At 64.4% G+C, this 56,585-nt stretch carries 54 protein-coding genes and 1 tRNA gene (1 of these 55 running past the window's edge); 21 read left to right on the plus strand and 34 right to left on the minus strand.

Going from position 1 to position 56,585, the window contains the following annotated elements; all coding sequences use genetic code 11:
- Positions 1-180: 180 nt before the first annotated feature.
- The 3 genes from NKJ15_RS25570 to NKJ15_RS25580 all read right to left on the minus strand — a co-directional run bounded on the left by NKJ15_RS25570 (position 181) and on the right by NKJ15_RS25580 (position 4,291).
- A complete protein-coding gene (locus NKJ15_RS25570) occupies positions 181-3,393 on the minus strand; it encodes an AfsR/SARP family transcriptional regulator (RefSeq protein WP_352818303.1) in 3,213 nt (1,070 codons plus the stop codon).
- A 120-nt stretch (positions 3,394-3,513) separates the two neighbouring features.
- Positions 3,514-3,972 carry a hypothetical protein gene (locus NKJ15_RS25575; RefSeq protein WP_352818306.1) on the minus strand — a complete coding sequence of 153 codons (459 nt, stop codon included), beginning with the start codon at positions 3,970-3,972 and terminating at the stop codon, positions 3,514-3,516.
- A gap of 243 nt (positions 3,973-4,215) precedes the next feature.
- Positions 4,216-4,291, minus strand: a tRNA-Ala gene (locus NKJ15_RS25580).
- 166 nt (positions 4,292-4,457) lie between these two features.
- Between NKJ15_RS25580 and NKJ15_RS25585 the strand changes: the two genes are divergently transcribed.
- The 3 genes from NKJ15_RS25585 (at position 4,458) to NKJ15_RS25595 (ending at position 5,976) form a co-directional block, all read left to right on the plus strand.
- On the plus strand, positions 4,458-4,760 hold the full coding sequence (locus NKJ15_RS25585; protein ID WP_292657287.1) for a YggT family protein: 303 nt from the start codon (positions 4,458-4,460) through the stop codon (positions 4,758-4,760).
- The gene (locus tag NKJ15_RS25590; protein WP_352818308.1) at positions 4,757-5,089 is read left to right on the plus strand and encodes a DUF167 family protein; all 333 of its coding nucleotides are present in this window, start codon (positions 4,757-4,759) and stop codon (positions 5,087-5,089) included. Before NKJ15_RS25585 ends, NKJ15_RS25590 begins: the two co-directional genes overlap by 4 nt.
- A gap of 173 nt (positions 5,090-5,262) precedes the next feature.
- Positions 5,263-5,976, plus strand: coding sequence for a haloacid dehalogenase type II (locus tag NKJ15_RS25595; RefSeq protein WP_352818311.1), 714 nt, complete (start codon positions 5,263-5,265; stop codon positions 5,974-5,976).
- A 16-nt stretch (positions 5,977-5,992) separates the two neighbouring features.
- On the opposite strand, the gene NKJ15_RS25600 is transcribed toward NKJ15_RS25595, so the two are convergent.
- From NKJ15_RS25600 to NKJ15_RS25630, 7 genes are all read right to left on the minus strand, one after another.
- Positions 5,993-6,961, minus strand: coding sequence for an ABC transporter ATP-binding protein (locus NKJ15_RS25600; protein ID WP_352818313.1), 969 nt, complete (start codon positions 6,959-6,961; stop codon positions 5,993-5,995).
- Entirely contained in the window at positions 6,961-7,971 is a 1,011-nt protein-coding gene (locus tag NKJ15_RS25605) for an ABC transporter ATP-binding protein (protein WP_352540952.1), read from the minus strand. The genes NKJ15_RS25600 and NKJ15_RS25605 overlap by 1 nt, the downstream gene beginning before the upstream one ends.
- Complete coding sequence (locus NKJ15_RS25610; RefSeq protein WP_352818316.1) at positions 7,968-8,885, minus strand: dihydrodipicolinate synthase family protein; 918 nt, start codon at positions 8,883-8,885, stop codon at positions 7,968-7,970. The genes NKJ15_RS25605 and NKJ15_RS25610 overlap by 4 nt, the downstream gene beginning before the upstream one ends.
- Positions 8,886-8,903: 18 nt before the next feature.
- On the minus strand, positions 8,904-9,809 hold the full coding sequence (locus NKJ15_RS25615) for an ABC transporter permease (RefSeq protein WP_502893704.1): 906 nt from the start codon (positions 9,807-9,809) through the stop codon (positions 8,904-8,906).
- Positions 9,806-10,765 carry an ABC transporter permease gene (locus NKJ15_RS25620; RefSeq protein WP_023678169.1) on the minus strand — a complete coding sequence of 320 codons (960 nt, stop codon included), beginning with the start codon at positions 10,763-10,765 and terminating at the stop codon, positions 9,806-9,808. Before NKJ15_RS25620 ends, NKJ15_RS25615 begins: the two co-directional genes overlap by 4 nt.
- A 66-nt stretch (positions 10,766-10,831) precedes the next feature.
- Positions 10,832-12,412, minus strand: coding sequence for an ABC transporter substrate-binding protein (locus NKJ15_RS25625; RefSeq protein WP_352818318.1), 1,581 nt, complete (start codon positions 12,410-12,412; stop codon positions 10,832-10,834).
- 32 nt (positions 12,413-12,444) lie between these two features.
- Positions 12,445-13,158: a FadR/GntR family transcriptional regulator gene (locus NKJ15_RS25630; protein WP_352470738.1), complete on the minus strand. Its 714-nt coding sequence runs from the start codon at positions 13,156-13,158 to the stop codon at positions 12,445-12,447.
- A gap of 97 nt (positions 13,159-13,255) precedes the next feature.
- Between NKJ15_RS25630 and NKJ15_RS25635 the strand changes: the two genes are divergently transcribed.
- From NKJ15_RS25635 to NKJ15_RS25650, 4 genes are read left to right on the plus strand one after another with little or no spacing between them, the layout of a single operon-like run.
- Positions 13,256-14,227, plus strand: a complete 972-nt coding sequence (locus NKJ15_RS25635) for a Gfo/Idh/MocA family protein (protein WP_352818321.1) — start codon at positions 13,256-13,258, stop codon at positions 14,225-14,227.
- Complete coding sequence (locus tag NKJ15_RS25640; RefSeq protein WP_352818322.1) at positions 14,224-14,679, plus strand: Gfo/Idh/MocA family protein; 456 nt, start codon at positions 14,224-14,226, stop codon at positions 14,677-14,679. Before NKJ15_RS25635 ends, NKJ15_RS25640 begins: the two co-directional genes overlap by 4 nt.
- Positions 14,680-14,685: 6 nt before the next feature.
- On the plus strand, positions 14,686-15,219 hold the full coding sequence (locus NKJ15_RS25645; protein ID WP_352818325.1) for a Gfo/Idh/MocA family protein: 534 nt from the start codon (positions 14,686-14,688) through the stop codon (positions 15,217-15,219).
- Positions 15,209-16,159 carry a dihydrodipicolinate synthase family protein gene (locus NKJ15_RS25650; protein WP_352818327.1) on the plus strand — a complete coding sequence of 317 codons (951 nt, stop codon included), beginning with the start codon at positions 15,209-15,211 and terminating at the stop codon, positions 16,157-16,159. The genes NKJ15_RS25645 and NKJ15_RS25650 overlap by 11 nt, the downstream gene beginning before the upstream one ends.
- Positions 16,160-16,187: 28 nt before the next feature.
- Here NKJ15_RS25650 and NKJ15_RS25655 read toward each other — a convergent pair whose 3' ends face one another.
- Positions 16,188-17,135 (minus strand): LLM class flavin-dependent oxidoreductase, encoded by a 948-nt coding sequence (locus tag NKJ15_RS25655; protein ID WP_352681878.1) that lies wholly within the window; start codon positions 17,133-17,135, stop codon positions 16,188-16,190.
- Positions 17,136-17,265: 130 nt separating this feature from the next.
- On the minus strand, positions 17,266-17,421 hold the full coding sequence (locus NKJ15_RS25660) for a hypothetical protein (protein WP_023678176.1): 156 nt from the start codon (positions 17,419-17,421) through the stop codon (positions 17,266-17,268).
- Positions 17,422-17,685: 264 nt separating this feature from the next.
- Here NKJ15_RS25660 and NKJ15_RS25665 point away from each other — a divergent pair, with 264 nt between their 5' ends.
- A complete protein-coding gene (locus NKJ15_RS25665) occupies positions 17,686-18,453 on the plus strand; it encodes an SDR family NAD(P)-dependent oxidoreductase (RefSeq protein ID WP_352470743.1) in 768 nt (255 codons plus the stop codon).
- A 14-nt stretch (positions 18,454-18,467) separates the two neighbouring features.
- On the opposite strand, the gene NKJ15_RS25670 is transcribed toward NKJ15_RS25665, so the two are convergent.
- The 10 genes from NKJ15_RS25670 to NKJ15_RS25715 all read right to left on the minus strand — a co-directional run bounded on the left by NKJ15_RS25670 (position 18,468) and on the right by NKJ15_RS25715 (position 29,559).
- Positions 18,468-19,412 (minus strand): ABC transporter permease, encoded by a 945-nt coding sequence (locus NKJ15_RS25670; protein ID WP_023678177.1) that lies wholly within the window; start codon positions 19,410-19,412, stop codon positions 18,468-18,470.
- Positions 19,409-20,464 carry an ABC transporter permease gene (locus tag NKJ15_RS25675; RefSeq protein WP_352540873.1) on the minus strand — a complete coding sequence of 352 codons (1,056 nt, stop codon included), beginning with the start codon at positions 20,462-20,464 and terminating at the stop codon, positions 19,409-19,411. Before NKJ15_RS25675 ends, NKJ15_RS25670 begins: the two co-directional genes overlap by 4 nt.
- Positions 20,464-21,954: an ABC transporter ATP-binding protein gene (locus NKJ15_RS25680; protein WP_502900019.1), complete on the minus strand. Its 1,491-nt coding sequence runs from the start codon at positions 21,952-21,954 to the stop codon at positions 20,464-20,466. The genes NKJ15_RS25675 and NKJ15_RS25680 overlap by 1 nt, the downstream gene beginning before the upstream one ends.
- Before the next feature lie 274 nt (positions 21,955-22,228).
- Complete coding sequence (locus NKJ15_RS25685) at positions 22,229-23,260, minus strand: BMP family protein (RefSeq protein WP_352818330.1); 1,032 nt, start codon at positions 23,258-23,260, stop codon at positions 22,229-22,231.
- A 152-nt stretch (positions 23,261-23,412) separates the two neighbouring features.
- Positions 23,413-24,618, minus strand: a complete 1,206-nt coding sequence (pcaF, locus tag NKJ15_RS25690; RefSeq protein WP_352818333.1) for a 3-oxoadipyl-CoA thiolase — start codon at positions 24,616-24,618, stop codon at positions 23,413-23,415.
- A gap of 140 nt (positions 24,619-24,758) precedes the next feature.
- Positions 24,759-25,520 (minus strand): SDR family NAD(P)-dependent oxidoreductase, encoded by a 762-nt coding sequence (locus tag NKJ15_RS25695; RefSeq protein WP_352540870.1) that lies wholly within the window; start codon positions 25,518-25,520, stop codon positions 24,759-24,761.
- 12 nt (positions 25,521-25,532) lie between these two features.
- Complete coding sequence (locus tag NKJ15_RS25700) at positions 25,533-26,345, minus strand: ABC transporter permease (RefSeq protein ID WP_352818336.1); 813 nt, start codon at positions 26,343-26,345, stop codon at positions 25,533-25,535.
- On the minus strand, positions 26,345-27,208 hold the full coding sequence (locus NKJ15_RS25705) for an ABC transporter permease (RefSeq protein WP_352451300.1): 864 nt from the start codon (positions 27,206-27,208) through the stop codon (positions 26,345-26,347). Before NKJ15_RS25705 ends, NKJ15_RS25700 begins: the two co-directional genes overlap by 1 nt.
- Before the next feature lie 76 nt (positions 27,209-27,284).
- Complete coding sequence (locus tag NKJ15_RS25710) at positions 27,285-28,448, minus strand: ABC transporter substrate-binding protein (protein WP_352818339.1); 1,164 nt, start codon at positions 28,446-28,448, stop codon at positions 27,285-27,287.
- Positions 28,429-29,559, minus strand: coding sequence for an ABC transporter ATP-binding protein (locus NKJ15_RS25715; RefSeq protein ID WP_352704942.1), 1,131 nt, complete (start codon positions 29,557-29,559; stop codon positions 28,429-28,431). The genes NKJ15_RS25710 and NKJ15_RS25715 overlap by 20 nt, the downstream gene beginning before the upstream one ends.
- 114 nt (positions 29,560-29,673) lie before the next feature.
- Between NKJ15_RS25715 and NKJ15_RS25720 the strand changes: the two genes are divergently transcribed.
- Positions 29,674-30,486: a helix-turn-helix domain-containing protein gene (locus NKJ15_RS25720; protein WP_292657193.1), complete on the plus strand. Its 813-nt coding sequence runs from the start codon at positions 29,674-29,676 to the stop codon at positions 30,484-30,486.
- Positions 30,487-30,494: 8 nt separating this feature from the next.
- Here the strand turns inward: NKJ15_RS25720 and NKJ15_RS25725 are convergent, their stop codons facing one another.
- From NKJ15_RS25725 to NKJ15_RS25745, 5 genes are all read right to left on the minus strand, one after another.
- Positions 30,495-32,564 carry a 3-hydroxyacyl-CoA dehydrogenase NAD-binding domain-containing protein gene (locus NKJ15_RS25725; protein ID WP_352818343.1) on the minus strand — a complete coding sequence of 690 codons (2,070 nt, stop codon included), beginning with the start codon at positions 32,562-32,564 and terminating at the stop codon, positions 30,495-30,497.
- Positions 32,565-32,685: 121 nt separating this feature from the next.
- A complete protein-coding gene (locus NKJ15_RS25730) occupies positions 32,686-33,633 on the minus strand; it encodes an ABC transporter permease (RefSeq protein WP_023678189.1) in 948 nt (315 codons plus the stop codon).
- A 2-nt stretch (positions 33,634-33,635) separates the two neighbouring features.
- Positions 33,636-34,610 (minus strand): ABC transporter permease, encoded by a 975-nt coding sequence (locus NKJ15_RS25735; protein WP_352818346.1) that lies wholly within the window; start codon positions 34,608-34,610, stop codon positions 33,636-33,638.
- Between the two features lies 1 nt (position 34,611).
- Complete coding sequence (locus NKJ15_RS25740; RefSeq protein ID WP_352818420.1) at positions 34,612-36,105, minus strand: sugar ABC transporter ATP-binding protein; 1,494 nt, start codon at positions 36,103-36,105, stop codon at positions 34,612-34,614.
- Between the two features lie 74 nt (positions 36,106-36,179).
- Positions 36,180-37,193, minus strand: a complete 1,014-nt coding sequence (locus tag NKJ15_RS25745; RefSeq protein WP_352481006.1) for an ABC transporter substrate-binding protein — start codon at positions 37,191-37,193, stop codon at positions 36,180-36,182.
- 219 nt (positions 37,194-37,412) lie between these two features.
- Here NKJ15_RS25745 and NKJ15_RS25750 point away from each other — a divergent pair, with 219 nt between their 5' ends.
- The 6 genes from NKJ15_RS25750 (at position 37,413) to NKJ15_RS25775 (ending at position 45,396) form a co-directional block, all read left to right on the plus strand.
- Positions 37,413-39,824 (plus strand): glucan 1,4-alpha-glucosidase, encoded by a 2,412-nt coding sequence (locus tag NKJ15_RS25750; RefSeq protein WP_352818349.1) that lies wholly within the window; start codon positions 37,413-37,415, stop codon positions 39,822-39,824.
- A gap of 100 nt (positions 39,825-39,924) precedes the next feature.
- Entirely contained in the window at positions 39,925-40,941 is a 1,017-nt protein-coding gene (gnd, locus tag NKJ15_RS25755; protein ID WP_352818351.1) for a phosphogluconate dehydrogenase (NAD(+)-dependent, decarboxylating), read from the plus strand.
- Positions 40,942-40,963: 22 nt separating this feature from the next.
- Positions 40,964-42,340 (plus strand): glucose-6-phosphate dehydrogenase, encoded by a 1,377-nt coding sequence (zwf, locus tag NKJ15_RS25760; protein ID WP_352772220.1) that lies wholly within the window; start codon positions 40,964-40,966, stop codon positions 42,338-42,340.
- 19 nt (positions 42,341-42,359) lie between these two features.
- Entirely contained in the window at positions 42,360-43,064 is a 705-nt protein-coding gene (locus NKJ15_RS25765; RefSeq protein WP_352818354.1) for an ROK family protein, read from the plus strand.
- 164 nt (positions 43,065-43,228) lie between these two features.
- Positions 43,229-43,696 carry a Ros/MucR family transcriptional regulator gene (locus NKJ15_RS25770; RefSeq protein WP_352613172.1) on the plus strand — a complete coding sequence of 156 codons (468 nt, stop codon included), beginning with the start codon at positions 43,229-43,231 and terminating at the stop codon, positions 43,694-43,696.
- 458 nt (positions 43,697-44,154) lie between these two features.
- Positions 44,155-45,396, plus strand: a complete 1,242-nt coding sequence (locus tag NKJ15_RS25775; protein WP_023678198.1) for an MFS transporter — start codon at positions 44,155-44,157, stop codon at positions 45,394-45,396.
- On the opposite strand, the gene NKJ15_RS25780 is transcribed toward NKJ15_RS25775, so the two are convergent.
- From NKJ15_RS25780 to hemC, 6 genes are all read right to left on the minus strand, one after another.
- Positions 45,397-46,113 (minus strand): glutamine amidotransferase, encoded by a 717-nt coding sequence (locus NKJ15_RS25780; RefSeq protein WP_352818357.1) that lies wholly within the window; start codon positions 46,111-46,113, stop codon positions 45,397-45,399.
- A gap of 18 nt (positions 46,114-46,131) precedes the next feature.
- Positions 46,132-46,611: a tellurite resistance TerB family protein gene (locus NKJ15_RS25785; RefSeq protein ID WP_352470762.1), complete on the minus strand. Its 480-nt coding sequence runs from the start codon at positions 46,609-46,611 to the stop codon at positions 46,132-46,134.
- Between the two features lie 39 nt (positions 46,612-46,650).
- Complete coding sequence (locus tag NKJ15_RS25790; protein ID WP_352818360.1) at positions 46,651-48,258, minus strand: heme biosynthesis protein HemY; 1,608 nt, start codon at positions 48,256-48,258, stop codon at positions 46,651-46,653.
- Positions 48,259-48,266: 8 nt separating this feature from the next.
- The gene (locus NKJ15_RS25795) at positions 48,267-49,757 is read right to left on the minus strand and encodes a COG4223 family protein (RefSeq protein WP_352818363.1); all 1,491 of its coding nucleotides are present in this window, start codon (positions 49,755-49,757) and stop codon (positions 48,267-48,269) included.
- Positions 49,758-50,081: 324 nt separating this feature from the next.
- Entirely contained in the window at positions 50,082-50,795 is a 714-nt protein-coding gene (locus NKJ15_RS25800; protein WP_352818365.1) for a uroporphyrinogen-III synthase, read from the minus strand.
- Between the two features lies 1 nt (position 50,796).
- On the minus strand, positions 50,797-51,723 hold the full coding sequence (gene hemC / locus NKJ15_RS25805; protein WP_352613163.1) for a hydroxymethylbilane synthase: 927 nt from the start codon (positions 51,721-51,723) through the stop codon (positions 50,797-50,799).
- A gap of 94 nt (positions 51,724-51,817) precedes the next feature.
- Here hemC and tsaD point away from each other — a divergent pair, with 94 nt between their 5' ends.
- The 6 genes from tsaD (at position 51,818) to NKJ15_RS25835 (ending at position 55,957) form a co-directional block, all read left to right on the plus strand.
- A complete protein-coding gene (gene tsaD, locus NKJ15_RS25810; protein ID WP_352540951.1) occupies positions 51,818-52,903 on the plus strand; it encodes a tRNA (adenosine(37)-N6)-threonylcarbamoyltransferase complex transferase subunit TsaD in 1,086 nt (361 codons plus the stop codon).
- Positions 52,900-53,910, plus strand: coding sequence for an NAD(P)H-dependent glycerol-3-phosphate dehydrogenase (locus NKJ15_RS25815; RefSeq protein ID WP_352818369.1), 1,011 nt, complete (start codon positions 52,900-52,902; stop codon positions 53,908-53,910). Before tsaD ends, NKJ15_RS25815 begins: the two co-directional genes overlap by 4 nt.
- Positions 53,911-53,936: 26 nt before the next feature.
- Positions 53,937-54,233 (plus strand): YciI-like protein, encoded by a 297-nt coding sequence (locus NKJ15_RS25820; protein WP_352818371.1) that lies wholly within the window; start codon positions 53,937-53,939, stop codon positions 54,231-54,233.
- A gap of 180 nt (positions 54,234-54,413) precedes the next feature.
- Positions 54,414-54,839, plus strand: coding sequence for an EVE domain-containing protein (locus tag NKJ15_RS25825; RefSeq protein WP_352470769.1), 426 nt, complete (start codon positions 54,414-54,416; stop codon positions 54,837-54,839).
- Positions 54,836-55,492 (plus strand): class I SAM-dependent methyltransferase, encoded by a 657-nt coding sequence (locus tag NKJ15_RS25830; RefSeq protein WP_352818374.1) that lies wholly within the window; start codon positions 54,836-54,838, stop codon positions 55,490-55,492. Before NKJ15_RS25825 ends, NKJ15_RS25830 begins: the two co-directional genes overlap by 4 nt.
- 48 nt (positions 55,493-55,540) lie before the next feature.
- Complete coding sequence (locus tag NKJ15_RS25835; RefSeq protein ID WP_352509119.1) at positions 55,541-55,957, plus strand: DUF1761 domain-containing protein; 417 nt, start codon at positions 55,541-55,543, stop codon at positions 55,955-55,957.
- A 3-nt stretch (positions 55,958-55,960) separates the two neighbouring features.
- Here NKJ15_RS25835 and gcvA read toward each other — a convergent pair whose 3' ends face one another.
- A protein-coding gene (gcvA, locus tag NKJ15_RS25840) for a transcriptional regulator GcvA (RefSeq protein ID WP_352818377.1) crosses the window boundary here: on the minus strand, positions 55,961-56,585 show its 3' portion. Its footprint extends 296 nt past the window's final position; only the last 625 of its 921 coding nucleotides appear in the window; its start codon lies beyond the right edge, outside the window; its stop codon occupies positions 55,961-55,963.

Below are 56,585 nucleotides of genomic sequence, written 5' to 3' on the forward strand. Positions count from 1 at the left end.
CCGACCCTCGCCGCTGAGGGAGGGCGGCTACCCTCTCTCAGCGTTCCTTTCTGACCCATTCGGCAGCGAAAGTCATAAGACAAGCAATTCCAGGAAAAGTGTGGAGCGGTTTTCCGTCCGGAATTGCGCAAAAATAAAGAGATAGAGCGGTTCGGCGTTTCGGTGAAACGATGAACCGGTCTAGAGAAACGGGCGCACGAGCGAACGCAGCAAAGGCGAGGGCTCGTCATCGCCGGTCGAAGCGAGCGCGCGTTCATAGCGCCGGTAATCCTCGATGGCGCCGGCATGGTCGTTTCTGGAGAGGCTGTCCTGGATGAGCGTGCCATGGAGTTTGGCCGATTCCGGGTAGAAATCGAGCGCACGCCGGCACGCCTGGCGTGCCCGATCTGCGTTGCCTTGGCTCTGCCAGTGTTTGGCGACCCGCACGGCAAGCTCGACCAACCCGTCCCGCACCCGGTCGGCCGCGGCGTTCGACCAGGCGGGCGTCGGGCCATTCGAGAAAAGCGGGCCGACAAAGCCTTCCAGAAGCATCTCCTGCTCCTCGATTGCGCTGTCTCTTTGGCCCGACAGAACGGGTTTCAGCCGGTCTTCCCAATCCTGCAGATCGATCCAGACCTTGTCGGCAGCGAGCCGCAAACGGCCCTCTCTCAGCGTTACGAGCTCGCCTTGCCCGAGCAATTTGCGCAGACGATGCAGCGCCTGCTCCAAGGCCGCTTTGGCCTGGTCGCCGTCGAGGTCGGGCCAGAGCCAATCCTGCAGGGTTTCCACCGAACAGACCTGATCCCTCGACAGGCAGATAATGCGCAATATGTCGAGAGCGCGGGTAGGTTTGGCACCGGGCGCGACCTCGGCACCATCGATCTCGAGGCGGAAGCCTCCCATCAAGTGGATCCTGAGCGGCCAAGGCCACTGGACGGGTCGGCCAGCGGGCGGGACCAGATATCGCGCCCGAACGACGCGGCGGCAGAGATCGACGTCGATCTTTCGCTTCAGCGCATCAGCGACCAGATCGGCCAATAGGTCCGGCAGGTTGAGCAGGATTGCGGAGGGGTTGACCTGGCGCAACACCTCCATGAATTCAGCCAGACGAGTGCCATAGGACGCGCCGCCTTTCCACTTCTGCTCCAGGGCCCGAGCGGCCAGAATGTTGAGTTCGACCCGCTGGCGAGGGCCGCCGCTCAGCCTTTCGACGATCTCCTGGAGTAGCGCAATGGCCTCCGCTGGACGCCGATCGGCCAGCAGGACCTGGTATTTGGTGACGTAATGCGGCCAGCGTTCGATCATCGGCTCATTCGCCCGCTCGATCGCATCCATGAAGGCATCGCAGTCGAGATAAGCCTTGACGAAGTCGCCGTTGCGCGTGTGCATCGCCGCGTGGCAGTCGGCGACTACAGCGACCTGGGTTGTGAACCTGCTGTCCGCGATCTCGCCCAGCCGGGAGACGAGCGCATTGAATTCCGAGAACCTGTTGTGAAGCTTCATCAGCAATTGAAGCTGATAGAGCGCGCTGAACTCGACGCCCCGTAAGGCGTGCTGCTCGCCTATCGCCGTTGCGCGTCGCAACGCATCCTCGGCCGAGGCATAGACAAAACCGCGCCGCGAATAGGGGAAGTAACGGCCGCTGGCCGAGCCAAAGGACACCAGCCACATGCCGAGCACCAGCGGCGGGATATCCGGATGTTCGAGATCGGCGGCAACGCTGTCCACGGCATTGGCAAAAATGTCGCGCTGCCCCGACGAGGTCGCGTAGTCGATGAGCGCTTCGCTTGCCAGCAGGCGCAACTCGACCGAATCCTCGATCGGCAGATGTGTCAGGCGCTGCTGGATATCATTCACGAGGCGCTTCGCGTCATGGGCGTCGAATTCGCCAGGTTCGGCGAAATCGACGGCCCGCAGGATGCCGAGCCTGACCATCATGAGTTCCTCCGGATCCAACTCCGGCAATCCCCTGGCAAGAAGCTGTGAGGCTCGGCGCGTCCAATCCGCCAGCCCCTCATGCGTACGCCAACTGGCGGTCTTGACCACGACCGCCCGCGCGACCGTCAGGCATTGGCCGCGCATGTCGGTGTTCTCGAATGCTTGCCATGCCTTGGAGAAGTGCGGTTCGGCCTTCGCATCGTCCGATGCGAAGGCGACGCCCAGCCAATAATGGACCCACCCGTCCATCTGGTCGGGGGGCAGCCTGTTGCACCATTCGACGAAGCTGGCCCTGCGCCCTTGCGTGAGAACGCCGTTAGCGCACTCCAGAATGAGCTGGCGTGCCAGCGGCCAGGCGCCCGCCTGCAACGCCAGCACGATTGCCGCGTCGGTTTTGTCTGCCTCGTGCAGGACCTTTGCTGCCTGCTCGCGCAGCCTGGAACGGTCCGCTTCCGTCACGCGCCGGTCCAGTAGGCCGGCAAGGTATTCGCGCAACAAGTCATGCAGCTGGAAGGCGGCGCCGCCCGGACCGTCGCGCGTGATCAGCAGCTGGCGATGCTGCAGCCGCACCAGCAGGCGAGCAGCCTGCGGCGAGCCCAGGAACGCATCGGCAAGCTCCGTGCTGATCTCCGGCAGAACGTTGAGCCTGATAAGCAGATCCTGGTCCTCCGGCGCGATGTCGCGCAGGAAATAACGTCCGACAATCTCCCGAAGGCCGGCGCCCCCGGCAAGGCCGGTCTGCGAAAGCGGGTAGTACATTCCGGCGTTGGCCAGCAGGAGAAGGCCCACCGCCCAGCCGCGCGCCTCCGAAATGTCGCCGACCTCGGACGGCGATTGCGAGCGGGCGGTGACGAGGTTGCGAGCCTCCCCAGGCGAAAACTCCAGCAGCGTTTGGTTGAGCACCGGCAACTGTCCCGACAGCACGAGGTCGGCGACGTCGCCCTCAGGCAGCATCCGCGATGTGCAGATGCAGCGGACAGTGTTGGGGCGTTCGCGCAACAGGATCGCCAGCGTCCGGCGAAAGCCTGGCGCATCGGCACGATGCAGATCGTCGAGGACCAGGATCGTGCCCGGATCAAGCCGCGAGAAATAGGTGCGGAAGAACAGCCGCGCGAAATCGCCGGAATTGTCGGCATATTCCGGACCAAAGACCGGCATGCCGGCATGCCTGCCGTCGAGCGACAGCGTCAGATAGTGGAAAAGGCGCGCAACGTCCTGGTCCTCGGTGTCGACCCGATACCAGTTGTACGCCGATTCGCCTTGCTTCAGCCCGCCTTGTTCCCGCCCGCCGTGTTCCAGAAAGTCGATCACCGCGGTGGTCTTGCCGTATCCACCAGGCGCCGCCAGCCAGCATGCACCGCTGTCGAGGGCCTGCGAAAGCAGCGCCACTACGCGCGGACGGCTGACAATTCCCACTGGCCGGGGTGCCGAGAGCTTTGCTATCTCGCGCGGCGCGTCCCGGAAGTATTTATCCATTGTGAGGACTCTCGCAGCGCAGTCGCCTCGCCAAAACAGGTAATCGGTTCGCCCGCAACAACAAATCGCCGGCCGGCGTTGTGCTCGCCTGACGTGCCGTTCTCGCCGGCAAGGCCGCGGTTATCCCTTGTGCGACATGATATGCGAAACCCCGACACTCACGTCGGCGGTGTGTCTTGCCATCACTGCGTTCATTCGCATTGCAATCGCCGCATAGCCGTTTCGTTCGTGGTCGGTAACTTCCGAGGGCTTGAAGAGCCAAGGAAGGGGTGCAACCTGCGCGTCGGCGAAATTGGCCGGCAGGTTCGATGGCAAGGCCTTTTTCCCAAAAGGCAGCTCTAGCCCAAGGTCGCTAAATTCCTCCTCGAGACTGGCGTGCAGATGAGAAAGGACCACATAGATCGCCAGCTTTGATCTAGTCCTTTCTGTGTTGTTTTGGTTGTACTCTTGAAGAACCTCATCGAACGATGGCGCTACGTCGCTTTCCGCAGCGGTAGCTCGTGTTGCAACAGCACCGGCCAGGGCAGTCGCTGCCATTCCTGTAAGACCTACAAAATCACGCCTTGTCGTGCTGGTCATGGTGAATTCCCCTCGGTTTTGAAGACGGACCAAGTCTGGCAAGGACGAGGCGCAGTGGCAATAGGCCGCATACGCTACTGGTGTAGAGGGTCTTTACGTCGCCGATGTGAATCCACCCGGCAACGATAGTGCCAAGCCGCCAGCAGGCCTGCAATGCGTTCGCGAGCTTCGTCTGAGAGACGCCGTGAATCCAAGGAGGATTTCCTTGGAATTCATCCAGGCAAAGGGTCAGAAAAAATCCGCTGGTGGAGCTGAGGAGGATCGAACTCCTGACCTCGTCATTGCGAACGACGCGCTCTCCCAGCTGAGCTACAGCCCCGTCCAGCGGATGGGGCTTTTATCGGCCGCTGCGGTTTCCTGTCAAGGCTGCGCTTGCTGCCGAAATGCCGTTCGGCCGTTCGTCCGGCTTCGCCATGCGGCGGAAGGCGGCTCTTGCCGCTTTCACCTACAGTGGCTACATGTCGGGCGTTCGCAAGGAGCAACCGATGATCGCAGTCTTTTATACGCTGCATGCCGCGATTAATATCTATTGGTACATTGTGATTGGTGCGGCTATCTTCTCGTGGCTTTACGCCTTCAACGTCGTCAACTCGCGCAACCAGCTTGTCGACTCCATCGGCAACATGCTTTATCGGCTGACCGAGCCGGCATTGCGGCCGATCCGCCGCGTCCTCCCGGACCTTGGCGGGATCGATATCTCGCCGATCATCCTGTTGCTTGCGCTGACATTTATCAGCGTGTTCCTAGACACGACCGTTCAGCCGATGTTCGGTATCGGATCGATGTGAGTCACGGGACGAACCGTTTCATTCGACTTCGCGCCGACGGCATCGACCTGTTCGTCCGGCTGACGCCGAAAGCGGCGATGGACAGGCTGGAGGGCATCGAAACATCGGTGGATGGGCAAAGCTATCTAAAAGCCCGCGTCCGCGCCGTGCCGGAAAACGGAGCCGCCAATCGAGCGCTGGAAAGGCTGGTTGCTAAGGCGCTTGGCGTGCCGGCATCGGGCGTCTCGATCGCTGCCGGCGGCACAGCTCGGCTGAAGACGCTGCGCGTGCTTGGCGATCCCGCGGCGCTGGCGAAACGCATCGATACGCTGGGCACGCCTGCGCCATGATCTCGGCTGGCTCACTTACCCCGCAAAAAAAGGCCGGGCTGCAAAGCCCGGCCAGATGTGAAGGTCTAAAACCTTCAGAGGGGAACGCGCCGGACGAATGGGAGGAAACATCCGACGCGCATTGCATATGGGTTGGCGTCGGCGACGTTTCAATGAGGTCGGAGGAAAGCTCAATGACCACTACTCGAGTTCTATTCTTCGATGTTCTGGGAACCGTCGTTGACTGGCGCAGCGGTATCGCAAGGGAGGCCGGCGCCTTCCTCGCGCGAGTTGGTGCAGAGCAGGTCGATCCCGGTGAATTCGCCGATGCGTGGGCGTCGCGCTATGACGCCTCGACCGAGGCGGTGCGGACGGGGCACCGGCCTTTCGTGTCACTTGACGTAATCAACAGGGAGAATCTGGACGCCACCCTCGTCCAGTTCGGGCTGGCCCCATCCGAGCTGCCGACCGCCGAACTTGAGGAACTCAACCTCGCCTGGCACCGGCTGGAGCCGTGGCCCGATTCGCTGAAAGGCCTTGCGAGGCTAAAGGAACGCTTCATCATCGTGCCCTTATCAGGGGCCAATACCCGGCTGTTGCTGGATATGGCCAAGCGCGCCGGCCTGCCTTGGGACACCGTCCTTGGCTCGGATGTGTTCGGCACCTACAAGCCTGCGCCGCAGGCTTATCTCCGCGCAGTGGAGATCCTGGGGGTGCGACCTGCGGAGGCCGTGTTAATCGCCGCGCACAATGACGACCTGGCCGCGGCACGAAAATGCGGTATCGGAACCGCCTTTGTTGCTCGGCCAAAAGAGCATGGCCCGGCGCAGACGACCGATCTCTCGCCTCTTGAGAGCTGGGACTTTGTGGCCGACGACCTTGTCCATCTCGCCCAAGTTCTCCCGTAGGCCGAGGGCAGAAAACCTAAGCGATGTCGTCGCGAATGCAGGCCTTCAGATGGCCCTCGGCTGTCGCCCTCAGCGGCGGCACAGCCCCGGCGCAAGCTTCCAGCGCGAACGGGCAACGGGTTCGGAAAACGCAGCCCGACGGCGGGTTTGCCGGGCTTGGAATATCGCCCTTGAGCACCTGCCGGCCTTGCCTGGCCAGCGGGTCGAGCGACGGAATGGCCGACAGCAGCGCGCGCGTGTAGGGATGCTGCGGCCGGGCATAAAGCTCGGCCGCCGGCGCAACCTCCATGATGCGCCCGAGATAGAGCACGATGACCGTATCGCAGATGTACTCGACGACAGCCAGATCGTGCGAAATGAACAGCATGGTCAGGCCGAGCCGGAGCTGCAGGTCGCGTAACAGATTGATGATTTGCGCCTGGATCGAGACGTCGAGTGCCGAGACCGGCTCGTCGGCAACGATGAATTCCGGCTCGAGCGTCAGCGCCCGGGCGATGCCGATGCGCTGGCGCTGGCCGCCCGAAAATTCATGGGCGTAGCGGTCATAGGCGTCGACCGGCAACTCGACCGCGGCAAGTGCCTTCTCGGCCTTCGCCCGCCGCTCGGACTTCTTGCCGATGCCTTGAATGTCCAGGCCTTCGGTGAGGATCTGCCCGATCGTCATGCGCGGCGACAGGCTGGCGAAGGGATCCTGGAAAATATACTGCATCTTGCGGCGCTGGCGGCGCAACTGGGCGGCACCCAGCCTGGTGATGTCGGTGCCGTCATATTTGATTTGGCCGGATGTCGGCTCGATCAGACGCAGCACCGAGCGGCCGATCGTCGTCTTGCCGGAGCCGGATTCGCCGACCAGGCCGACCACCTGGCCACGCCCGATATCGAAAGAAATATCCTCCAACGCCCTTACGACGGGTCCGCGCGAGAACGCTGTCGGCGCAAAATGCTTGGTCAGGTTTTTGACAGCGAGGAAAGGGGCGTCGGCCATCAGAGTTCCTCCCAGCGCAGGCAGCGGCTTTGCTGGGTCGGCGTCGCCCCAAACAATGGAGGGACCGCAGCGCGGCAGGCAGCGATAGCCATCGGGCAACGCGGCGCGAAGGAACAGCCCTTGGGCAGCAAGGCGAGCGACGGAACATTTCCGGCAATGGTCGGCAGCGGCGTTCCCGCCGCCTTCAGCGCCGTGGCCTGGCCGAGCCGCGGCACCGAGCGCATCAACCCTGCCGTATAGGGATGACGCGGACGGGCGAACACTTCGCTCACCGGACCTGTTTCGACGATACGCCCGGCATACATCACCGCCACCCGGTCGGCGATTTCGGCGACGACGCCGAGATTGTGGGTGACGAACAGGATGCCCATGCCGCGCTGCGCCTGCAGGTCGGCCAAAAGATCGAGGATCTGGGCCTGGATGGTGACGTCCAATGCGGTTGTCGGCTCGTCGGCGATCAGCAAGCCTGGATCGCAGGACAGGGCCATGGCTATGGTAGCGCGCTGGCGCATCCCGCCCGAAAGTTCGTGCGGATATTGCCGCGCCCGCCGCTTCGGATCGGGAATGCCGACCTGTTCCAGCAGCCGCACCGCATCTGCTTCTGCCTCGCGGTGCGATTTGCCGAGATGGATGCGGATCGGTTCGGCGATCTGCTCGCCGATCGTGTAGACCGGGTTGAGGCTGGTCATCGGCTCCTGGAACACCATGCCGATCTCATTGCCGCGTATCTTGCGCAGCGATTCGGCATCGAGGCTGGTCAGCTCGGTAACCGTGCCGTTCTTGCGCCGCAGCGCGATCGACCCCTCGGCGATATGTCCGACCCTCTTTGGCAACAGGCCGATAATCGACAGGCTGGTGACAGATTTGCCAGACCCGGATTCGCCGACAAGCGCCACCGTCTCGCCGGAGCCGATCGTCAGGTCGACATCCCTTACCGCCGCGATGTCGCGCCCCGCGACGCGGAACACCGCGCGCAGGCCGGAAATCGAGAGGATCGGCATGGCGCTCAGCGGAGCAGCCCCACATCGCGAAGGATCGCGTCGATCTTTGCGGTTTCCTCGTCGTTCAGGCTGCGCTGCGGCCGCGCCATGGTGTTCGACCCGATGATGCCGAGGCTCTTCATCGCCGCCTTGAAGGCGCCGACGCCGGCCGAGCCGGCGCTGGTCCTGCCGAGCGAGATCCAGACGATCTCGAACAGTTTCAGCAACCGCTCCTGCTCCAGGCGGGCTTCGGCATGCTGGCCCGCCTGCGTCAGCTTCCACAGCCTGACATAACCATGCGGGTCGACATTGGCGAGCCCCGGCACGACGCCATGCGCACCCATCGCCAGCACGCTGTCGACCAGGATCTCGGAGCCGGTCATGCCGAAGAAGCCGGGGTCGTCGGCCATGTCCTTGAGCACGTAACGCAGATTGCCGTCGTCGCCGCTGGAATCCTTGATGCCCGCGATGGCGCCTTCCCTGGCGAGGCCGACCGTGGTCTTGCGCTCCAGCTTGACGTGGACACAGACCGGGATGTCGTAGGCGATGACCGGAATGTCGATCGCATCCTTGATATAGCGGAAGTGGTCGCCGATCTCCGGCTGGCTGGTGCGGGTATAAAACGGCGCGGTGACGACGATGGCGTCGGCGCCGGCCGATCTGGCGATCCGGGCGTGGTTGATGACGCGGTCGGTCGTCGGGTCGATGACCCCGGCGAAGATCGGAACCCGGCCGTTATTGACCTTGACCGCGTGCTCGAGGACGGCCCTGCGGCCCGCCTCGTCGTGGAAGACCACCTCGCTGGTCGAACCGAGCACGAACAGCCCGTGAACACCGCCGTCGAGCAGGTTCTCGATGGTGCGGGTGAACGACGGAAAGTCGATGCTGAAATCGGCATTGAGCGGGGTGACGACAGGTGGCACGACGCCGGTAAACAGGGGCATTTTGATAAACCTTTGAGGTCAGTTGAGATCGGAGCGGGGGTCGAATGCGTCGCGCAGGCCGTCGCCGATGAAATTGATGGCGAGCACGGTGAGCACCAGTGCGGCGCCCGGGAACATCCATTGCCAGGGGTAATTTTCAAGCACCACGGTGGAGCGGGCGAGATTGAGCATGTTGCCCCAGCTGGCTTCGGGCGGTGCGATGCCGAGGCCGAGGAAGGACAGGCCGGCCTCGAGCAGGATGGCGTTGGCGATCTGCAAGGTGGCGTAGACGACCAGGATATCGATGCAATTGGGCAGGCCATGCCGGAACAGCAGATGCGGCAGCCCCGCGCCCATGCCGCGGGCGGCAACGACGAAATCGCGCTCGCGCAGTTCGAGCAGCCGGGCGCGCACCATGCGCGACAGCACCGGCCAGGAGAGCAGCGAGATCACCAGGATGGTCGGGGCGATGCCGGTGCCGGCGATCGAAGCCAGCACCAGCAGGAAGATCACCGGCGGCAGCGTCATCGCCAGGTCGACCAGGCGCATCACCGTGCCGTCGACAAGACGCCCGCCGAAGCTGGCGACGGCGCCGACCAGGAAGCCGATGACGGTCGATATGGCGACCGAGCAGACGGCGACCAGCAGTGAGATCCGTCCGCCTTGCAGCAGCCGGGCCATGACGTCGCGCCCGACGCCGTCGCTGCCCAGCCAATGAATGGCCGACGGCGCCTTGTTCATTGCTCGGAGGTCGATGGTGTTAGGACCGAACGGCCACCACAAAGGATACGTCGAAACCGCCAGCAGGATCGGGATGACGATCAAAAGCCCGGCACGCGCCGCGCGGTTTTCAAAAAAGCGGTCGAGCGCGCGGCGAAGCGGGCCTTTGGTTTGTGGCACGGCTGTCGGGTCAACTGTAGGATCTGGCGCCGTGATTGCCATCATGCCACCTGAATGCGCGGGTCGACGACGGCATAAACGACGTCGGTCAAGAGGTTGACCAGGATGACGCAAACGCCAATCACCAGGGTAGCGCCCATGATCACCGGGTAATCGCGGGTGCCGACGGCGTTGACCAGAAGCAGTCCCATGCCCGGCCAGTTGAACACGCTTTCCAGGAAGATGGCGCCGCCGATGGCGATGCCGACAGTTGAGCCGATCAAGGTAATGACCGGCAAGAGCGCGTTGCGGGTTGCATGCTTGATGATAACCCAGAACTCGCGCACGCCCTTGGCGCGCGCCGTCCGCACGTAATCCTGGTTGAGCACTTCCAGCAGCGAGGCGCGCATGTAACGCATAATCAGCGCGGCATGGCCGACGGACAGCAGGCAGGCGGGCAGGACGAGGTGCGCAAGCACATCCGTCGCCGAGAACGGCGCACCCGCGGTCTGCATGCCGCCGGACGGCGCCCAGCGCAACAGCACCGAGAAGAAATAGAGACCGAGCAGCGCTGTCAGAAAAGCCGGGCTGGAGATACCGATAAACGACAGCACCGACAGCGCGATGTCGGATGGTTCGTTACGGCGCACCGCGCTGAAAATGCCGGCGGAAATGCCGAGCACGATGGCGATCGCCAGGCCCGTACCCATCAGCAGCGCCGTCGGGCCGATGCGTTCCATGACCAGTGGCAGCACGGCAACGCCGCTGCGCTGGATCGAATAGCCGAAGTCACCGCTCAGCGCCGCGCGCAGCCAGGCGAGATACTGCACGGGAAGCGGCCGATCGAGCCCGAGCCGTTCGCGCAGGCCCTCGAGGTCGGAAGCCGACATGGGGACCGATGGGTTGATATAGGCGTCGATCGGATCGCCCGGCGCCAGCCGCAACAGGATGAAGATGAGGACGCTGAGCGCGACCAGCATCAGCAATCCTGTGGCGCTGCGGCGGGCGATGAAGCTCAGCATGGGCTTTCCGTGGCGGTGGCAGGCGGCGCCAAAGTGGTCCCGCCTGCTCGCTTGCTTGCGGGTTTCTTACTGGATGTCCCAGCGCTCGGGGTGAGCTGCATAGGGGCCGCCGCCCGGCGCCGGCGTCCAGACGAAGTCATGCAGCTTGGTCGACGCCACGCCATAGCGGTTGGCCACCCACAACGTCGCCCAGGGCAGGTCCTTGTTCATGACCTTGCAGACCTCCTGCCAGGATTGATCGAGCTTGGCCGGATCGGTCTGGCCTAGCGCGGCGTCCAATGCAGCGCTCAGATCGTCGAACCCGATGCGCATGGTGTTGAAGCCTGCCGGCGGGATCTGCGACTTGTTGAGGCCGGGATTGAGGCCGGCCGGGTTGGGGCCATTCTGCAGGCCGGCATAGACCATCGGAAAGGCGTTCCAGTCCGGCGTGCCTTGCTTGTAGACGATGCCATTGTAGGTCGGCGTATCGACGACCCGCGGCACCACATTGATGCCGACTTCGGCCAGCATCGACTGGATGGCGGCCATCACGTTGGCCGCTTGCGGCGAGCCGTAATAGGTCAGCAGGGTGATCGGTTTGTCGCCGTTGATCTTGTCCCAGCCCGCCTCGCTCAGCAGCGCCTTGGCCTTTGCCGGATCGTAGGCATAGGGTTCGAGGCCTGCGGGAACAAGGTGCGGCGCGACATAGCCGCAATTGGCTGGCTCGGCGGCACCGCCGTAGAGGCTGTCGATGATGGCGTTGCGATCGATCGCGTACATGATCGCCTGGCGGACACGGATATCCCTAAACAGGTCGACCTTCTGGTTCAGGCCGATATAGTTGACCACGTACGAGGCACCTCCGATCACCTTGAAATTGCTGTCGCTCTTGAACGATGCCGCATCGTCGGGCTCGACATAGGTGAACTGGATTTCGCCGGCACGGAGCGCGGCAACGGCCGCCGCCGGCGACTCGAAATAGCGGTTGATGAGCACGTCTACCTTCGGCTTGCCGCCGCGATAATCGTCATCGGCTGCCAGCTCGACATATTGGTCGCTCACGTAGCGCTTGAACTTGAACGGGCCGGTGCCGACCGGAGTGGTCGACCACCAGGTGCTTGTCGCCAGCGATTCCGGCGGCAGAGCGGCCAGGGCATGCTCCGGCAGGATCATCAGCTGCGAGAGGATGGATAGAAACGAGCCGTTCGGTTTCGATAGCTTCACCACTGCGGTGTGGTCATCCGGGGCATCGACCGAGGCGATGTTGGCGAGGCGGGCCGCAAACAGGCTGCCGGAGGCCTTGTTCTTGGCAAGCTCGAGGGTGAACTTGACGTCCTTCGAGGTGAACGGTTTGCCGTCATGCCAGGTCTCGTTGACCAGGTTGAACGTATAGCTCAGCTGGTCGTCGCTGATCTTGTAGTCCTTGGCGAGGTCGCCTTCGATATCGGCCAGCCCGGCATTGTAGATGACCAGCGGTTCAAAATAGGTGCTGAGCCAGGTGTAGCCGCCGGTCGCCACCAGCGGGTTGAAGTTCTTGGGAAAACCGCCGGGACCGACGTCGAAGCCGCCCGCAATGGTCTTGGCGCTTTGTGCCTGGACACTGGTCAATGGGGCAATGCTGGCGAGCAGCAGCCCGGCGACTGAGAATGCGATGGTCCTGATGCGCATGGTTTCCTCCCTTGGCATAGTCAGGTTGTTCTTCAGCTTGCTCGGTTTTTGGCGATAACCTGCTGGATCCCCCGGTAATGGTCATCGAGCCGCCGACGCGCCTGGTCGACATCCTTGGCGGCGACAGCCTCGACGATCTCGTGATGGTCGCGCCATGTCGCCAGCGGCGTCGGATTGTCGAGATTGGTGAAATTCGAGGCCTTGTTGAACGCCATCCAGAAGATGTCGATCAGCGCGCTCAGCATGCGATTGTTCTGGCAGCGGAACAGCAGCTGATGGAATTGCTGGTCCTCTTCGGCGAAGCTCTCATGGCGCTCGGCACGTTGCCGCATGCGCTCGGTCAACTGGCGCAGCGCTTCGATATCTTCGGCGCTGATCATCTCGATCGTCTTGGCGATGAGGCCGGTTTCCAGCACGCGGCGGATTTCGCGCAGCTCTTCGACATCGCGCAGCGAATCTTGCAAGCCGTAGGCAAGATTATCCAGCAGCGGCTTGAACGAGAACTCCTTGACGAACACGCCGATGCCGCGCCGCGTCTCCAGGATGCCGATCGATTCCAGCGCCTTGATGGCCTCCCGCACGGAGTTGCGGCCGACGCCGAGCCGCTGCGCCAGGAACGTCTCCGGCGGCAAGGGATCGCCGGCCTTGAGCTGGTTGCTTTCGATATAGGCCCGGAGGCTTTCCTGCACGGTGACGTGCAGCAGCGGTGGTCTGCTCAACGGTTCGATCGACTTCAGTTCCGCCATCCCACTGCTTTCATCATCCGCTGAAGCTTGCCCGCCGCTTGTCGTATAGCCACTTGTAGGATATCCTGCAAGCCCATAGCAAACGTGCTGCCTCCGAATGAAGATAATCCTCGCCGGCTCGAGCCACTGGCACGCCGAAATGCACCTCGACGCCGCACGCTTTCACGGTGCGGAGATCGCCGGTATCTGGGACGAGAATCCTGGCCAAGCGCATGCGTTCGCCGCGCACCACGACCTGCCGTTTATCGAAGATTTCAAGGAGATACTCTCCAGCCGGCCGGATGTGATCCTGTTGATGGGGCAGCCTTCGATGGTGCCGGCGCGGGCACGTGCGATCATCGCGGCAAGGATACCGCTGATCCTGGAGAAGCCGGCGGCCAGCCATACGAGGGAACTGATGGCGCTGCGCGACCTCGCCAGGCAGTACCAGGCTTTTGTCGCTGTTCCCCTGCCCAACCGTTTCGGGCCGGCCGTTGCCGGCCTTGAACGGCTGCGCCGGCAAGGTCGCGCCGGCCCCGTGGCGCATTGCCAGTTCCGGCTGATCAACGGCCCGCCGCAACGCTACATCGCCGACGGTGTCGCCTGGGTGCTCGACCCGGCGGTTGGTGGCGGGGGTGCGTTGAGGAATCTCGGCATACACGGCGTCGACGCGGCACTCAGCCTCGCAACCGGCAAGCTCGGCCTGAAAGGCGTTTCGATCGCGAACCGCATCCATCCCGGCCCGGTCGAGGATCACGCACTTCTGGTGCTGGAAGACGAGGCCGGCGCGCTGTTCATCGTCGAGGCCGGTTACACCTTTGCTTCGATGCGCCCCGGCGGTGACTTCGAGTGGCGCATCGTCAGTGCCAATGCCACCCTCATCGATCATGGCGACCATGTTATCTGCGCAACGCTCGACGACGCGGCAATCGTCGACTTGCCGGTCGAACTGCCGGCAACGCGCTATCGTCTGTTCATGCGCGATACGCTTGACCGGCTGGCCAGAAAGGCGCCTCCGCCGGTGTCCATCGAGGATTATGTTGCGGCGATGTCGCTGATCGACGCCGCTTATCAAAAGGCAGGACCATGATTGGAATAGGAATTATCGGCGCCGGCGATTTCGGCGCAGCCCATGCGCGGGCAATCCGTGAGGTTGGCGGTATTCGCCTCGCCGCCGCCTCTCGAGGAAATGCCGACGCACTGCAGCAATTCACCGCTGAACATGGCGGCCGCGGCTACGCGGACTGGCGAAGGCTGCTGGACGACAAGGAGGTCGATGCGGTCCTCATTGCCAGCCCGCACCATCTCCATGCCGAAATGGCCATCGGCGCGGCAAAGGCCGGCAAGCATATCCTGCTCGAAAAACCGATGGCGCCGACGGTGGCTGCCTGCGATGCGATCAACGCCGCCGTGGCCAAGGGTGGCGTCAAGCTGATGGTCGCCCACCTCATGCATTTCGCCCCGCCCTGCATGGCGGCCAGGCAAATTCTGGAGGAAGGCGAGCTCGGCCGGCCGCTCGCCGGATCGAGCTGGATCATCTAGCTGTGGATGGAGCATAATCGCCGCGACTGGCATCTGCGCAAGGCGACCGGCGGCGGCATGCTGTTGACGGCCGGCATCCACGCGGTCGATCGCCTGGTCTGGCTGATGGATGACGATGTCGTGTCGGTGAGCGGCATGCTCGGCGCCAAGTTCCATGACCAGGAAGCAGACGACAGCGCTCTGCTCGGATTGCGCTTCGCCGGCGGCGGCATCGGCCAGGTGCAGAGCGTCGGCTATCGCACCGGCGCCACCACCTATGCCATGGATCTGGTCTGCGAGCGGGGAACGCTGCGCATCGACATGGACCGCGGCACCATGCTTGGCCGCGAGACGGTCTGGACCGAGCTGCCCGGGTCCTTTGAGCCGAACTGGACGCATAACGCGCTGGTGCGCGAATGGAGCGCAATGCGCGATGCCATTGCCGATGACACGCCGGTGCCGGTCGACGGCATCTATGCGCGCAAGATCATCGCCATTATCGAGGCTGCCTTCGCGTCGAACGAAACCCGCCGCGAACACGAGATCGCCGGTGGACGCTGACCTCGACGACCATCTGGCCCGCTTGCCCGCACACGCACCGCGCGGCATCTGGGGCGCGGTGATGCTGGCCATCGACGATCGCGGAGCGATCGACTGGCAGGCGACGGAAGAGACGATCGCCCGGCTCTGCGCCTCAGGCATCGACGGCGTCTATTCCAATGGCACGGCCTGCGAATTCCATTGCCAGACCGAGCCCGAATTCGACCGGCTTTGTGAGTTGGTCGCAACCATAGCCGGCCGCGCGCGCCTTCCTTTCCAGATCGGCATCAGCCAGTCCAATCCGCGCGTCGCGCTCGAGCGACTGACGCGGGTCGCCGGACTTCGCCCGGCGGCGGTGCAGTTCACGCTGCCCGACTGGTGGCCGCCCAGCGACGACGAGGTCATGCGCTTTGCCGGCGGCCTGTGCGAGGCCGCGCCTGAAACACCGCTGGTGCTCTACAATCCGCCGCACGCCAAGCGCCACCTGACGCTCGACGGCATCGCCAGTCTGCGTGCGGCCGTGCCATCGCTGGTCGGCGCCAAGCTGCCGGGCGGCGACGCCGGCTGGTATGCCGACATGCGCCGCAAACTGGACGGATTTTCCGTCTTCGTCCCCGGCCACACGCTGGCAGCAGGCTATGCCGGGGGAGCCCATGGCAGCTACTCCAACGTTGCCTGCCTCAACCCGAAGGGCGCGGTGCAGTGGTGGCAGATGATCCGCACCGACATGGCCGCAGCTGCCGAACTCGAGGCCCGCATACAGGCCTTCCTGGCCGTACATGTCCTACCGTTTCGCACCCGTTACAATGTCGGTGATGCAGCACTCGATAAGGCGATGGCGGCGGCTGGCGGCTGGGCGCCGCTCGGGCCGCGATTGCTCTGGCCCTACAGCTCCGTTCCCGATCAGGAAATACCGACGCTGGCCAGGGCGGCTCACGCGGCTTTCCAGGAATGGTGGTAGACCCGTCACCAAGGCGCGGGACGACGGTTCAGCAGCCGGCTCGCGCGCCCTGTGTCGCGCGTGACACAAACGCCCCCGGCTGAGGGACATCGGCCTCGCGCCGTGCCAGTGAATTGCGCAAGAGCGCGATCGCCTCGCGGCCGGCGGTCGCAATCTCGCGTGGCCTGTCGACGCCGACGATCATGAACTCCTTGATCCCCAAAGCGGCGTAGGAAAGCAGCGACAGCGCGACCTGCGCCGGCGGCCCGGCAAGTTCGAGCGCCTTCTGGCAGGAAGCGGCCGATTTGTCTTCCGAACGGATTCGGACGGGAAGCGCGAAACGCAGCTTGCCGGCCCGGCCGTGTTCGGCAGCAGCGCCGCGTACGCGCTCCATTGACTGGTGAATTTCTGCAAGCGAGCCAGGCGCCAGCTCGAACACGTCCGCATGCCTGCCCGCGACCCTGAGCGCAGTGCCCGACTGCCCGCCCATGCGGATGGTCACATCGGCACCATGCGGCCCCTTGCGCGGCACATAGCCGCCTTTGATGCTGTAAAAGGTGCCTTCATGGTCGAACGGCCTGTCGTTCGACCACAACCGCTTCAGCAGCACCAGATATTCATCAATGCGTTGCCAGACCACTGTGTGGCCGGCCGGACGTGCCTCGGCATCGTCGTCGCTCAGCGGCTCGCTGAGCATCCTGAGCGACAGCCGGCCACCGCTTCTCGCGTCGAGGGCAGCGAGTTGTCGCGCCGCCACGGTTGGTTCGATCACGCCTGCCCAATGCGTGAGCACGACCTCCAGGGACGAGGTCCGGTCCAGCGTCTGGGCGGCAAGGTCCATATTGGTCAGCAGCCCGGCCTGGTCGTCGATGACGATCCTCTGGAATCCAGCATCCTCGATCAGTGACAGCTTCGTCGCGGTCTCGACAAAGTCATAGAAAAAGCTGGCGTCGGCAGCGTGGATCTTACCGGGAACATGCGTGAACTCGATCGGCATTGCCATCTCCTCCATCACGTTGGAATCAGGGCGCGCAAATGCACACCGGCATTCGGTTCATCAACTCCGGAATTTCTGCAAACGGCAGGCCGCTATCCCGAGGAAGCCTCGATGATCAGAGCCTTGACAATCAGGGGATCAGCCCCAGTACCACTGCCCCGGTGAATACAAACGCAAGGGCAAAGACGAGATAGGCGAAAGCACCGGCATAGGCCGGCCGCCACACCTGGTCGGAACCCAGCCTTTGGCCTTTGCGGGCAGTCTGAGCGTTCTGGCTATAGGACATATCGACCTCCGTCTCGGCGCTTAATCTATAAAATCAGTAGACTTTGTCGAGTGCTATTTTCGCGCGATCCTTAGAACAATTTTCTCCAAACGGCGGACAAGTTAGTGCTTTTACTGCTTAGCGCTGCCTTTTGCGGCATGCCGGGGTGACGGCAGGAAACGTCAGGTCCATGTGTCTGTGGCTCCTTGGCCATCCAATGGATGAGGGATAGCATCGCTTCAGCGGAAAGCCGCGACGTCACGGCAAGGCAGCAGGGAGCAAACCATGGGGACAAGACTGGCCGGCAAGGTCGCCATCATTTCGGGTGGCGCGACAGGAATGGGCGGTGCGGCCTCGGAGCTTTTCGCGGCCGAGGGCGCCAAGGTGGCGATCGTCGACCGCAACGGCGAAGCGGCGGCGGCCACCGCAGCGGCAATCAGGCAACGCGGCCATGTCGCCGAACACTGGGTCGCCGACGTATCGGATGAGGCGCAGGTCGAAGCGGCGGTGAAGGGCGCGACGGAAAAATTCGGCCCGGTCACGGTTCTGTTCAACCACGCCGGCACCCTCGTCATCAAACCCTTCCTGGAGACCACGCTGCAGGAATGGGACTGGCTGCATGCCGTCAATGTGCGTTCGATGTTCCTGATGACGCGTGCTGTGTTGCCCGGCATGATCGCCGCCGGCGGCGGGTCCATCGTCTGCACCTCGTCGATCTCGGCGGTGGCGGCGACGCCGATGGAGGTGCTTTACGACACCACCAAGGGCGCCTGCCATATGTTCGCGCGTGCCATCGCCGTCGAGTTCCGCGACCGCAACATCCGCTGCAATGCGGTCTGTCCAGGCTTCATCAGGACACCGCATGGCCTGCGCGAGGTCGCCGATCTCGACAAACTCGGCGTCGATGTCTCCGACGCGGCAATGGCGGCGCAGCAAGGGCGGATCGGCGAGCCGGAAGAGGTCGCGAAGGCAGCCCTGTTCCTGGCCAGCGACGAGGCCAGCTTCGTCAACGGCGCCCATCTGTTCGTCGATAACGGCTTCACCGCGATGTGAAAGGCGAAGCGCCGCTACCGCTCTTCGCGCCGGAACGGCTTGAGCAGCGCCGACGGGGCCACCGCATTGCGCGACATCACCGCCATAGCGACGATGGTGAAGATGAACGGCAGCATCAGGAAGGCCTCGTAGGGGATATGGCCAAGCCCGCTCGCCTGCATACGCAACTGCAAGGCGTCAACGAAGGCAAACAGCAGTGCCGCGCCTGCCGATCGCCACGGATCCCAGCGGCCGAAAACGACGAGCGCGATTGCCACCCAGCCACGCCCCGAAACCACGCCGAAGGTGAAGGCGTTGAATTGCGCCATCGACAGGAAGGCACCGGCCAGTCCCATCAAGGCACCGCCGAGGATCACCGCCTGGAAGCGTGTTGCAATGACGCTGACGCCGGCAGAATCGGCGGCACGCGGGTTTTCGCCGACCATGCGCACCGCTAGGCCCCAAGGCGTGCGGTAGAGCACGAAGGCGGCCAGCGGTATGGCCAGCATCGCCATGTAGACCAGCGAAAACTGGTTGAACACCGCCGGCCCAAGCACCGGTATGTCGGACAGGATCGGGATCGGCAGCGTCTCGAACCCCTTGATGTTCGGTGGCACCGATTGCTGTCCGAAGATCAGCCGGTAGAGGAAATAGGCAAGGCCCGACGAGAACAGCGTCACGCCGATGCCGCAGACATGCTGGCTGAGGCCGAGCGCTACAGTGAACAGCGCGTGCACGGCGCCCATCAGCGCCCCGGTCAGCACCGCCGCGAGCACGCCAAGCCAAAGGCTGCCGCTGAGGCTCGCCGCGGTGAAGCCGGTCATCGCCGACAAAAGCATGATGCCTTCGATGCCGAGATTGAGCACCCCGGCGCGCTCGGAGAACATTTCGCCCAGCGTTGCGAAGGCCAGGGGCGTGGCGATGCGGATGATGGCGGCCAGGAAGCCGACCTGGAATATCTGCTCCAGCACCACGCTCATTTGGCTATTCCCACGCGACGGAGGCGATAGGCGGTGAACAGCAGCGCCACCAGCATGGCAAGCAATGCGGTTCCCTGAATAACATCGCTGAGGAAGGCCGGAACGCCGGTGGCCCTCGACATCGCCTCGGCGCCGGTCATGACGGCGGCAAGGAAGATCGCCGCCGGCACCACGCCGAGCGGATTGAGCCTCGCCAGCATGGCGACGACGATGCCGGAATAGCCATAGCCCGGCGAGATGTCGCTCATCACCTGGAAATGCACGCCGCCGACCTCGCCGACGCCGGCAAGGCCGGCCAATGCGCCAGACAGCAGCGCCGTCGAAATCAGCACCCGCTCGACATTGATGCCGCCATAGCGCGCCGCTTCCGGGTTTTCGCCGGTGACCCTGATGCGGAAGCCGAGCGTGGTGCGCGCGACCACGAACCAGATGACCGGTGCCGCGACCAGCGCCGCGACGACGCCGAGATGCAGCCGTGTGCCTTCGAGCAGCACCGGAAAATTGGCCGTATCCTCGATCGGCGGCGAGATCGGGTAGCCGCTGAAACTGTCCTTCCATGGCCCCTCGATCAGCGCCATCAGTGCATAGAAAATGACCGAGTTGAGCAGCAGTGAGCTGACCACGTCATCGACCCTGAATTTTACCCTCAGCGTGGCGGGGATCAGGGCGACGGCCGCGCCGGCGGCAGCGCCCGCCAGCGCCATCAGCAGCATGGCGAGCGGCCCCGGCATCGGGATTGCACCGACGGCACAGCTCGCCGCCGCACCAGCCAGCAATTGCCCTTCGGCGCCGATGTTCCAGAATTTGGCGCGGAAGGCGACTGCCACGGCCAGCCCGGTGAAGATCATCGGCGCGGCACGCACCAGCGTTTCGGTGATGGCGTAGCTGTCGCCCAAAGACGCCGAAAACATAACGCCATAAGCCTCGACGACGCCGGCGCCGGCCAGTGCGATGAGGCCGCTGCACAGGATCAGCGTCGCGCCGATAGCGAGCAGCGGCAGCGCCAGATTGAACCAGGCGGGCGTTGAGGTGCGGGCCTCGAGACGGAACATCAGGCATGGCCCTCCGCTCCGGTCATCATCAACCCGAGTCTGGCGATGCTGGCGTCGGCGCTGTTCAGCGTGCCGACGATGCGGCCTTCATACATCACCGCGATACGATCCGAGAGCATCAGCAACTCTTCCAGATCCTCGCCGATGACGATGATGCCGCAGCCCTTGGCGCGCATGTCGAGGAATTTTTCGTGGATGAAGCGCGCGGCGCCGATGTCGAGGCCGCGAGTCGGCTGCGAAACGATCAGCACCTTCGGATCGAAGGCGAGTTCGCGCGCCAAAAGCGCCTTCTGCAGATTGCCGCCGGAAAGCGCCCCGGCGCGCGTCATCGGCCCGGGGCAACGTATATCGTAGGCTTTGATCTGTGCCTCGGCGAAGGCGCGGATCCCATCCGGCTTGAGCAGGCCGTTGCGGCTGAACGCCGCCGTGCCGATGCGCGGCAGCACCATCGAATCGGCGAGCGGCAGATTGGTGACCAGCCCTGTCGTCATACGGTCTTCCGGGATGCGGCCGAGGCCGAGCGCCTGCACTGTGCTCGGCGAGAACCGCGAAACCGTTTTGCCGGCTATGGTCATCTTCCCGGCATCGGGCGCACGCACGCCGGAGATGACCTCGGCAAGCGCGCGCTGGCCATTGCCGGAGACGCCGGCGATGCCGAGGATCTCGCCGCCACGAACCGACAGCGAAACATCGCGCAGCGCCATGCCGGAATGATGCGATGTCGAGATACCGTCGAGGGTCAGCACGGCCGCACCCGGCATCGACGGTCCTCTGGCCGGAGGCACGATCTCGTGGCCGCACATCAGCCGCGCCATCTCCGAGGACGTGGTGCTGGCCGGCGCATCGACGCGGCCGGCAACGCGCCCATGCCGGAGCACGACGCAGCGATGCGTCAGCGCTCGCACCTCGTTGAGCTTATGCGAGATGAAAATGATGCCGAGCCCTTGTGCCGCCATCGAGCGCAGCGCCGAAAACAGCCCGTCGACCTCGGTTGGTGCCAACACCGCCGTCGGCTCGTCGAGGATCAGCAGCCTTGCGCCGCGAAACAGCGCCTTGACGATTTCGAGCCGCTGTTGCTCGCCGACCGACAGCGCCGAGACGGGGAGGTCCGGGTCGAGCGTCAGCCCGTGCTGGCGGCCGATCTCGGCGAGCCGCGCCAGCCCGCCGGCGCGGTCGATCCGGCCCGATCTGCCGGGAATGCCGATCAAGAGGTTCTCCAGCACCGAAAGCCGTGGTGCGAGATGAAAATGCTGGTGCACCATGCCGATGCCGACGGCCAGCGCATCGGCCGAACTGTTGATCGCCACCGACCGGCCCTGCACCAGGATCTCGCCGGCATCGGGCGCATAGGCGCCGAACAGCACGTTCATCAGCGTCGTCTTGCCGGCGCCGTTTTCGCCGAGCAGCCCGAGGATTTCACCCGGCGCGACGCTGAGATCGACGGCCTCGTTCGCCTTGACGGCGCCAAAGCTCTTGGAGATGCCGCGCATTTCAATAAGAGGGGCAGGCGTTGACAAGGGTGCTCCCGATCGGAATTGGCTTTACGGTTCAGCTTTGATCGACGGGAATGCGCTGCACCCCCCTCTGGCCTGCCGGCCATCTCCCCCTCAAGGGGGGAGATGGGATGTCACTTCGGCTTTCGCAAATCGTCAGCGCTGAAGAAGAGGTGCTGTCGGCGAAGCTGCTAATCTCCCCCCTTGAGGGGGAGATGGCCGGCAGGACAGAGGGGGGTGCGACAAGCGCCAGACCCCCAAAAGACATCGCTCAGTCCGAGACCGGCGTATTCTCATCGACGTCGACGCGGAAATTGCCGTCGAGGATCTCGGCCTTCTTCTTCTCGACCAGTTCCTTGACCTCGGCCGGCAGCGTCTTGTCGAACTTGTGATAGGGCGCGAGGTAGGAGCCGCCCTTGGCCATGCGCGAGAAATCGCCGTAATCCTGCGCGGTGAAGACGCCGGCCTTGACCAGCTTGATCGCCTGCTCGACGGTCGGATACATGTCCCAGACCGGCCCGGTGATCACGGTGTCGGGACCGAGGCTCGACTGGTCCGACATGTTGGAGATAGCGAGGATCTTCTTCTCCGCCGCCGCTTCGATGACGCCGAAGCGCTCGGCATAGATGACGTCGACGCCGGCATCGATCTGGGCGACGGCCGCTTCCTTTGCTTTTGGCGGATCGAAGAACGAACCGATGAAGGCGACCTTCTTCTTGATGTTGGGATTGACCTCCCTGGCGCCGGCAAAGAAGGCGTTGACCAGCCGGTTCACTTCCGGAATGCCCATCGCCGCGACGGCGCCGATCGTGCCCGATTTCGACATCTTTCCGGCGATCATCCCGGACAGATAGGCCGGCTCGTGGATCCAGTTGTCGAAAACGCCGAAATTCGGCTCGGCCGGCCCGGCGCCGGAGCCGAACAGGAAGGCGGTCTTCGGGAACTGCTTGGCGGTCCTGCGCGATTCGCGCTCGGCGGCGAAGGCATCCCCCAGCACCAGCTCATAGCCGCCCTGCGCATATTCGCGCATGACGCGGCTGAAATCGGCCGTCTGCACCTTCTCCGACCATTTGTATTCGATGCCGAGTTCCTTCTCGACCTTCTGCAGGGCAACATGGATCTGGTTGTCCCACGGCTCCTCGATCGGCGTGGCGAAGATAGCCGCCACTTTCAGCTTCTTGGTCTTGGCAAAGGCGCTGCCCGGCAGCATCGCCGCCGCCAGGCCGAGCGCGCCCAGTTCCAGCACGTTGCGGCGCGAAAGCTCTTCGCGTTTCGATTGGATTCTGCTCTTCCCGTTGTCCATTGCATGCCCCTCTGATTGGCGCCGTGTCGAGCCGGCTCTCTTCTCTGGAATATCAGCGAAGGAACTATGGAACGGTGCCCGGCTTTTGTCCACATGGTCAAATTTGAGTGGGTGGAACGCGCCATTAAATGGTCCGGCAAATCGACGCTTGCTCACAATCTCTCCAGCGCCACCGCGATCCCCTGGCCGACCCCGATGCACATGGTGGCAAGTGCATAGCGGGCGCCACGTTCGCGCAGCTCCAGCGCCGCCGTGCCTGATATGCGCGCGCCGGACATGCCGAGCGGATGGCCGAGCGCGATGGCACCGCCATTCGGGTTGACGTGCTCCGCATCCTCGGCAATGCCGAGCTGGCGCAGCACGGCGATGCCTTGCGAGGCAAAGGCCTCGTTGAGCTCGACGACATCGAACTGTTGTGGCTTCAGGCCGAGCCGGGCACACAGCTTCTGCGTGGCCGGCACCGGACCGATGCCCATGATGCGCGGAGCGACGCCGGCGGTGGCACCGCCGAGGATACGGGCGATCGGCGTCAACCCGTATCTTTTCGCGGCTGCTTCCGAGGCGACGATCAGCGCCGCGGCGCCGTCATTGACGCCCGAGGCATTGCCGGCCGTAACCGTGCCGCCTTGCCGGAACGGCGTCGGCAACTTGGCCAACGCTTCGATCGACGTGCCGCCGCGGGGATGCTCATCTCTGTCGACAACGACCGGATCGCCCTTGCGCTGCGCGATCGTCACCGGCGTGATTTCCTTTGCCAGCCGGCCATTGGCTTGTGCGGCTACAGCCTTGTCCTGGCTGCGCACGGCAAATGCGTCCTGGTCGGTGCGGGAGACAGCGAACTCTTCCGCCACGTTCTCGCCGGTCTCCGGCATCGAATCGACGCCGTATTGCTTCTTCATCAGCGGATTGATGAAGCGCCAGCCGATCGTGGTGTCGTAAATCTCGGCATTGCGCGAAAAGGCGGTCTCTGCCTTCGGCAGCACGAACGGAGCGCGGCTCATCGATTCGACGCCGCCTGATATCATCAGCTCCGCCTCGCCGGCCTTGATGGCGCGGGCAGCAATCATCACCGCATCCATGCCCGAACCGCAGAGACGGTTGACGGTCGAGCCCGAAACCTCCTTCGGCAGGCCGGCCAGCAGCAGCGCCATGCGCGCCACATTGCGGTTGTCCTCGCCGGCCTGGTTGGCGCAGCCATAGACGATGTCGTCGATGGCAGCCCAGTCGATGTTTGGATTGCGCTCGACCAGCGCCTTCAGAGGGATAGCGCCGAGATCGTCGGCACGGACCGCCGACAACGAACCGCCGAAGCGTCCGATCGGCGTGCGGATGTAGTCGCAGATATAGGCCTCGGCCATTATGCAGCCTTCCCGTTTGCGCTGATGATTCTGCTCCCGACCAGCCATGTTGGCCGCATTCTCCTTGAGACGAAAGCACATCTCGCCGCCGGCCGTTAGGCCAAAGAGAATTTCAGCTGCCGCCCGCCGGGAGCGGCGGATCAGCCGATGCTTTCTCCACCGTCGATCACCAGCGCCTGGCCGGTCATGAAGGACGAGCGGTCGGAGACGAGGAACAGGATCGCTTCGGCGATTTCCTCCGCGCTGGCCCAGCGCTGCATGGGAATTTTGGTGCGGACATAGTTCTCGATCGCCGCCCGCCCGCCCATCTGCGCGATGAACGGCTCGTTGAAGGGCGTATCGACCCAGCCGGGGCACAGCGCGTTGATGCGGACATTGTGTTTGGCATAGTCGAGCGACATCTGCCGGGTCATCGCCACCACTGCATGTTTTGACGTTGCGTAGGCGATCATTTCGCGGTCGTAGAACACACCCGAATTTGAGGCGGTATTCAAGATCACCCCGCCGCCTTGCGCGATCATCGACGGCATGACCAGCCTGGCCGCCAGGAACTGCGCCCGCACATTGATCCGCCAGGAGGCATCCATGCCGTCGGCGCCGACTTCGGTCAGCGTGCCGCCGACCTGGATCCCGGCATGATTGTGCAGGATGTCGATCCGCCGATGCCGGCCCAGCGTTCTCGCAATGAGCTGCTCGACCGCCGCATCCTCGCCGACGTCGGTGGCGACGGCCTCGGCCCGACCGCCGGCCGCACGAATGTCGGAAGCGGTTGCTTCCCCCGCCGCCTGGTCCCTGTCGGCGATCACCACGAGCGCACCTTCCCTGGCCATCATCATGGCCCCGGCACGCCCGATCCCCGACCCGGCACCCGTCACCACGGCGATGCGATCTCTCAGAATCATGTTTTTTATCTTTCAGTGTGATGGTTTTCGTTGCCGCAGTTGCCATTGGGCAACCACCACGAGCACAACGGAGGCGACGAGCACGATCGTCGCGATGGCATTGATCTCCGGCGTGACCCCGCGCCGGATCGAGGCGAAGACATAGATCGGCAACGTCGTCTGTGCGCCGGCGACGAAGAAGGCGACGATGAAATCGTCGAAGGAGAATGTGAAGGCGAGCAGGAAGCCGGCGATCACCGCCGGCATGATCTGCGGCAACACGATGCTGCGGAACGTCGTCAGCGGGGTGGCGTAAAGATCACTCGAGGCCTCGACCAGATTGCGGTCGAGGCTGCCGAGGCGCGTGCCGACAATCATCGCCACCAGCGCCATCGAAAACAGCCCGTGCGCGGCGATGATCGAGCCATAGCCGAGCGCCAGGCGCGGTGGCTGGTCGTTCGGCCACAGCGAAGCGACAAACGGGTTGACCACCCCGAATAGCTGGACCAGCGCGACCAGCGTCGAGATGCCGATGACGACGCCAGGAACGACGATCGCAGCACCCAAAAGCGCATCGAAGACGGCTCGCGTCTGCGCGCCGACACGCGCCAGGCCAAGCGCGGCCGCCGTGCCGCACAGCGCCGCCAGCAAGGCGCTGGTCGTGGCGATGAACAGGCTGTTCTTCAGCGCTTCGACCAGGAACGGGTTTGCCAGGGCCTTGCCGTACCATTGCACCGAGAAGCCAGTGAACTCGCTGGCGTGGTGGCCGGCGTTGAACGAAAACAGCACCACCAGCGCGATCGGCAGGTAGAGAAAGGCAAAGACCGCAACGACGAAGGCACGCATCAGATCAGGTCCACCCGGCGGGCACCCGAAAGCCGGGTCGAAATGCGGTTCGCGGCAAGCAGCACGACCACTGAAACCGCCACAAGTGTGATGGCGATTGCCGATCCAAATGGCCAGTTGCGCGATTGCAGGAACAGATCGACCAGCGCGTTGCCGATGAAGAAGACCTTGCCGCCGCCGAGTAGCGTCGGGATCAGATATTCGCCGAGCAGCAGGATCATGACCAGCGAGAAGCCGGTCATCACACCTGGCAGCGACAGCCGCAGCGTCACGCCGAGGAATGTCGAGATCGGCGTCGCGCCGAGATCGGCGGAGGCCTCCAGCAGCCGGCGGTCGAGCCGCTCGAGGCTGACATAGATCGGCAGGATCATCAGCGGCAGATAACCATAGACGATGCCGAGCAGAACCGCTCCCGGCGTGTTGATCAGCCGCACGTCCTCCATCCCGACATAGGCCAGCAGAGCTGGGATGCCGCGCCCGCCAAGCACATACATCCAGGCATAGGTTCGCATCAGCAGGCTGGTCCAGAACGGGATGACGACAAGCGCCAGCAGGATCAGCCGCCACCGTTCGGGTGCGCGCAAAGCGAGGTAATAGGCGACCGGATAGGCAACGAGAAGACAGGCCAGTGCGCCCGCCGGCGCCAGCACCATGGTGTTCCAGAAGGCGGTCGCCCGCGCCGGAAGATTGGCAAACTGCGCCAAGGTGAAAGCGGCCTGATAGCCGCCTTCCGGTGCCCGCTCGCCGACGCTGAAAACGGCGATCGCCACGAACGGCAAAACTAAAAACACCACCAGCCACGCAGTTGCTGGACCGAGCAGCAGGGCGGTCAGGAGATTGTGACGGAGGACGTTGCTGCGCATTGAAAAAACCGCCCCGGTGCCGGCGGACATCTGTCCGCCGGGTAGTTGCCTGCATCGAGCCTGTGGCCTGCCCGGTTCAAGCCGACTTGAAGCGTGCCATCAATTCGGCCCGGCCCGGATCGGTTAGCGTTGCAGCCGCACCGAATTCGAGCGGCTTCAGCAGATCCGCCGCCGGATAGAGGATCGGATTGTCCAGCACCTCCTTGGGCAGCAGCGCATTGACCCGCGCATCGGTGGAAGGCGCACCGTTGGCCAGGTGCTCCTTGACCGCGACTTTCGGATTCATCAAATAGTTGAGCAAGGCATAGCCGGCAGGCTTGTTCGGCGCATCCTTGGGTATTGCGTAGAAGTCGGTCCAGATCTCGCCGCCTTCCTTGCCAAGCACGTAGGCCATTTCGGGGATGTCGCGGTGGAGCTGCGCCCCGTCATTGGTCCAGCACATCGTCATCCAGGCGTCGCCGGCACGCATCGACGGCTGGTAGTCGCTAGAGACCGCGAACAGATGCGGCTTGACCTTCAGCAGCAATTCCTCCGCCTTGGCGAGTTCGTCCGGCTTCAGCGAGTTGAACGAGAAGCCGAAATATTTCAGCGCGTTGCCGATCGTGGTCAGCTGGTAATCATGAACCATGGTCCGGCCGTCGCCCTCCGCCATGGCCGTGTCCCAGAATTCCTTCCAGCTCGTCATCGGCTTGGTCAGTTTCTTGGTGTTGACGGCAAATCCGGTGGTGCCCCAATTCTTCGGCACAGCGTAGGTCACCCCATCAATGGTGCCTTCCCCAGTGAAGCGCGGGTCTTCTTGCGAGCCGTCATAATTGGCAAGCTTGGCCATATCCAGCGCTTCGATGATGCCAAGCTTCTTGTAAGTCGAGATCGTGTAGTTGGTCGGAACGAAAAGGCTCCAGCCCGAGGCGCCGGCCTGCAGCTTGGCCAGCATCTCCTCGTTTGACCCGAACACGTTCACCTCGACGGCAACGCCGGTTTCGGCCTTGAAATTCTCGAACGTCGCCGGGTCGTGATAATTGGGCCAGGTGGCAATCGACATGCGGTCGCCAAGCCCCTCCTGGGCGAAGGCTGGCGACGGCACGATGCCGAGTTCGCGGGCCATTACTGCCGTTGCGATGCCTAGGCCGGTGAGGCCAAGGAACTCGCGGCGGCCGATGGAACCGCGCTTGAGGCGCATCAACTGGTCGACGAATTTTTCAGGGCTTATCGGCAGTCCGTCACGATACGATTTCGACATTTTTGTTTTCCCTCTGGTTGGTCCCGTTATTCTCCGGAAACGCCAGCGGCGTTCCGGCTGTAAAGCCGACGGCGACGGGTTCACCCGGCTTGAAGAGATTTCCACCGCCAACCAGATGATCGGCCTTGGCGAGCAGTGTCCCGATGCCTTGGACCTCGATTGCATATTCCGCGGTGGAACCGAGAAAGATCCGGTTGCGGACAAGCCCGTTCAGCCGGCCGCTTCCGGGCGCGCCGAGACTTAGGGATTCAGGACGCAGGCTGACCGAGACGGCTTCGCCCTGGGCTACCGAAGTGCGCTTGCGCGCGGCGATGACGGTGCCGTCGGCAAGCGCTACCTCGACGAGCTTGCCCGAGAGCCCGACGACCTTGCCGCTCAAGAGATTGGTCTTGCCGACGAAATCGGCGACGAAGAGGTCGGCGGGTTCGTCGTAGATTTCGCTCGGCTGCCCAAGCTGGACGATGCGCCCGCCATTCATGACGCAGACGAAATCGCTCATCGACAGTGCCTCTTCCTGATCGTGGGTGACCAGGACGAAGGTGATGCCGATCTCGCGCTGCAGGTTCTGCAGCTCTATCTGCATGTCGGTGCGCAGCTTCTTGTCGAGGGCCGCCAGGGGCTCGTCGAGCAGCAGCACCGCCGGCTTGTTGACCAGCGCCCGCGCCAGGGCGACACGCTGTTGCTGGCCGCCGGAAAGCTCATGGATCTTGCGGCGTCCATAGCCGGCAAGCCGAACCATGGCGAGCGCCTCGCCTGCCTTCAGGCTGATCTCCCGCGACGACAGGCGCGGCCGCGCCTGGCGTAGGCCATAGGCGACGTTGTCCGCCACATCCAGATGCGGAAACAACGCATATTGCTGGAACACCATGTTGACCGGCCGCCGATAGGGCGGCGTGCCGGCCATGTCGCGGCCACGGATGAATACCACACCTTCGCTTGGCTGTTCGAAACCGCCGATCATGCGCAAACAGGTTGTCTTGCCGCAGCCGGACGGCCCGAGCAACGCGACAAAGGCAGACGGCGGGATGGCAAGATCGATGCCGCTGACCGCGATCACGCTGCCGTAGCGTTTGGTGACCCCGCGAAACTCAATGTCGGGCACTGCGGTCAAAGCTGCGGGCTCCAGCGGCTAGTTGGTCTCGAAACGCTATCAGAGCCAATGGCGGCTAGTATATACCTCCCAGGTGGTATATTTCGTCTATTTTCTCGTCTGGAGGGGTATGAATTGGGCGTTTCACGCAGCGATGAATACAGCCGGCTCGCTGCGCTCATCGCAGCGACGCGGGAGACGAGCGGCGAGCTTTTCGGCAAGGCGATGGTCGCCTGGCTCCGCCAGCATGTCAGCTTCGATCATTGCGTGATCTTCGGCTATCGCGGCGCCTCACGCCCGCCGCTGCTGTTCGAGACATTCTCGCCGGCCGAAAGCCACGTCTTCGTCGCGCTCTATCAGGAAGGGCCTTATCTGCTCGATCCGTTCCACCATGCGGCAGTCGAGCGCAAGGAAGGCTTTTGGCGCATGCGCGAATTGGCGCCGGATCGCTTCTATGCCAGCGAATATTACCGCTCCTATTACAGCCAGACCAGGCTTGCGGAGGAGGTCGGCTTTTTCGTGCCGCTGCCGGGAAAGGACGCGCTGGTGGTCTCGCTAATGCGATTGCGCGCTTCGGGGCCGTTCGGAACCGCCGATGCCAGGTTGCTGCGCGACATGGCGCCTGCGGTGATCAGCCTCGTCAGGCTGCGCTGGCCTACCCTTCCGGCTGACGGACCGGTTGGGACGAAGCAAGACGAGGCGATTGCTCCGGTCAGTGAGTTCGAACGTGCTCACATCTGGAAGAGCCTTTCGCTCACGCCGCGCGAACAGCATGTCGTCGATCTGGTGCTTCAGGGCCATTCCACGGAATCGATTGCCAGGGCGATGCGCATCGTGCCGGGAACCGTAAAAGTTCATCGCCGCAACATTTACCGCAAGCTCAAGATAAAGTCGCAGGCGGGTCTGTTCGCGCGTTTTGTCGAGATCATGGACGCACGGATTCGGTAGTCCCAAGTTCAGCCGGCAGCGCCGTCCCAGGAACCGGTTTCGGCCATCTGCCTGAGTCGGGGTGCCACTCGAAAGACGTCCTTGCCGGTCTGCTGGTGCCAGTGATCCAGCCGCCGGATGATCTTGTCCACGCCTTCGAGGCTCGCCCAGAACATCGGCCCGCCCTTGCCGACCGGGAAGCCGTAGCCGTTGACCCAGACGACGTCGATATCGGAGGCGCGCGCGGCAATCTTTTCCTTGAGGATTTTGGCGCCCTCGTTGATCATCGGATAGAGCGTCCGCTCGATGATCTCCTCGGCGCCGATCGTGCGCGGTGCAATACCGCGCTCGGCAGCCTTGTTGCGGATCAGCGCCTCGACATCGGGATCGGGCAGCGGCGTGCGCGAACCGCCTTCGTAGCGATAGAAGCCGCTGCCGGTCTTCTGGCCGAAATGTCTCTGTTCGCACAACGCATCGGCGATCACGGCCGTCTGGCCACGCGCCTTGCGGTTGCGCCAGCCTATGTCGAGGCCGGCGAGATCGCTCATCTCGAACGGCCCCATCGGCCAGCCGAAATCGGTGAACACCTGGTCGACCTGGCGCGGCATTGCGCCTTCCAGCAGAAGCGTCTCCAGTTCCGCACCGCGCGCCGCCAGCATGCGGTTGCCGACGAAGCCGTGGCAGACGCCGACAACGACCGGCACTTTGCCGATCCGCCGTGCCACATCGACGATGGTCGCCAGCACGTCGGGCGAAGTCTTTTCGGCGCGGACGATTTCCAAAAGCTTCATGACGTTAGCCGGCGAAAAGAAATGCATGCCGAGGAGATCTTGCGGCCGCGACGTCGACGCGGCGATTTCGTTGACGTCGAGATAGGAGGTGTTGGTGGCGAGGATCGCGCCCGGCTTGGCCACGGCATCGAGCCTGCCGAAAACATCCTTCTTGACCGCCATCTCCTCGAACACGGCCTCGACGATCAGGTCGCAATCGGCAAGATCGGCATAGTCGGTGGAACCCTTGAACAACCCAAGCCGTTGGCGCTTGGCGTCTTCGCTCAGCGAGCCGCGGATGACGGAAACGGCATAATTCTTGTTGATCGTCGCCAGCCCGCGCTGCAAGGCCTCGTGTGTCGCTTCCAGCAAGGTCACGGGGACGCCGCCGTTGGCGAACGCCATGGCGATGCCGCCGCCCATTGTGCCGGCGCCGATGACGCCGACCCGGGCGATCTTGCGCCTGGCGACGTCCTTGCCGGCAATCTTTGCCGCCTCACGTTCAGCGAAGAACAGATGCCGCTGCGCGCGTGATTGGTCCCCGGCGACAAGCTTGACGAACAGGTCGCGCTCCGCCGCCAGCGCTTCGTCGCAGGGCAGCGTCAGGGCGTTGCGGACCGACTGCGCACAGGCGATCGGCGCCTCGAGGCCGCGTGCTTTGCCGGCAAGCACTGCCGCTTCCTTGTCGAACGCCGGCAAGTCGGCCTGGTCGAGGCGATCATTGCGGTCGCGCACCGGCGTGAACGGACCGCCTTTCGCGGCCGTTTCGTTGGCGAAACTCACCGCTTGCGCGGTCAGGTCGCCATCGAAGACGGCATCCACCAGGCCGGCGGCGAGCGCCTCGGCCGCACCGATCGGCGTTCCCGAAACGATCATGCTGAGTGCCTTCAGCGGACCAACCAGGCGCGGCAGGCGAACCGTGCCGCCGCCGCCCGGCAGCAGGCCGAGCTTGACTTCCGGCAGGCCGAGCCTTGCCGTTCGGTCGGCAACACGGAAATGGCAGCCGAGCGCCAGTTCCAGGCCGCCGCCGAGCGCAGTGCCGTGAATGGCCGCGACCGTCGGCTTGGCGATGGTTTCCAGCATCGCGACTAGGGCGCCCAGGTCCGGTTGCCGCGCCGGCTTGCCGAATTCGGTGATGTCGGCGCCGGCGACGAAGGTCCGCCCGGCGCATGCTATCACGATTGCTCCGACCGACGGCTCGTCGCGCAGGGAAACGAGCGCCTGCATCAGCGGCTCGCGCACATGGAAGCTCAGCGCGTTGACCGGCGGATTGTCGATGCTCACCACCGCGACGTTGCCGTGCCTTGTAGTGCTGACGAAATCGGACACGCAAACCTCACGCAATGATGTTGGCCAATAGCGCGACGGGATTTACAGCGCTGGCATGCGGATGGGAACCACGTGTTTTGCAGGCCGGATCGATATCCCTTCGCCGCCGGGTGGCCTTGCTTTAGCGCAGCGCCTTCTGCCCGCCGGCGGCGGTGATGACGCCGACGATGATCAGCCCTGTCAGCACCAGGCGGACGCCGACGCTGACGCCGAATGTGTTGAGCATGGTCAACAGCAGCACCAGGAACAGCGCCGCGCCCCAGACCCCCGGCACATTGGCCTTGCCGCCCGCCACCGACGTGCCGCCGATGACGACGACCGCGATCGAGGCCAGCAGATACTCATTGCCGATATCGACATTGGCGCCGCGGAAATAGCCGGCGAGCAGTGCGCCGTCGAGGCCGCCGAGCGCGCCCGACAGCGTGTAGGTGAGGAAGCGGGTGCGGCCGACATTGACGCCGGCCAGCCAGGCAGCGCGGATGTTCTGGCCGATCGCCAGCACCGAGCGGCCGTAGATCATGCGCTGCAAAACGATGCCGGCGCCGATGGTGAACAGAACGGTGAGGATCGCCAGCACCGGGATGCCGAACACCTGCCAGTTGGTGAAGTCGGCAAAGCCCGGCGGCGGCTTGATCTGCAGGCCCCGCCCATAGCTGATATCGACCGACTGGATGACGAAGCTGGCCGACAGCGTCGCGATGATCGGTGGAATGCGCAGCGCCCAGATCAGCAGGTAGTTGACGGCGCCGATCGCCATGCCGCAGGCAAGCGCGGCCAGCAGGCCGACCGCGATCATCGCATCATTGCCGTCCATGACCTTCATGGCGACGGCGCTGGCAAGGCCGATATTGGCCGGCAGCGACAGGTCGACATTGCCCGGCCCGAGCGTGATGACGAACATCTGCCCGACGCCGACGATGACCGTGAAGACGGCGAGCGACAGCGCCGCCGTGATCATGCCGCCGCCACCATAGCCGCCGGTGAAGGCGATGGTCGCCAGCCACACCAGCAGTGCCCCGAAGAACGACCAGATCCAAGGTCTGGCGAGCAGTGTCCGCAGCGATGCCATGCTCACCTCTCCCTGCGGCTGATCAGCACCCGCGCCGCCAGCACGATGATCAGGATGGCGCCGTTGGCGGCGACCTGCCAGTCGGGCGGAATGTGCATGAACGTCAAGAGGGGCGATGCCGCCAGCGCCAGCGTCAACGCGCCGATGACGGCGCCGATCGGCGACACCCGGCCGCCGACGAATTCGCCGCCGCCGAGAATGACGCCGGCGATCGAAAGCAGCGTGTAGCCATTGCCGATATTGGCATCGGCCGAGGTGGTGATGCCGATCAGCGCCATGCCGGACAAAACGCCGAACAGGCCGGTCAGCGCAAACAGCGCGATCTTGGTGCGCAGCAGCGACCAGCCGGCGCGATTGAGTGCGGCTGAATTGCCGCCCGATCCACGCAGGATGACGCCGTAGGAGGTGCGCATCAGGCCAAAATGGACGACGGCCGCGATCAGCAATGCCGCGATGATCGGGAACGGAATGAAGGGTGGCTTGAAGGCCATCAGCGTCAGCAGCCAGTCCGGCGCCTTGCCGCCGGGCTTGGGCAGGATCAGGATGGCAATGCCCTGCCAGACAAAACTCATGCCGAGCGTCACCACGATAGAGGGCAGGTTGCGCAGATGGATCAGCGCGCCGAGCAGCGCGTAGACGCCGATCGACCCGAGCAGGATCACGACGCCGAGCAGCGGCGCGTCCTTCAGCCATGTCGCCGTCACGCAGCCGACGAAGCCGACAAAGGTGCCAATCGACAGATCGAGCTCGTTGCCGGCGATGACGAACATCTGCGCGATCGTCGCCAGAGCGATCGGGATCGCCAGATTGAGCATCAGGCTGAAGCCGAAATAGCTGATGGCGCGCGGGTTGAGCCAGGCGATGGCGATGAGCACCAGCGCCAGCGACAGTGCCGGCAGCAGGCTGCGCAGCATGCGCGCCCGCCTCGTGGCGCGAGCCGAAGATTTTAGCCCATTCTCGACGGATACCGCTGTCATCTCAGGCCGCATCGCCGAACGACGACTGGATGATCTTTTCCTCTGTCAGTTCGTCGCGACGAAGGTTGGCGACGATCCGGCCGTTCTTGAACACATAGATGTGGTCGCAATTGTCGAGCTCTTCGGTTTCGGTGGTGTACCAGAGGAAAGTGCGGCCATGGCGAGCCTCCTCGCGCACCAGGTCGTAGACTTCGAGCTTGGTGCCGATGTCGACGCCGCGCATCGGATCGTCCATCAGCACGATCTTGGCGTCGGAGCCGAGCGCCCGCGCGAACAGCGCCTTCTGCTGGTTGCCGCCGGACAGCGAGAAGATGTTGTTGTTCATGTCGGGCGTACGGATGCCGATTTTCCGCTGCCACAACTCGGCGAGCTCGGCTTCGCGCTGCGGCGAGATCAGGAGGCCGTTGCGCAATCGCGCCAGCGAACGGATGCCAATGTTCTCGGCAATCGACCATTGCGGAAAAATCCCGTCCGACTGGCGGTCGCCGGCAACCAGCGCCACCGGCGCGGTGACCTCGATGCCGGTCTTGGCACGGGAAGCCGCGGCAAAGATAGCCAGCAAAAGATCGGTCTGCCCATGCCCGGCAAGTCCGGCAAGGCCGATGATCTCACCGGCACGGGCGACGAGCTCGTTGCCGTCCTGCTGTCGCGTCGGGCGCGCCCGGACCCGCAGCGGGCCGGGCTCCGGCTTGCCGCTCGCAATCTCTGCGGCGGTCTTCTCGCGCGCCTCCGCTCCGCCCATCGCCGTCACCAGCCTGTCGCGGTCGAAGGCGTCGGCCTGCCCGGCGGCGACCACCTTGCCGTCGCGCATCACCACGATGCGGTCGGCATTTCCGAGCACTTCACCCAACACATGCGAGATCAGGATGCAGCTCTTGCCGGCGGCGATGAAGCGGCGCACGAACGCCAGCAGCTGGCCGGCGGTATGCGCGTCGAGCGAGGATGTCGGCTCGTCGAGGATAACCAGCTCGATCGGCTCCTGCGTGACCGTGAAGGCGCGCGCCACCTCCACCATCTGCCGGCTGGTGATGGAAAGATCACCGACGATGTCGGATGCCGAGATGCTGTGGCCGGGGAAGATCTCGTCGAGCTTGGCGGCGATCAGATCGGCCGCCTTGCGCCGCCAGCCGAAGCCATGCAGCGACGCGTGGTTGATCCGCGTGTTCTCGGCGACGCTGAGGTTCGGGCAGAGCGACAGCTCCTGGAACACACAGCGTATGCCGAGCTGCTGCGCGCGCGGCACCGAATAACTTGCCTCGACACGGCCGCGGACCGCGATCTGCCCGCTGTCGGGGGCAAGCGTGCCCGCCACCATATGCATGAGCGTCGATTTTCCGGCGCCGTTATGGCCGACGAGACCGACGCATTCTCCGGCACGAACGCTGAAATCGACACCGGCGAGCGCCCTGACGGCGCCGAAATGTTTTTCGGCTCCGTCCAGTCTTATGATGTCCAAACTGACGGCGCCGAAAAGCTTTTCGGCGCCGTCCGGCATGATGATGTCTGCATTGGCCTCGGGCATCCCTCAACGATACCCGGTTATCCGTGGCGGCAACAATAGCGCCATGCTCACTTGATGTTGGCCTTGATCGCCGCGATGGCGTCTTCCTGCGTGTATTCGTGGCTGGCGACGCCGCCCTTCGGAATCTTCGGCAGCGCGGCCTCGAAATCGTCCTGGGTGAAGGCAAGATAGGGCACCAGCAGGTCGTGCGGCACGTCGGTGCGGCCGTCGAGCACCTGCTGCGCCACCCAGAAGGCAAGCGTCGATACGCCCGGTGCGATCGATGCCGACCAGGTCTTGTAACCGTCCTTTTCCTTCTGCTCCTTCCACCACTGCAACTCGTCCTGGCGATTGCCCATGATGATGGTCGGGCGTGGCTTGCCGGCGGCGGCGAAAGCCTGCGCCGCGCCGTAGCCGTCACCGCCCTGGTCGACGACCCCGACAACATCCGGCAGCGAAGGCAGGATCGTCGCTACGGCTTTCTGTGCCGTGGTCTGGTCCCAGTCGCCGGTCACCGAGCCGACGATCTTGAACTCGGGATGGGCAGCGACGCCTTCGAGGATGCCGGCATGGATGGCATCGTCGATCGAGGTGCCGGCGAGGCCGCGGATTTCCAGCAGGTTGCCGCCCTTGGGCTGGAACTTGGCCATCTGCTCGACTTCCTGCTTGCCCATGTCCTTGAAGTCGACGACGACGCGGTAGGCGCAGGGTTCGGTGACGATACCGTCGAAGGAGACGACGACGATGCCGGCGTCGCAGGCCTGCTTGATGGCGCCGTTGAGCGCATCCGGAGATGCCGCGTTGATGACGATGGCGTCATAGCCCTGCAGGATCAGGTTCTGTACCTGGGCTGCCTGCGTCGGCACTTCCTTGTCGGCCGTCGTGAAGACGTCCGCGGCGCCGACCACCTTGTCGGCAACCGCCTTCTTGGTAACGATGGCGTAGCTGTCCAGCATCGCCTGCCGCCAGGAATTGCCGGCGTAATTGTTGGAGAAGGCGATTTTCTTGCCGCTGGTATCGGCAAGCGCGGTACCTGCGGCGAGCATCGCCGCAAGAGCCCCCAAAGCGAATATTTTCCTCATGTCATACTCCTCCCGTGAGTTGCTGTCTTACTGGTGGTTAATGGCTGGCTCGTGGGTATTGGCTGATACGCTCACAATCTTGTTTTTTATCTATTATCAGACAAATGCAGATAGGCGGCAAGCTGTCAACATCAAACCATGGCCGGCGATCAACTTGCGGTGCAATCATTGAAACCGGTTCGACTCCTGGTCTAGGGATGGCACTGGAGACCGATTTGGATGGCGACGAACCTTGCCCCGGGTGCACCCGGCATTCCGGCACGCTGGACCTCGAGCGCCAAGAGCGGCGTCGGCACCGCGCTCTCGCCGGCCTGCCCGATCTGGTTCACCATCAGCCACGGTATCCTCAACGAGATCTACTACCCGCGCCTCGATAGCGCCTGCACCCGCGATCTGGGGCTGATCGTCACCGGACCCGACGGCTATTTCTCGGAAGAAAAACGCGATGCCGAACACAGTATAGAACCCCTGGCGGACGGGGTGCCTGCCTACCAGCTGGTCAACACCGCAAGCGATGGAACCTACAGGATCGAAAAGCGCATCCTGACGGATCCGGAACGTCCCGTCTTGCTGCAGGAGATTATGTTCACGCCGCTCAAAGGCGCGGCCGCCGACTACCGCGTCTACGCGCTGCTGGCACCGCACCTCGTCAACGCCGGCATGGGCAACACCGCCTGGATCGACGACCATGAAGGACAGCCTGTCCTGTTTGCATCGGGACGCGGCACCTGCCTGGCGCTCGCCTCGTCGGTGCCGTGGAAGGCGTGCTCGGCCGGCTATGTCGGCGTCTCCGACGGCTGGCAGCAGCTTGGTCAAGGCGGCCGGCTCGATCCGGCCTGCCGCAGGGCCGAGGACGGCAATGTCGCGCTGACCGGCGAGATCGCCTTTTCGGCTGCGAACCCAAAAATATTGCTGGCGCTGGGCTTCGGCACGACGCCGCAACAGGCGGCGGAAACCGCTTTCGCCAGCCTGAGGCAAGGTTTTGAGCCCGCAGCCGGATCCTACGTCGACAAATGGCGCAAATGGCAGGCCGGATTGCTGCCGCTGGACCGGCATGCGGCGTCCGGCCTCAACAGCTACCGCCTCAGCACGGCGGTGCTGGCGACACACCGGTCGTCCGCCGGAGCAGCCGTTGCCAGCCTGTCGATCCCGTGGGGCTTCAACAAGGGCGACGACGATCTCGGCGGCTATCACCTGGTCTGGCCGCGCGATCTGGTCGAAACCGCCGGCGGCTTCCTCGCCGCCGGCGACCCGGCGGAAGCCTTGCGCATCCTTGGCTATCTGCGCTCGATCCAGCAGCCGGACGGCCATTGGCCGCAGAACGCCTGGCTCGACGGATCGGACTATTGGCCGGGCATCCAGATGGACGAATGCGCCTTCCCGCTGCTGCTTGCCGACGCACTGCGCCGCGCCGGCCATTTGCCGCCTGCCGCACTCTCCTCCTTCATGCCGATGATCGAGCGCGCTACCGCCTATGTCGTGCGCAATGGCCCGGTCACCGGCGAGGACCGTTGGGAAGAAGACGCCGGCTACAGCCCGTTCACGCTTGCCGTCGAGATCGCCGCATTGCTGGCGGCTGCCGACATCTTCGATACCGCCGGCAAAACAGAGCCGGCAAACTATCTGCGCGAAACCGCCGATGTCTGGAACGATCAGATCGAGCGCTGGACCTACGTCGCCGGCACCGCCGCATGCGAGCAAGCCAGCGTCGAAGGCTACTATGTCCGCATCGCCCCGCCCGACAAAGCCGGCGCGGCATCGCCGAAAGACGGCTACGTCCCGATCAAGAACCGCCCGCCGGCCGATACGGACCGGCCGGCCAAGGCGATCGTCAGCCCGGATGCGCTGGCGCTGGTCCGCTTCGGCCTCAGGGCGGCCGACGATCCGCGCATCCTCGACACGGTCAAGGTCATCGACGCGCAATTGCGCTGCGAGCTGCCGCAGGGCCCGCTCTGGTACCGCTACAATGGCGACGGCTATGGCGAGCATGCCGACGGCGCGCCCTTCGATGGAACCGGCCGGGGCCGGCCCTGGCCGCTGCTGGTCGGCGAGCGCGCTCATTACGAGTTGGCGGCAGGCCGCAGGGATAGTGCGGCAAGCCTGCTCAGGACGTTCGAGAACTCTGCCGGACCGGGCGGCCTGCTACCGGAGCAGGTCTGGGACGGTCCCGACATGCCGGAGCGCGAATTGCGGCATGGCGGGCCCTCCGGCAGCGCCAAGCCGCTGGTCTGGGCGCATTCCGAGCACATCAAGCTGCTGCGGTCGCTGCGCGACGGCACGGTGTTCGACATGCCGCCGCAAGGCGTCAAGCGCTATATCGAGGGCAGGACGGTGTCGCGCTTCAGGGCATGGCGCTTCAACCACAAGATCCGTACCATCCCGGCAGGCAAGGCGCTGCGCATCGAACTTCTGGCCCGGGCGGTGGTTCATTGGAGCAGCGACAATTGGGCAACCGTCCATGACACCGAGACCACCGCGAATGCTTTCGGCATCCATCTTGCGGAATTGCAGGTTGCCGAGATTGCTCCAGGCAATAGCCCGGGCAATAGCATTGTCTTCACTTTCTTCTGGCCCGATAGCGGCCATTGGGAGAATGCTGACTTTTCTGTCGGCATCGGCGATACAGGATAGAGCATGACCCCGCAAAGTGGAGACCGGTTTTCGGACAAGATCATGCTTCAATCACGGCGCCACTAGATCATCGATCCCTCAAGTAAGGCAGGACGAGACCATGCAGATAGGAATGATGGGACTGGGCCGGATGGGCGCCAACATGGTTCGGCGCCTGCTGCGCGATGGCCACGAATGCGTCGTCTACGATATTAACCCGGCGAGCGTCGCCGCGCTTGTGAGCGCCGGCGCGGTCGGAGCCGCCTCGATGGAGGAGTTCGTCGGCAAGCTGGCGAAGCCGCGCAGCGCCTGGCTGATGCTGCCTGCGGCGATCACCGGCAAGATCGTCGACCAGGTGGCTGCCCTGATGGAGCCGGGCGACATCATCATAGACGGCGGCAATTCCTATTATCACGAGGCCGTCGACCACGCCGCGCGCCTCGCCTTGAAAGGCTTGAGCTATGTCGATGTCGGCACCAGCGGCGGCGTCTGGGGCCTCGAGCGCGGCTACTGCCTGATGATCGGCGGCCCCGACAGCGCGGTCCAGCATCTCGATCCGGTCTTCGCAACGCTGGCGCCGGCCGCCGACGCCGCTTCGCCCGCTCCTGCCAAGGATGCCGGAACCTCGCCCTTCGGCTATCTTCACTGCGGACCAAGCGGCGCCGGCCATTTCGTCAAGATGGTCCATAACGGTATCGAATATGGCGTTATGGCCGCCTATGCCGAAGGCATGAACATCCTGAAGTCGGCGAATGTCGGCAAACGGCAGCGCACCGCCGATGCCGAAACCAGCCCGCTGGAAAACCCGCAATATTACCAGTTCGACATCGACATCGCTGAAGTGGCCGAGGTCTGGCGGCACGGCAGCGTCATCGGCTCGTGGCTGCTCGACCTGACGGCCGGCGTACTGAAGGCCGATTCGTCGTTGACGCAGTTCGGCGGGCGGGTCTCGGATTCCGGCGAAGGCCGCTGGACGCTGAAGGCGGCGATCGACACCGGCGTGCCGGCGCCGGTGCTGTCCTCGGCGCTGTTCGACAGGTTCTCCTCGCAAGGCGAATCCGAATTCGCCGACAAGCTTCTGTCCGCCATGCGCTATGCCTTTGGCGGCCATGTCGAAAAACCCAAGGCCGGCTCGTGACGGGCGACAGGGAGGCACGCCCATGAGCCAGGAACGATCGGACACGCTGGTGCTTTTCGGCGCCACCGGCGATCTCGCCCACAAGAAGATCTTCCCCGCCCTTTACGCCATGGTGGCCAAAGGGACGCTGAACGAGCCGGTGATCGGCGTCGCCTTCGATCCGTGGGACCTCGCCAAGCTGCAGGCGCGCGCCCGCGACGGCATCGTCAACGCCTTGGGCAGCATCGATGACAAGATCTTTGCCAGGCTTGCATCGCTGCTGCGCTATGTCAGTGGCGACTATCGGGCGCCTGCGACCTTCGAGAAGCTGAAGACCGCGCTCGGCAGCGCTGAGCGGCCGCTGCACTATCTGGCGGTGCCGCCGGCGATGTTCGAGGTGGTCGTCCAGGGGCTGGAGCAGTCGGGCGCCGCCCAGGGCGCGCGCCTGATGGTGGAAAAGCCGTTCGGCCACGATCTGCAATCGGCGCGCTGGCTGAACCGGGTGCTGCATCTGGTCTTCGATGAAAAGTCGATCTTCCGCATCGACCATTATCTCGGCAAGGAGGCGATCCAGAACCTGCTCTATTTCCGCTTCGCCAATTCCTTCCTCGAGCCGATCTGGAACCGCAATTACGTCGAGAGCGTGCAGATCACCATGGCCGAGGATTTCGGCGTCGAGGGCCGCGGCCGCTTCTATGACGAGGTCGGCTGCATTCGCGACGTCATCGAAAACCATCTGCTCAATATCCTCTTGCTGCTCGCCATGGAACCGCCGGTCGGCCGCTCGGCCGACGATCTCATCGACGAGAAGGTGCAGGTCCTGCGGGCGATCCGGACGCTGACCAGGGACGATGTGGTGCGCGGGCAGTTCGACGGCTATCTCAACGAGCCGGGCGTGGCGCCGAACTCGCCGGTCGAGACCTTCGCGGCGGTGCGCTTTTTCGTCGATACCTGGCGCTGGCAGGATGTGCCGTTCTTCATTCGCGCCGGCAAATCCCTGCCGGTGCACGCCACCGAGGTCATCGTGCAACTGAAGCGGCCGCCGCTCGACGTCTTCGATCCGATCAAGCCCGGCGACTGCAATCACGTGCGCTTCCGCATCGATCCTCAGGTGGCGATCTCGATCGGAGCCCGGCGCAAGGCGCCCGGCGATGACATGGTCGGTGAGCAGGTCGAGCTCACCGCGCTGGACGATTCGAAGGGCGACATGCCGCCTTACGAGCGGTTGATCGGCGACGCCATGAACGGCAACGGCCAGCTGTTCACCCGCCAGGACGCCAGCGAGCTCGCCTGGCGCATCGTCGGCCCGGTGCTCGGCGACACCACGCCGCCCCCTGTCTACGCGCCAAAGACATGGGGGCCGGCCGAAGCCATGGCTGGATTCGGGCCGCCGAACGGCTGGATCAATCCGGCGAAATGATTTCTGGGAGGCGAAGGCGATGGCCAAGGCGGTGAGGCACCCGGCATCGGAGGAAGAAAAGATCGTGCTTGCGATCGATATCGGCGGCTCGCACGTCAAGATCCGCACCAGCGCCGGCGGCGACGAGCGCAAGACCGCTTCCGGACCGGAGCTTACGCCGCAGCAGATGGTCGCGGCGGTGAAGACGCTCGCCGAAGGGCTGCACTACGATGTCGTCTCGATGGGCTATCCGGGCCCGGTGCACCATAACCGGCCGCTGACCGAACCCGCCAATCTCGGCAAGGGCTGGGTCGGCTGCGATTTCGCCGCCGAGTTCGGCAAACCGGTCAAGGTCGTTAACGATGCGCTCATGCAGGCCATCGGCAGTTATGAGGGCGGCCGCATGCTGTTCCTTGGCCTCGGCACCGGCCTGGGGGCCGCGATGATCGTCGATAACGTTGCCCAGCCGATGGAGCTTGCCCACCTTCCCTACAAGAAGCGCGGCAGTTTCGAAGACTATGTCGGCGAACGCGGCCTGCAAAAGCGCGGCAAGAAGAAATGGCGCAAACACGTCTTCGACGTGGTCGACCGGCTTCGCGCCGCCATGCAGCCGGACTACGTGGTCATCGGCGGCGGCAATGTCGACGAACTCACCGACTTGCCCGCCGATTGCAGACGCGGCGACAACACACGCGCCTTCGAGGGCGGATTTCGACTATGGCGCGACAAATCCCTGATTATTTGATATTGCTGATTGTCTGATATTATCGAGCACCGGCTCAGGGTTGTTAATCCCGCGCTGCCGTTAGTATTATTATTCAAAATAATGTGTGACGTGGTGCGGCGTCATTGCATTGCGCAGATTTGCCGACTAGGAATTTCTGCGACCCCCATGGACGGAGAGATAGATTGACCGACGACAACAACAACGCTCGCAAAAATATCGACCTGCTCGAGCTGACCGCCCATATCGTGTCCGCCTATGTCGAGAAGAACCGCTTGCCGGCTTCCGGCCTCGGCGATCTCATCGCCAGCGTCAGCGCTTCCATAGGCGGGCTCGGGCAACCGGCAGTGCCGGTCGCCGCGCCGCTGACGCCTGCCGTCAATCCCAAGAAATCGGTGACGCCGGACTACATCATCTGTCTCGAGGACGGCAAGAAGTTCAAATCCTTGAAGCGCCATATCGGCGTTCATTTCGGGCTGACGCCCGACGCCTATCGCGCCAAATGGGGCCTGCCGTCGGACTACCCGATGGTCGCCCCCAACTACGCGGCCTCGCGTTCGCAACTGGCCAAGGCGATCGGCCTCGGCCGCAAAGCCCCGCCCGCGCCCACGCCCGTCAAGGGCAGGGGCAGGAAGGCCAAGGCGACGGCCTAAAGCATCGTTCGAAGCCCTGCAAACGCAAGCCTCGAAGATTGGCGGGACAGCGCCCCCCTCTGTCCTGCCGGACATCTCCCCCTCAAGGGGGGAGATCAGCTGCCTCGCCGATGGCGCTACGCTTTAAACGTACAAATCTTTGAACGTACAAATTGCCTTCGAAGCCGGAGACTGGCGAAGGACGTCGCGACGTCCAATCTCCCCCCTTGAGGGGGAGATGTCCGGCAGGACAGAGGGGGGGCGAAGGAACTCGACCTGCGCGCCAAATAACCCTCTCCATCTCCGCCGAGCGTGGTTGCCGCCTGCAATTGGTATGGCAGCCTGAAAAAAAAGCTGGAGCCACGCCGGATTTTTGCGCGCGCCCTGCGCCGAACTGCGCTAAAGGCTTTTTTGGCCGGACCAGCGCCCATCGAGGAAGTGCCCCGCCGGCCGACATAGCCGCCACGGGGCCTTATTCCATGACCACAGAATCCCAAGTACCATCCGACCAGCGCTATGCCGCCTTTCGCCATCGGCCGTTCCTGAGCTACTGGGCGGCGCGCTTCCTTTCGACATTCTCCACCCAGATCGTGTCGGTCGCCGTCGGCTGGCAGATCTACGATCTGACCCGCGACCCGTTCGACCTCGGCCTTGTCGGCATCGTCCAGTTCCTGCCTTCGCTGCTGCTGGTGCTGGTCACCGGCGACGTTGCCGATCGTTTCGGGCGCCGTCTGATCATGGCGCTGGCGGTGCTGGTCGAGGCGGGCTGCGCCTTGGCCCTGCTGCTGCTGACGCTACGCGGCCTCTCCGGGCCGATGCCGGTCTTCATCGTGCTCGCCATGTTCGGCATCGCGCGCGCCTTCTTCGGGCCGGCCTCCTCATCGCTGTTCGCCAATCTGGTGCCGCCCGAGGATTTCGCCAACGCCATCGCCTGGAACTCGTCCGCCTGGCAGACGGCAACCATCGTCGGGCCGGTCGCCGGCGGCCTGCTCTACGGGCTTTCAGCCGAAGCCGCCTACACCACCGCCGCCGTGCTGATGCTGGTTGCCGCCGTGCTGATCTTCACCATCCCGAAGCCTGCCCAGCGCAGCCGGACCGACAGGCCGACGGTACAGACCCTGTTCGCCGGCTTCGGCTATATCTGGAGCGAAAAGATCGTGCTCGGCGCGATTTCGCTCGATCTGTTTGCGGTGCTCCTGTCCGGCGCCTCGGCGCTGCTGCCGGTCTACGCGCGCGATATCCTCGAACTCGGCCCATGGGGGCTCGGCCTGTTGCGCTCGGCGCCCGGCGTCGGCGCCATCTGCGTCGCCATCTGGCTGGCCGGACACCCGATCCGCAACCATGCCGGCCTTGTCATGCTCGGCTTCGTCGCGCTGTTCGGCGCATTCACGGTTCTGTTCGGCCTCTCGACCATCACCTGGCTGTCGATTGCGGCCCTTGCGCTGCTCGGCGCCACCGACATGTTCAGCGTCTATATCCGCGAGACGCTGATCCAGCTGTGGACGCCGGACGACGTTCGCGGCCGTGTCAACGCTGTCAACCAGGTGTTTGTCGGCGCTTCCAATGAGCTCGGCGAATTCCGCGCCGGTACGATGGCGGCGTTGATCGGCACGGTTCCGGCCGTGGTGGTCGGGGGTGTCGGGGCGATCGCTGTTGCCGGCCTATGGGCAGTGCTGTTCCCGCAGCTGCGCAAGGTGCGTCATCTCAGGGGGCGAAACTGATTACCGCAGCGCCGGCTTGCCGAAAATCATCGGCAGGAACTCGCCGAGCCAGCGCTTGAGGTGCATGTCCCAGATCAGCCGGCCGCCGAGATGGTCGCGGCCGGGCTGCGCGCCGGGCAGTTCGAAGCGGTGCGCGCCGCGCACCACCCAGCGCTGCATCATCGCCCGGGTCAATTCGCCATGGAACTGGATGCCCCAGGCATTGTCGCCATAGCGGAAGGCCTGGTTGGGATAGGTTTCGGCCGTCGCCAAAAGCGTCGCGTCCTTCGGCAGCGAAAAGGCCTCGCGATGGAATTGATAGACCATCTCCGGCCAATGCATCAGCCTGCTGCCCGCTTCGGTCGCCTTCAGCGGATACCAGCCGATTTCGACGAGGCCCTCGCCGTGGCCCTCGACCCTGCCGCCAAGATGCTTGACCAGCATTTGCGCGCCGAGGCAGATGCCAAGCAGCGGCCGGTTCTCGTTGAGCGGAATTTTAAGCCAGTCGGTCTCGCGGCGGACGAACTCGTCGCCGTCATTGGCGCTCATCGGCCCGCCGAACACCACGGCGCCGGCATGGCCATCCAGCGTCTGCGGCAAGGCCTCGCCGAGCGGCGGTCGGCGGATGTCGAGGTCGAAGCCTTCCTCGATAAGCATATGGCCGACCCGTCCGGGGCTCGAATGCTCCTGATGCAGCACGATCAGGATCTTTGGTCTCGGACTTGGCTTGGGCGGCATTGGAAGGCGGGATCCTGTCTATTCGTCGCTTGAGGTTCCGGCAGCACCAGGAGCCGCGGCGGCCGCCTTGAGGCGCGCCTCGACACGGTCGCGACGTTCGACGCCGATCAGCTCGGCGACCCGCCACACGGTATTGTCCTCGAGCTCGTGCAGCTCGCCATCGGCATAGACGATCTCCCACATCAGGCCGATGAAGGCCTTTCGCGCCTCGGCGTCGAGATGGCGCTTGAGCACGCTGGTGAAGGCGTAGAGGTCGATCGCCTCATTGTCGGCCCGCTCGCCGGCAGCCGCCAACGCGTCGAGTTCGTCACCGCTGATCGAGTAGCTTTCCGCCAGCACCTTCTTGAACCGTTCCCATTCGCTATCCTGGCGCACCCCGTCGGCGTTCATCACGTGGAAAAGCAGGGCGGACGCGGCAATGCGCGGATCGTCGGCGCTGGGGCTGGCGCCACCACCGGACGGCAGATCCCTTAGAAACGACAAAACGCGTTCGAACATCAAATCATTCCCAATAAGCCCGGGTCCACTCGACCCTGATCAGAACAAACGAAACCGGCGCGTCGATTTATCCGCCGCGTCGTCTGGATCGACGCCGGGGTCGTCGGGCAGCCGCGTCAGCTCCTGCGCCGGCTCGACGGCCTCGGCATCTTCCGGCACTTGGGCAAACGCCGCCGCGGTGATTGGTGTCACATGATCCTCGCCGGCACGGTCGTCCGTCTTTTCCTCGGTCGCTGTGCCCGGTGTCTCCGCCGTGTGCTCGATCGTCCCGGCTCTTTCCTGTACCGGCTCGGCTGGAGCCGCGATGGCCGGCACCGGCGCCTCCGGCGTATCCTCATGACCGTCGATCAACTGCCCGAGCCGCTCCATCGGCGCCCGCCATTCGAATGCATCGAGCCTGCCGCTGATCGGCGATACCGGAGCCCAGCGTTCGGAGACGACACCATCGGCAACCCAGGCCGGGTCGCGCGGCGCTCTCACCGCCTTCGACAGCAACTGCCGCACCTTGCCCTGGTCGCCGGTCTCGGCCTCCTCGATATCGGCCAGCAGCAGATAGGCGCCTTCGCGGCGATCCATGCGGATCGCGGCTTCCGCCTCGCGGCGGGCGGTTGAAAAATCCTGCGCATCCAGCGCGGCGCGCGCCACGGCAAGCGAGGACTCGGCATGGTTCTTCTTCAGCTCCTGCAGCTTCTTTGCCCGGTTCAGCCGGTCGAGCACGGCATCGCCCGGCCTGGCATGGGTGTAGAGCTCGGCGATCTCGGGATGCGGCTCGGCCTTCCACCCCGCCTCGAGGATTTTCGAGCCTTTGCGCACGTCGTTCTGTCTAAACAGCAATTTCGCCGCGACGACCGCCGCCGGTGCAAAATCCGGCCGCAGCCGGTTGGCTTCGAGCGCCGCCGCCCTTGCGGCATTGGCATCGCTGTCGATCAGCGCCTGCGCCTTGGCGGTCAGCAGCACGGCGCGGCGGCGGTTGGCGGCGTCACGCTCGATCTGCCGGGTCGACTTCTGGGCGTCGACCAGTTTCAGCGCGCCATCCCAGTCGCCGCGTCCAGTCAGGTCTTCCAGCGTCGATTCGGCCGCCCAGGCCAGTTGCGGCGCCACCGCCGCGGCACGGCCGGCATAGTGGCGGGCTGCGTTGCGGTCGCCGAGCCGCTCGGCCTCGAGATAAAGCCCGCGCAGGCCGAGCAGCCGCATTTCGGGATCATCGAGCATGGTCTCGAACTTTTCGCGGGCGCCTTCATGGTCGCCTTCGAGCAGCGAGGCCTGCGCGTCGAGCAGCTGGATCAGTGGCTCCTGATCGGAGCGGATCAGCTTTGCCGCTTCCTTGGTCTTCTTGCGGGCGAGCGCGCCGTCACCGGCGCCGGCGGCGATCATCCCGGTCGACAGCGCCTGGTAGCCGCGGTCGCGGCGACGCACGCGGAAATAGCGCGAGATCGTATAGGGGCTGTTCCACAGCGCCTTGATCAGCCACCAGACGATCATCACCGCGGCAACCACGGCAACGACCGCCACCGCCGCGACCATCAGGCTGACCTGGTATTGATAGCCATTGAAGGTGACGAGCATTTCGCCCGGCCGGTCGGCCAGCCAGGCGAAGCCGAGCCCGAGCGCAAAGACGACGGCAAGGAAGGCGAGGATGCGGATCATCGGGTTCCTCACGCCTTCATCGCGCCGGCGATGAGCGAATCGATCTGCGTCTCGACCTCCATCCGCGCTTTCAACTTGCGGGCAAAGTCGGCGCCGGCGGCCTTGGCCGCCTCAGGCAGGGTTTCATATTCGCTGAGCGCCTTGGCGTAGTCGCCCTGGTTGACCGCGACCTCCATGCGAGCGACGGTTTCCGGGACGCCGGTGCCTTCGACGGCGCCGATCGGCCTGACCTTGACGAGCGATTCGGCGCTGGACAGCAGCTTCTGCAGGATGCCGGCATTCTGGTCGATGGGCGTCGCGGCAGCGACCATCGCGTTGGCGGCGGCGTCCGCTTCGGCGGCGATCTCGGAGCGCATCGGGACGCCCTTTTCGGCATAGGTGCGCAACGTCGCAATCTCGGGTGCATCGGGTGAGATCGCGGCAAAGGTTTCGAGCTCGGCGGCGAACGGTGCACCACGGTCGAGCGCTGCCTTGAGCGCCGAAGCGGCAATGGCCAGTGCGATCTTCGGCTGCGAAGCCTGTGCATCGACCTTGCTCGAGATCTGTGAAACCGACTGTTCCAGGGCCGCAAGCCGGCTGTCCTGCGCCTTTGTCGTCTCGCCGGCCGATTTCACCAGCGCATCGAGCGCGGCCAGCCTGTCGTTGAGCGGGCCGAGATCGACCGGCGCCGTACCGCCGGCTTTGCCGAGGGCCGCAACCGCCGTCTCGATCTGCCTTACCTTGTCGCCAAGTGCTGCCAGGCCGGCATTGTCGCCGGCACCGCCTTGCTCGACCGCCGACTTCAACGCCGCGACGTCCGCCCTGACCTGATCCAGCGCCGACGACAGCCCGTCCACCTTGGCCGATGCGTCATTGTTGGCGCCGGCCTGTCTGAGGTCCGCGACCTCGCGTTTCAGCGAAACGATCTCACCATTGACCGCGTCGAGCGACACGCCGCCCGACCCCGGCGCACCGAGCAGGCCGGCAAATTGCAGCCCGCCGGCCGCGGCGAGGGCGATGACGCCGCCGATAATACCGGCGGCGATGCCGTTGATGCCGCTTCGCTTCGGCTGCGCTGCCATATGGTCGTCCCTCGTCTCAGCTGTCTTCTCACCGGAACCTGGGATCCTCGGTTCGTTGGCCCCGGTTCCGCTGGATGCATCTTCGAAACTGTAATCGGAAACCGCGGACCGCCCGGCCGGCGCATCCGAACCGGCGGGATAAGGGGTTTCCGCTTCCCTGGCAGAATCGACGCCGGCGTCCGCCGGCTCTTGCGTGCCGGCCGGCGCGGCTGCGTCGGCATGTTCCCATGGCTCGAGATCGGTCTGGTCCGCATGCACCGGCTCTTCAGGTGGCTCCGGCTGCGAGGCGTTCGCCGCTTCCTCGGCCCGCGCCTCGTCGGTCTGCGAGGTCACGGCATCCTGTTTGTCGGCGACTCGCGAGACGGCGCCAGGCTCAAGCTCGATGGTCACCGGCTCACGGCGGCTCTTGGAATGCCGCATCTTCGGCGTCTTGACCATGCTCGGGCTCCGCAAAATTCGCTTCGGGATGGTTGAAAGGGTCTAGCACATCACCAAGTGGTGAAAAGGGGCGGCGTGATGACGCCACGGCTTGGAGTTCAGTTTTGGCAAAACGCCGCAGGGCCGAATCCGCGTTTCAAGCCAAGGCCCATGCTCGGCACACAAAAAACCCGCCTCGGCGGGCGGGTCGTTGGAGCCAATTGGCACTATAACTAAATTACTAGCATAGCTGCCGGCACAAAGCAAGAACAAAATGTGCCCGAGGGCAATCGCCTGCGTTTGGCGCCGCCCTTCAAGCACGGCACAGAGCCGCCGCTAATGCCATCAGCGCGGCGCCTGCAAAAGTCCCAGCAAGGCATCTTCGTAGGGCTCAGGCGCAATCCGGATCCTTTCGCCGGCGACATCGCCGAGGGCGGCGGCAATACGTCCCGACAAGGCAAAAAAGCGCATTTCCCGGAAAAGGCTACGCAGCGCCGGCCGGCTAGCCAGGGCCTGCATCGCCGTGGCCGCCTTGGCCGAATAGAGCAGCACCGCCTCGACTGGCTGGACAGACAGGCGCGCAAGAACGGCCTCGTCGGAATAATCCAGCGCAAAAGTGTCGTAGGTCTCGATGGCGCGGACCTGAACGCCCGACGCCAACAGCCCTTCCTCGAAGCCGGGAAATCGCACCCGCCCGCAGAGATAGACGATCGTCTGCCCCGCGTAAGCGCCAGCAAGCGCATCGGTCAGCGCCTCGGCATTGCCCGGGCCTTCGCTGACCGACAGAAACCCGGCAGCGCGGGCGGCTTCCGCCGTCTTCCTGCCGACGGCGTGGCACGGCAAGCCGGCGAGCGCCGTGATGACCTCTTTCGGCGCATGGCGAACGGCATTGGCGCTGGTGATCGCGACCGCCGCGGCGTCAGCGAGCGCGCCGGCATCGACCGGCAGCGTCACGGTTCCGGTCAATGGCAGCAGGATCGGCTGAAAGCCGGCATCCGCAAGCCGGCGCCCCGTGCGCGACGCGCCCGGTTCGGGCCTCGTCACCAGGACGCGGAGCATGTCAGGTCCAGCCATCGAAGAATGTTTCGCCGGCCTTGGCCCGAACGGTCGCCGCGGCGTCCGCGCCAATGCGCGCCGCCTCCTGCGCCGGCCCTTGCAGCCTGACTTCATGCGACTGCGTGCCATCGGGCGAGATGATCAGCCCGGCAAAGGAAACCGTTCCGCCCGATATCGTCGCATGTCCGGCGATCGGCGTGCGGCAGGACCCGTCGAGCGCCGCCAGGAAGGCGCGCTCGCAGGCCAGCGCCTCGCCGGTCGGCCCGTCGTGGATCGCTGCCAGCATCTGTTCCACGTCGCGGTCTCCGATGCGGCTTTCGATGCAGATCGCGCCTTGCCCCGGCGCCGGCGGAAAGACCTCGAGCGGCATCAGGTCGGTGACGACGTCTTCGAGCCCGAGCCGCTTCAGCCCGGCATAGGCGAGGATTGTGCCATCGGCGATGCCGTCGTCGAGCTTGCGCAGCCGCGTCTGCACATTGCCGCGAAACATCACCACTTCGACGTCCGGCCGCATCCGCCGGATCAGCGCCTGGCGCCGCAGCGACGACGAACCGACCCTGGCGCCTTGCGGCAGGCCGGCAATCGTTCGCGCCGCCTTGCCGATGAAGGCATCGCGCGCGTCCTCGCGCGGCAGGAACGCGGACAGTTCGAGCCCCTCGGGCAACAGCGTCGGCATGTCCTTCGACGAATGCACGGCGATGTCGATGCGGCGCGCCAGCAGCGCCTCCTCGATCTCCTTGGTGAACAGGCCCTTGCCGCCGGCTTCCGACAGCGGCCGGTCCTGGATGCGGTCGCCGGTGGTCGAGATGACGACCACCTCGAAAGCTTCCGCCGGCATGCCGTGCGCCGCCATCAGCCGCGCCTGCGTTTCATGCGCCTGCGCCAGCGCCAGCGGGCTGCCGCGTGTTCCGATTCTCAAGGTTGTTTGCATGACGCGTCGTCCGTGATAACCCCCGGCAGGTTTTCGGGCTTTCTCCTATCGGGGAAAGGCCGGTTGCACAATCATCGAGGACAGCGACGAATTGATCCGCGTTCTGGGCATCGAGACGAGTTGCGACGAGACCGCCGCCAGCGTGGTGGCGCTGGACGGTCGCAGCACGCCGCAAATCCTGTCGAACATCGTGCTCAGCCAGATCGAGGAGCATGCTGCTTTCGGCGGCGTCGTGCCGGAGATCGCCGCGCGCGCCCATGTCGAGGCGCTCGACGGCATCATCGAGGCAGCGCTGGCCGATTCCGGCGTCGAGCTCGCCGACATCGATGCGATTGCCGCCACCGCCGGCCCCGGTCTTGTCGGCGGGCTGATCGTCGGCCTGATGACGGCCAAAGCAATCGCCGCGGCAGCAAAAAAACCGCTGATCGCCATCAACCATCTCGAAGGCCATGCGCTGACGGCCAGATTGACCGACGGCCTCGACTTTCCCTACCTCTTGCTGCTGGTCTCCGGCGGCCATACCCAGATCGTCGCCGTGCGCGGCGTCGGCGACTACCAGCGCTGGGCGACGACGATCGACGACGCGCTTGGCGAGGCCTTCGACAAGACGGCCAAGATGCTCGGCCTGCCCTATCCGGGCGGACCGAATGTCGAGAAGGCGGCGGCAACCGGTGACGCGACGCGTTTCGCCTTTCCGCGCCCGATGAAGGGCTCCGTGCAGCCCGATTTTTCCTTCTCCGGCCTCAAGACCGCGGTGCGCCAGGCGGCAACCGCGATTGCCCCGCTGAGCGACCAGGATGTCGCCGATATCTGCGCCTCGTTCCAGGCGGCGGTCGCGGATGCGCTGGGCGACCGTGTTGCGCGGGCGCTGACCCGGTTCCGTCAGCAATTCCCGGACAAGGCCGAGCCTGCATTGGTTGTCGCCGGCGGCGTCGCCGCCAATCGGACCATCAAGGCGACATTGCAGGGCCTGTGCGAGCAGGCCGGGTTCAGCTTCGTCGCGCCGCCGCTCAACCTCTGCACCGACAATGCGGCGATGATCGCCTGGGCCGGCATCGAGCGCTTGCGCGCCGGCATATCAGGTGAAAACGCCGCCGATTTCGTGCCGCGCTCGCGCTGGCCGCTGGACAGCGTCTCGGCCCCGATGGTCGGCTCGGGCCGGCGTGGGGCCAAGGCATGACCGGCAGCGAGCACAAGGCGCCAAGCGGCTGGCGCGTCGCCGTGCTCGGCGGCGGCGCCTGGGGCACGGCGCTGGCGCTGGCCACGCTGCGCGCCGGTCATTTCGTCCGCCTCTATGCGCGCGACCCGGAGACCGTCGCGGCGGTCGACCGTGGCGAAAATCCGCGCTATCTGCCGGGCATTGCGCTCGATCCCGGCATCGTGGCGACGAGCGACATCGAGGCGGCGCTCGACGGTGCCGACTGCGTTCTGGCGGTAGCGCCGGCGCAATCGTTGCGGATTATGCTGACGGCCGCGTCCAGCCATATGCCGGAAGGCGTCCCGCTGGTCCTCTGCGCCAAGGGCATCGAGCGCGACACCGGCGCGCTGCTGTCGTCCATCACCGAGGAAATACTGCCGGCAAATCCGGTCGCCGCTTTGTCCGGCCCAAGCTTTGCCACCGATGTCGCCAGGGGCCTGCCGACGGCCGTCGTGGTCGCCGCCCGCGACGAGGCTCTGGCCACCGACCTTGCCGCCCGCTTTTCGGCGGAAAATCTGCGCTGTTATTCGAGCGACGACCTGATCGGCGTCGAGATCGGCGGCGCGCTGAAGAACGTCTTTGCCATTGCCGCGGGTGCCGTCACCGGCGCCGGGCTCGGTGCCAGCGCCCAGGCGGCGATGGTGACGCGCGGCTTCGTCGAATTGCGCCGCATCGGCGCCGCCTTTGGCGCCAGGCCGGAGACGCTGATGGGGCTTTCCGGCCTCGGCGACCTGCTGCTCACCTGCTCGTCCGCGCAGTCGCGCAATTTCGCCTATGGGCTGGCGCTGGGGCAAGGCAAGCCGCTTGCCGGCTTGCCTTTGGCCGAAGGCGTGCCGACGGCGGCAATCGCCGCCCGCATCGCCGGCGAGCGCCGGATCGACGCGCCGATCATCGCCGCCGTCGCCGCCATACTGGACGGCACCATAACCATAGACCAGGCTGTGTCGGCGTTGATGACAAGGCCACTCAAGACCGAAACCGACATGTAATCGCGAACGATTGCGGAGATGGAAAGATGCTGTTTGCGTTGATTTGCAAGGACAAGCCAGGAAGCCTGCAGGTGCGGCTCGACACGCGGTCCGATCACATTGCCTTTCTGGAAGGGCTGAACGGCGACAAGAAACTGGGTTTCGCCGGCCCTTTCCTCGACGCCGACGGCAAGCCGGACGGCAGCCTTGTCGTTGTCGAGGCGCCCGATCTGGCTGCGGCAAGAGCCCTGTCGGCGGCCGATCCCTATACCAAGGCAGGGCTGTTCGAAAGCGTCGAAATCCGGCAGTGGAACTGGAGCTTCAACAAACCTGTGAGTGAATGATCGTTCGTTCGCGCTGCCCCTCATCCGCCTGCCGGCACCTTCTCCCCGTGAAGAACGGGGAGAAGGGAGAAGCTCCAGCGCTGGCGACCGCTCTCCCCGTCCTTACGGGGAGAGGTAAGGGTGAGGGGCAGCGCCAACGCTGGATAGCGACAAACCGACAACGGCAACGGGACAACTGAGATGAATTACTGGCTGTTCAAATCCGAACCTTCGGTCTTCTCCTTCGAGGACCTCAAGGCCAAGGGCAAGGCCGGCACGCAATGGGACGGCGTGCGCAATTATGCGGCGCGCAACAACATGAAGGCGATGCAGATCGGCGATCTCGGCTTCTTCTACCATTCCAATGACGGGCTGGACATCGTCGGCATCGCCGAAGTCTGCGCTCTGGCCCATCAGGACAGCACCACCGACGATCCCCGCTGGGAGTGCGTCGACATCCGCGCCTTCAAGGCCATGCCGAAGCCGGTGACGCTGGAGCAGGCCAAGGCCAATCCAAAGCTGGCCGACATGGCGCTGGTGCGACTCGGGCGGCTGTCCGTGCAGCCGGTGACGCCGGCCGAATGGCAAGAGGTTTGCCGCATGGGCGAACTGACGCCGGCGCCATGACGGCGCTGACGCCGGACAGCGCCAGGAAATTCATCCTCGACAACACGGCGCCGATGGCGCCGCCGCATGTGCCGGAGATCCGCCTGCACCTGGCCGACGAGGCGCACGAACTGTGGCAGCGGACCGAGGACGAGCTGACCGAAATCGGCCTGCCGCCACCCTTCTGGGCTTTCGCCTGGGCCGGCGGCCAGGGCCTTGCCCGCTACATCCTCGACAATCCGGCGGCGGTGCGCGGCAAGCGCGTGCTGGACTTCGCCTCCGGCTCCGGCCTTGTCGCCATTGCCGCGGTGAAGGCCGGAGCTGCCGAGGTGATCGCCGCCGATATCGACCCATTCTGCGCGACCGCGATCCGCCTCAATGCCGAGGCAAATGGAACCGAGATAAAATTCCTCATCGGTGACTGCATCGGCAGCGATGCCGGCTGGGACGTGGTGCTGGCCGGCGACGTCTTCTACGACAAAACTTTCGCCGACAGGCTGATGCCGTGGTTCGTCGCGCTGAAGGCGCGCGGCGCCGACATTCTCGTCGGCGATCCCGGCCGCTCCTATCTGCCGAGGGCGGGACTGGAGCCGCTTGCCGTCTATCAAGTGGCGGTGACCCGGGCGCTGGAGGACGCCGAGGTCAAGCGCACCACCGTCTGGCGTCTTGCTTGACGGCATCGCCGAACAGGCGTTCCATCGCGCAATCGACCGGAGGGAACCATGGATTTTTCAGCAATCAATTGGCTGGCGGTAATCGTCGCCGCCGTCGTGGCGTGGTTGTTCGGCGGGGCCTGGTACATGGGCTTGAGCAAGCCGTGGCTGAAGGCCGCCAAGCTTGATCCGGCGACGATGAGCAAATCGATGCTGCCCTTCGTCGTCTCCTTCATCGCGGAGCTCGTCATGGCGCTGGTCATGTCGCTGATCATCGGCGCCGTAACCGGCGGCGAGCCGAGCCTGCTTGCCGGGGTGATCTTCGGCTTCGTTCTCTGGCTGGGGTTCGTCGCCACCACGCTTTCGGTCAACCATCGCTACGAAGGTTTCGGCTGGGATCTGACGCTCATCGATGTCGGTCACTGGCTCGGCGTGCTGCTTCTCATCGGCGCGGTGATCGGCTGGTTCGGCGCGGCGGCGGGCTGAACGTCAGGTCGGGGTTCTTGCGATTTCGTCGAGAAGCCAATCGCGAAAGGCGGCAATGCGCGGATCATTCGCCGCACTTTCGGGATAGACCAGGAAATAGGCGAATTCGGGCGCGACCTTGATGCCGAGTTCGAACGGCCGGATCAGCCTACCTTCCGAAAGGTCGTTTGCCACCATGGCGAAATCGGCGAGCGCGACCGCGTTGCCGTCGAGCGCGGCCTGGACGGCATCCGTCGAATTGCCGAACACGATGGTCCGGCTGTCGTCGAAATCGTCGACGCCCGCCGCCGCCATCCACATGCTCCAGTTCGGCCAGGTGACGCCCTGGCGCGACCACTCGATATGGGCCAGCGTATGATGGAACAGGTCGCGCGGCTCTTTCAGCCGCGGCCCCGCCCGCAGCAAGGCCGGGCTGCAGACGGGGATGATGACGTTTTCGAACAGCCGGTGCGAGCGAAGCCCCGGATATTTGCCGGTGCCGAAACGGATGCCGAGATCGACGTCGTCGCGATCGAAGTCGCGCACCTCGTAACTGATGTCGAAACGCAGCTCGATTGCCGGATGCTGCTTGCGAAAATCGTCGACGCGCCGCATCAGCCACTTCGTCGCGAATTGCGCATCGAGGGTG

The organism is Mesorhizobium sp. M0207 (assembly GCF_040321995.1).
Classification (GTDB): domain Bacteria; phylum Pseudomonadota; class Alphaproteobacteria; order Rhizobiales; family Rhizobiaceae; genus Mesorhizobium.

Bases quoted from the DNA above. Each gene is read 5' to 3' on its own strand.
- NKJ15_RS25570 (WP_352818303.1), bottom strand. From the start codon at position 3,393: ATGGATAAATACTTCCGGGACGCGCCGCGCGAGATAGCAAAGCTCTCG.
- NKJ15_RS25575 (WP_352818306.1), bottom strand. From the start codon at position 3,972: ATGACCAGCACGACAAGGCGTGATTTTGTAGGTCTTACAGGAATGGCA.
- NKJ15_RS25585 (WP_292657287.1), top strand. From the start codon at position 4,458: ATGATCGCAGTCTTTTATACGCTGCATGCCGCGATTAATATCTATTGG.
- NKJ15_RS25595 (WP_352818311.1), top strand. From the start codon at position 5,263: ATGACCACTACTCGAGTTCTATTCTTCGATGTTCTGGGAACCGTCGTT.
- NKJ15_RS25600 (WP_352818313.1), bottom strand. From the start codon at position 6,961: ATGGCCGACGCCCCTTTCCTCGCTGTCAAAAACCTGACCAAGCATTTT.
- NKJ15_RS25610 (WP_352818316.1), bottom strand. From the start codon at position 8,885: ATGCCCCTGTTTACCGGCGTCGTGCCACCTGTCGTCACCCCGCTCAAT.
- NKJ15_RS25615 (WP_502893704.1), bottom strand. From the start codon at position 9,809: ATGATGGCAATCACGGCGCCAGATCCTACAGTTGACCCGACAGCCGTG.
- NKJ15_RS25620 (WP_023678169.1), bottom strand. From the start codon at position 10,765: ATGCTGAGCTTCATCGCCCGCCGCAGCGCCACAGGATTGCTGATGCTG.
- NKJ15_RS25625 (WP_352818318.1), bottom strand. From the start codon at position 12,412: ATGCGCATCAGGACCATCGCATTCTCAGTCGCCGGGCTGCTGCTCGCC.
- NKJ15_RS25630 (WP_352470738.1), bottom strand. From the start codon at position 13,158: ATGGCGGAACTGAAGTCGATCGAACCGTTGAGCAGACCACCGCTGCTG.
- NKJ15_RS25635 (WP_352818321.1), top strand. From the start codon at position 13,256: ATGAAGATAATCCTCGCCGGCTCGAGCCACTGGCACGCCGAAATGCAC.
- NKJ15_RS25640 (WP_352818322.1), top strand. From the start codon at position 14,224: ATGATTGGAATAGGAATTATCGGCGCCGGCGATTTCGGCGCAGCCCAT.
- NKJ15_RS25645 (WP_352818325.1), top strand. From the start codon at position 14,686: ATGGAGCATAATCGCCGCGACTGGCATCTGCGCAAGGCGACCGGCGGC.
- NKJ15_RS25655 (WP_352681878.1), bottom strand. From the start codon at position 17,135: ATGCCGATCGAGTTCACGCATGTTCCCGGTAAGATCCACGCTGCCGAC.
- NKJ15_RS25660 (WP_023678176.1), bottom strand. From the start codon at position 17,421: ATGTCCTATAGCCAGAACGCTCAGACTGCCCGCAAAGGCCAAAGGCTG.
- NKJ15_RS25665 (WP_352470743.1), top strand. From the start codon at position 17,686: ATGGGGACAAGACTGGCCGGCAAGGTCGCCATCATTTCGGGTGGCGCG.
- NKJ15_RS25670 (WP_023678177.1), bottom strand. From the start codon at position 19,412: ATGAGCGTGGTGCTGGAGCAGATATTCCAGGTCGGCTTCCTGGCCGCC.
- NKJ15_RS25675 (WP_352540873.1), bottom strand. From the start codon at position 20,464: ATGTTCCGTCTCGAGGCCCGCACCTCAACGCCCGCCTGGTTCAATCTG.
- NKJ15_RS25680 (WP_502900019.1), bottom strand. From the start codon at position 21,954: ATGCGCGGCATCTCCAAGAGCTTTGGCGCCGTCAAGGCGAACGAGGCC.
- NKJ15_RS25685 (WP_352818330.1), bottom strand. From the start codon at position 23,260: ATGGACAACGGGAAGAGCAGAATCCAATCGAAACGCGAAGAGCTTTCG.
- pcaF (WP_352818333.1), bottom strand. From the start codon at position 24,618: ATGGCCGAGGCCTATATCTGCGACTACATCCGCACGCCGATCGGACGC.
- NKJ15_RS25695 (WP_352540870.1), bottom strand. From the start codon at position 25,520: ATGATTCTGAGAGATCGCATCGCCGTGGTGACGGGTGCCGGGTCGGGG.
- NKJ15_RS25700 (WP_352818336.1), bottom strand. From the start codon at position 26,345: ATGCGTGCCTTCGTCGTTGCGGTCTTTGCCTTTCTCTACCTGCCGATC.
- NKJ15_RS25705 (WP_352451300.1), bottom strand. From the start codon at position 27,208: ATGCGCAGCAACGTCCTCCGTCACAATCTCCTGACCGCCCTGCTGCTC.
- NKJ15_RS25710 (WP_352818339.1), bottom strand. From the start codon at position 28,448: ATGTCGAAATCGTATCGTGACGGACTGCCGATAAGCCCTGAAAAATTC.
- NKJ15_RS25730 (WP_023678189.1), bottom strand. From the start codon at position 33,633: ATGGCATCGCTGCGGACACTGCTCGCCAGACCTTGGATCTGGTCGTTC.
- NKJ15_RS25735 (WP_352818346.1), bottom strand. From the start codon at position 34,610: ATGACAGCGGTATCCGTCGAGAATGGGCTAAAATCTTCGGCTCGCGCC.
- NKJ15_RS25740 (WP_352818420.1), bottom strand. From the start codon at position 36,105: ATGCCGGACGGCGCCGAAAAGCTTTTCGGCGCCGTCAGTTTGGACATC.
- NKJ15_RS25745 (WP_352481006.1), bottom strand. From the start codon at position 37,193: ATGAGGAAAATATTCGCTTTGGGGGCTCTTGCGGCGATGCTCGCCGCA.
- NKJ15_RS25750 (WP_352818349.1), top strand. From the start codon at position 37,413: ATGGCGACGAACCTTGCCCCGGGTGCACCCGGCATTCCGGCACGCTGG.
- gnd (WP_352818351.1), top strand. From the start codon at position 39,925: ATGCAGATAGGAATGATGGGACTGGGCCGGATGGGCGCCAACATGGTT.
- zwf (WP_352772220.1), top strand. From the start codon at position 40,964: ATGAGCCAGGAACGATCGGACACGCTGGTGCTTTTCGGCGCCACCGGC.
- NKJ15_RS25765 (WP_352818354.1), top strand. From the start codon at position 42,360: ATGGCCAAGGCGGTGAGGCACCCGGCATCGGAGGAAGAAAAGATCGTG.
- NKJ15_RS25775 (WP_023678198.1), top strand. From the start codon at position 44,155: ATGACCACAGAATCCCAAGTACCATCCGACCAGCGCTATGCCGCCTTT.
- NKJ15_RS25780 (WP_352818357.1), bottom strand. From the start codon at position 46,113: ATGCCGCCCAAGCCAAGTCCGAGACCAAAGATCCTGATCGTGCTGCAT.
- NKJ15_RS25785 (WP_352470762.1), bottom strand. From the start codon at position 46,611: ATGTTCGAACGCGTTTTGTCGTTTCTAAGGGATCTGCCGTCCGGTGGT.
- NKJ15_RS25790 (WP_352818360.1), bottom strand. From the start codon at position 48,258: ATGATCCGCATCCTCGCCTTCCTTGCCGTCGTCTTTGCGCTCGGGCTC.
- NKJ15_RS25795 (WP_352818363.1), bottom strand. From the start codon at position 49,757: ATGGTCAAGACGCCGAAGATGCGGCATTCCAAGAGCCGCCGTGAGCCG.
- NKJ15_RS25800 (WP_352818365.1), bottom strand. From the start codon at position 50,795: ATGCTCCGCGTCCTGGTGACGAGGCCCGAACCGGGCGCGTCGCGCACG.
- hemC (WP_352613163.1), bottom strand. From the start codon at position 51,723: ATGCAAACAACCTTGAGAATCGGAACACGCGGCAGCCCGCTGGCGCTG.
- NKJ15_RS25815 (WP_352818369.1), top strand. From the start codon at position 52,900: ATGACCGGCAGCGAGCACAAGGCGCCAAGCGGCTGGCGCGTCGCCGTG.
- NKJ15_RS25820 (WP_352818371.1), top strand. From the start codon at position 53,937: ATGCTGTTTGCGTTGATTTGCAAGGACAAGCCAGGAAGCCTGCAGGTG.
- NKJ15_RS25825 (WP_352470769.1), top strand. From the start codon at position 54,414: ATGAATTACTGGCTGTTCAAATCCGAACCTTCGGTCTTCTCCTTCGAG.
- NKJ15_RS25830 (WP_352818374.1), top strand. From the start codon at position 54,836: ATGACGGCGCTGACGCCGGACAGCGCCAGGAAATTCATCCTCGACAAC.
- NKJ15_RS25835 (WP_352509119.1), top strand. From the start codon at position 55,541: ATGGATTTTTCAGCAATCAATTGGCTGGCGGTAATCGTCGCCGCCGTC.